This window comes from Streptomyces sp. NPDC046197 (assembly GCF_040646295.1).
Taxonomy (GTDB): domain Bacteria; phylum Actinomycetota; class Actinomycetes; order Streptomycetales; family Streptomycetaceae; genus Streptomyces.
Genome location: NZ_JBEYZY010000040.1, coordinates 1 through 57193 on the forward strand (window position 1 = coordinate 1; position 57193 = coordinate 57193).

The 57193-nt window shown below is 71.3% G+C and carries 50 protein-coding genes and 1 pseudogene (1 of these 51 cut by a window edge); 19 read left to right on the forward strand and 32 right to left on the reverse strand.

Annotated elements, in window-relative coordinates:
- Positions 1 to 81: 81 nt before the first annotated feature.
- Entirely contained in the window at positions 82 to 363 is a 282-nt protein-coding gene (locus AB0A61_RS34775; protein ID WP_361301527.1) for a cold shock domain-containing protein, read from the forward strand.
- Between the two features lie 177 nt (positions 364 to 540).
- On the opposite strand, the gene AB0A61_RS34780 is transcribed toward AB0A61_RS34775, so the two are convergent.
- A complete protein-coding gene (locus AB0A61_RS34780) occupies positions 541 to 1218 on the reverse strand; it encodes an HNH endonuclease family protein (RefSeq protein WP_361301530.1) in 678 nt (225 codons plus the stop codon).
- Positions 1219 to 1439: 221 nt separating this feature from the next.
- Positions 1440 to 2342 (reverse strand): adhesin, encoded by a 903-nt coding sequence (locus tag AB0A61_RS34785; RefSeq protein ID WP_361301533.1) that lies wholly within the window; start codon positions 2340 to 2342, stop codon positions 1440 to 1442.
- A 285-nt stretch (positions 2343 to 2627) separates the two neighbouring features.
- Between AB0A61_RS34785 and AB0A61_RS34790 the strand changes: the two genes are divergently transcribed.
- On the forward strand, positions 2628 to 2948 hold the full coding sequence (locus AB0A61_RS34790) for a GYD domain-containing protein (protein WP_361301536.1): 321 nt from the start codon (positions 2628 to 2630) through the stop codon (positions 2946 to 2948).
- 100 nt (positions 2949 to 3048) lie between these two features.
- Here the strand turns inward: AB0A61_RS34790 and AB0A61_RS34795 are convergent, their stop codons facing one another.
- Entirely contained in the window at positions 3049 to 4437 is a 1389-nt protein-coding gene (locus AB0A61_RS34795; protein ID WP_361301539.1) for a S53 family peptidase, read from the reverse strand.
- A 290-nt stretch (positions 4438 to 4727) separates the two neighbouring features.
- On the opposite strand from AB0A61_RS34795, the gene AB0A61_RS34800 reads away from it, so the two are divergent.
- Positions 4728 to 4928: an SCO3870 family protein gene (locus AB0A61_RS34800; protein ID WP_361301542.1), complete on the forward strand. Its 201-nt coding sequence runs from the start codon at positions 4728 to 4730 to the stop codon at positions 4926 to 4928.
- Positions 4929 to 5010: 82 nt separating this feature from the next.
- Here the strand turns inward: AB0A61_RS34800 and AB0A61_RS34805 are convergent, their stop codons facing one another.
- From AB0A61_RS34805 to AB0A61_RS34850, 10 genes are all read right to left on the reverse strand, one after another.
- Positions 5011 to 6207, reverse strand: coding sequence for an ABC transporter permease (locus AB0A61_RS34805; protein ID WP_361301545.1), 1197 nt, complete (start codon positions 6205 to 6207; stop codon positions 5011 to 5013).
- Complete coding sequence (locus AB0A61_RS34810; protein WP_361301548.1) at positions 6204 to 7148, reverse strand: ATP-binding cassette domain-containing protein; 945 nt, start codon at positions 7146 to 7148, stop codon at positions 6204 to 6206. Before AB0A61_RS34810 ends, AB0A61_RS34805 begins: the two co-directional genes overlap by 4 nt.
- Before the next feature lie 53 nt (positions 7149 to 7201).
- Complete coding sequence (locus AB0A61_RS34815; protein WP_361301551.1) at positions 7202 to 7381, reverse strand: hypothetical protein; 180 nt, start codon at positions 7379 to 7381, stop codon at positions 7202 to 7204.
- Between the two features lie 45 nt (positions 7382 to 7426).
- A complete protein-coding gene (locus tag AB0A61_RS34820) occupies positions 7427 to 8242 on the reverse strand; it encodes a hypothetical protein (RefSeq protein ID WP_361301554.1) in 816 nt (271 codons plus the stop codon).
- 183 nt (positions 8243 to 8425) lie between these two features.
- On the reverse strand, positions 8426 to 8620 hold the full coding sequence (locus tag AB0A61_RS34825; protein ID WP_361301557.1) for a linaridin family RiPP: 195 nt from the start codon (positions 8618 to 8620) through the stop codon (positions 8426 to 8428).
- A 130-nt stretch (positions 8621 to 8750) separates the two neighbouring features.
- Positions 8751 to 9338 (reverse strand): hypothetical protein, encoded by a 588-nt coding sequence (locus AB0A61_RS34830; RefSeq protein ID WP_361301560.1) that lies wholly within the window; start codon positions 9336 to 9338, stop codon positions 8751 to 8753.
- Positions 9335 to 10354: an alpha/beta hydrolase gene (locus AB0A61_RS34835; protein WP_361301563.1), complete on the reverse strand. Its 1020-nt coding sequence runs from the start codon at positions 10352 to 10354 to the stop codon at positions 9335 to 9337. The genes AB0A61_RS34830 and AB0A61_RS34835 overlap by 4 nt, the downstream gene beginning before the upstream one ends.
- Positions 10355 to 10426: 72 nt before the next feature.
- Positions 10427 to 10798 carry a helix-turn-helix domain-containing protein gene (locus AB0A61_RS34840; protein WP_361301565.1) on the reverse strand — a complete coding sequence of 124 codons (372 nt, stop codon included), beginning with the start codon at positions 10796 to 10798 and terminating at the stop codon, positions 10427 to 10429.
- A gap of 22 nt (positions 10799 to 10820) precedes the next feature.
- Positions 10821 to 11588 carry a class I SAM-dependent methyltransferase gene (locus tag AB0A61_RS34845; protein WP_361301568.1) on the reverse strand — a complete coding sequence of 256 codons (768 nt, stop codon included), beginning with the start codon at positions 11586 to 11588 and terminating at the stop codon, positions 10821 to 10823.
- Between the two features lie 320 nt (positions 11589 to 11908).
- Positions 11909 to 13393, reverse strand: a complete 1485-nt coding sequence (locus AB0A61_RS34850; RefSeq protein ID WP_361301571.1) for an NAD(P)/FAD-dependent oxidoreductase — start codon at positions 13391 to 13393, stop codon at positions 11909 to 11911.
- Between the two features lie 240 nt (positions 13394 to 13633).
- On the opposite strand from AB0A61_RS34850, the gene AB0A61_RS34855 reads away from it, so the two are divergent.
- Together AB0A61_RS34855 and AB0A61_RS34860 are read left to right on the forward strand one after the other, a co-directional pair.
- Positions 13634 to 14305: a nucleotidyl transferase AbiEii/AbiGii toxin family protein gene (locus AB0A61_RS34855; protein WP_361301683.1), complete on the forward strand. Its 672-nt coding sequence runs from the start codon at positions 13634 to 13636 to the stop codon at positions 14303 to 14305.
- Between the two features lie 206 nt (positions 14306 to 14511).
- Complete coding sequence (locus AB0A61_RS34860; RefSeq protein ID WP_361301573.1) at positions 14512 to 15498, forward strand: slipin family protein; 987 nt, start codon at positions 14512 to 14514, stop codon at positions 15496 to 15498.
- On the opposite strand, the gene AB0A61_RS34865 is transcribed toward AB0A61_RS34860, so the two are convergent.
- Entirely contained in the window at positions 15443 to 16639 is a 1197-nt protein-coding gene (locus AB0A61_RS34865; protein ID WP_361301576.1) for an MFS transporter, read from the reverse strand. The two genes, AB0A61_RS34860 and AB0A61_RS34865, sit on opposite strands and share 56 nt — an antisense overlap.
- A gap of 98 nt (positions 16640 to 16737) precedes the next feature.
- Here AB0A61_RS34865 and AB0A61_RS34870 point away from each other — a divergent pair, with 98 nt between their 5' ends.
- From AB0A61_RS34870 to AB0A61_RS34880, 3 genes are all read left to right on the forward strand, one after another.
- The gene (locus AB0A61_RS34870) at positions 16738 to 17757 is read left to right on the forward strand and encodes an ArsR family transcriptional regulator (protein WP_361301579.1); all 1020 of its coding nucleotides are present in this window, start codon (positions 16738 to 16740) and stop codon (positions 17755 to 17757) included.
- Positions 17754 to 18266: a glutathione peroxidase gene (locus AB0A61_RS34875; RefSeq protein ID WP_361301581.1), complete on the forward strand. Its 513-nt coding sequence runs from the start codon at positions 17754 to 17756 to the stop codon at positions 18264 to 18266. The genes AB0A61_RS34870 and AB0A61_RS34875 overlap by 4 nt, the downstream gene beginning before the upstream one ends.
- Positions 18267 to 18424: 158 nt before the next feature.
- The gene (locus AB0A61_RS34880; protein ID WP_361301584.1) at positions 18425 to 19273 is read left to right on the forward strand and encodes a MerR family transcriptional regulator; all 849 of its coding nucleotides are present in this window, start codon (positions 18425 to 18427) and stop codon (positions 19271 to 19273) included.
- A 75-nt stretch (positions 19274 to 19348) separates the two neighbouring features.
- Here the strand turns inward: AB0A61_RS34880 and AB0A61_RS34885 are convergent, their stop codons facing one another.
- Both AB0A61_RS34885 and AB0A61_RS34890 read right to left on the reverse strand, forming a co-directional pair.
- Complete coding sequence (locus AB0A61_RS34885; protein WP_361301587.1) at positions 19349 to 21316, reverse strand: MFS transporter; 1968 nt, start codon at positions 21314 to 21316, stop codon at positions 19349 to 19351.
- Positions 21317 to 21520: 204 nt separating this feature from the next.
- A complete protein-coding gene (locus AB0A61_RS34890; RefSeq protein ID WP_361301590.1) occupies positions 21521 to 24232 on the reverse strand; it encodes a D-alanyl-D-alanine carboxypeptidase in 2712 nt (903 codons plus the stop codon).
- A 250-nt stretch (positions 24233 to 24482) separates the two neighbouring features.
- On the opposite strand from AB0A61_RS34890, the gene AB0A61_RS34895 reads away from it, so the two are divergent.
- From AB0A61_RS34895 to AB0A61_RS34905, 3 genes are all read left to right on the forward strand, one after another.
- A complete protein-coding gene (locus tag AB0A61_RS34895) occupies positions 24483 to 25238 on the forward strand; it encodes a GPP34 family phosphoprotein (protein ID WP_361301593.1) in 756 nt (251 codons plus the stop codon).
- Between the two features lie 413 nt (positions 25239 to 25651).
- On the forward strand, positions 25652 to 26509 hold the full coding sequence (locus tag AB0A61_RS34900; protein WP_361301596.1) for a helix-turn-helix transcriptional regulator: 858 nt from the start codon (positions 25652 to 25654) through the stop codon (positions 26507 to 26509).
- A 219-nt stretch (positions 26510 to 26728) separates the two neighbouring features.
- Positions 26729 to 26920 (forward strand): DUF397 domain-containing protein, encoded by a 192-nt coding sequence (locus tag AB0A61_RS34905; RefSeq protein ID WP_361301599.1) that lies wholly within the window; start codon positions 26729 to 26731, stop codon positions 26918 to 26920.
- A gap of 130 nt (positions 26921 to 27050) precedes the next feature.
- Here AB0A61_RS34905 and AB0A61_RS34910 read toward each other — a convergent pair whose 3' ends face one another.
- Entirely contained in the window at positions 27051 to 27890 is an 840-nt protein-coding gene (locus AB0A61_RS34910) for a hypothetical protein (protein ID WP_361301602.1), read from the reverse strand.
- An 89-nt stretch (positions 27891 to 27979) separates the two neighbouring features.
- Here AB0A61_RS34910 and AB0A61_RS34915 point away from each other — a divergent pair, with 89 nt between their 5' ends.
- Positions 27980 to 28765 carry an SDR family oxidoreductase gene (locus AB0A61_RS34915; RefSeq protein WP_361301605.1) on the forward strand — a complete coding sequence of 262 codons (786 nt, stop codon included), beginning with the start codon at positions 27980 to 27982 and terminating at the stop codon, positions 28763 to 28765.
- Positions 28766 to 28981: 216 nt separating this feature from the next.
- The gene (locus AB0A61_RS34920) at positions 28982 to 30565 is read left to right on the forward strand and encodes a sodium:solute symporter family protein (RefSeq protein WP_361301608.1); all 1584 of its coding nucleotides are present in this window, start codon (positions 28982 to 28984) and stop codon (positions 30563 to 30565) included.
- Between the two features lie 217 nt (positions 30566 to 30782).
- Here the strand turns inward: AB0A61_RS34920 and AB0A61_RS34925 are convergent, their stop codons facing one another.
- The 3 genes and pseudogenes from AB0A61_RS34925 to AB0A61_RS34935 all read right to left on the reverse strand — a co-directional run.
- Positions 30783 to 31901 (reverse strand): ADP-ribosylglycohydrolase family protein, encoded by a 1119-nt coding sequence (locus AB0A61_RS34925; protein ID WP_361301611.1) that lies wholly within the window; start codon positions 31899 to 31901, stop codon positions 30783 to 30785.
- Positions 31902 to 32005: 104 nt separating this feature from the next.
- On the reverse strand, positions 32006 to 32194 hold the full coding sequence (locus AB0A61_RS34930; protein ID WP_361301613.1) for a hypothetical protein: 189 nt from the start codon (positions 32192 to 32194) through the stop codon (positions 32006 to 32008).
- 620 nt (positions 32195 to 32814) lie between these two features.
- A pseudogene (locus AB0A61_RS34935) lies at positions 32815 to 33102 on the reverse strand (ATP-binding protein); the annotation flags it as partial.
- Here AB0A61_RS34935 and AB0A61_RS34940 point away from each other — a divergent pair.
- Entirely contained in the window at positions 33064 to 33183 is a 120-nt protein-coding gene (locus AB0A61_RS34940) for a DUF397 domain-containing protein (protein WP_361301616.1), read from the forward strand. The pseudogene AB0A61_RS34935 and the gene AB0A61_RS34940 overlap by 39 nt on opposite strands.
- On the opposite strand, the gene AB0A61_RS34945 is transcribed toward AB0A61_RS34940, so the two are convergent.
- Positions 33172 to 35787 carry a tetratricopeptide repeat protein gene (locus AB0A61_RS34945; protein ID WP_361301619.1) on the reverse strand — a complete coding sequence of 872 codons (2616 nt, stop codon included), beginning with the start codon at positions 35785 to 35787 and terminating at the stop codon, positions 33172 to 33174. The two genes, AB0A61_RS34940 and AB0A61_RS34945, sit on opposite strands and share 12 nt — an antisense overlap.
- A gap of 95 nt (positions 35788 to 35882) precedes the next feature.
- Here AB0A61_RS34945 and AB0A61_RS34950 point away from each other — a divergent pair, with 95 nt between their 5' ends.
- Both AB0A61_RS34950 and AB0A61_RS34955 read left to right on the forward strand, forming a co-directional pair.
- The gene (locus tag AB0A61_RS34950) at positions 35883 to 36428 is read left to right on the forward strand and encodes a DUF2165 domain-containing protein (protein WP_361301622.1); all 546 of its coding nucleotides are present in this window, start codon (positions 35883 to 35885) and stop codon (positions 36426 to 36428) included.
- A gap of 588 nt (positions 36429 to 37016) precedes the next feature.
- Entirely contained in the window at positions 37017 to 37898 is an 882-nt protein-coding gene (locus tag AB0A61_RS34955; protein WP_361301625.1) for a glycosyl hydrolase, read from the forward strand.
- Positions 37899 to 37979: 81 nt separating this feature from the next.
- Here the strand turns inward: AB0A61_RS34955 and AB0A61_RS34960 are convergent, their stop codons facing one another.
- From AB0A61_RS34960 to AB0A61_RS34970, 3 genes are all read right to left on the reverse strand, one after another.
- Positions 37980 to 38558 carry a hypothetical protein gene (locus AB0A61_RS34960; protein WP_361301627.1) on the reverse strand — a complete coding sequence of 193 codons (579 nt, stop codon included), beginning with the start codon at positions 38556 to 38558 and terminating at the stop codon, positions 37980 to 37982.
- Between the two features lie 83 nt (positions 38559 to 38641).
- Positions 38642 to 41227 carry a bifunctional FO biosynthesis protein CofGH gene (locus AB0A61_RS34965; protein WP_361301630.1) on the reverse strand — a complete coding sequence of 862 codons (2586 nt, stop codon included), beginning with the start codon at positions 41225 to 41227 and terminating at the stop codon, positions 38642 to 38644.
- A 24-nt stretch (positions 41228 to 41251) separates the two neighbouring features.
- Positions 41252 to 42124 (reverse strand): LLM class F420-dependent oxidoreductase, encoded by an 873-nt coding sequence (locus AB0A61_RS34970; protein ID WP_361301633.1) that lies wholly within the window; start codon positions 42122 to 42124, stop codon positions 41252 to 41254.
- A gap of 338 nt (positions 42125 to 42462) precedes the next feature.
- On the opposite strand from AB0A61_RS34970, the gene AB0A61_RS34975 reads away from it, so the two are divergent.
- Positions 42463 to 43998, forward strand: a complete 1536-nt coding sequence (locus AB0A61_RS34975; protein ID WP_361301636.1) for a CehA/McbA family metallohydrolase — start codon at positions 42463 to 42465, stop codon at positions 43996 to 43998.
- Positions 43999 to 44010: 12 nt separating this feature from the next.
- Here AB0A61_RS34975 and AB0A61_RS34980 read toward each other — a convergent pair whose 3' ends face one another.
- The 7 genes from AB0A61_RS34980 to AB0A61_RS35010 all read right to left on the reverse strand — a co-directional run bounded on the left by AB0A61_RS34980 (position 44011) and on the right by AB0A61_RS35010 (position 52322).
- Positions 44011 to 44787: an alpha/beta hydrolase gene (locus AB0A61_RS34980; RefSeq protein ID WP_361301639.1), complete on the reverse strand. Its 777-nt coding sequence runs from the start codon at positions 44785 to 44787 to the stop codon at positions 44011 to 44013.
- 48 nt (positions 44788 to 44835) lie between these two features.
- Positions 44836 to 46287, reverse strand: a complete 1452-nt coding sequence (locus AB0A61_RS34985; RefSeq protein ID WP_361301642.1) for an aldehyde dehydrogenase family protein — start codon at positions 46285 to 46287, stop codon at positions 44836 to 44838.
- The gene (locus tag AB0A61_RS34990) at positions 46284 to 48014 is read right to left on the reverse strand and encodes a D-aminoacylase (protein ID WP_361301645.1); all 1731 of its coding nucleotides are present in this window, start codon (positions 48012 to 48014) and stop codon (positions 46284 to 46286) included. Before AB0A61_RS34990 ends, AB0A61_RS34985 begins: the two co-directional genes overlap by 4 nt.
- A gap of 93 nt (positions 48015 to 48107) precedes the next feature.
- Positions 48108 to 49226, reverse strand: a complete 1119-nt coding sequence (locus AB0A61_RS34995) for an LLM class flavin-dependent oxidoreductase (protein ID WP_361301647.1) — start codon at positions 49224 to 49226, stop codon at positions 48108 to 48110.
- 149 nt (positions 49227 to 49375) lie between these two features.
- Positions 49376 to 50146, reverse strand: a complete 771-nt coding sequence (locus AB0A61_RS35000) for an SDR family NAD(P)-dependent oxidoreductase (protein WP_361301650.1) — start codon at positions 50144 to 50146, stop codon at positions 49376 to 49378.
- An 8-nt stretch (positions 50147 to 50154) separates the two neighbouring features.
- Positions 50155 to 51087 carry an LLM class F420-dependent oxidoreductase gene (locus AB0A61_RS35005; RefSeq protein WP_361301653.1) on the reverse strand — a complete coding sequence of 311 codons (933 nt, stop codon included), beginning with the start codon at positions 51085 to 51087 and terminating at the stop codon, positions 50155 to 50157.
- Positions 51084 to 52322, reverse strand: a complete 1239-nt coding sequence (locus AB0A61_RS35010; protein ID WP_361301656.1) for an amidohydrolase family protein — start codon at positions 52320 to 52322, stop codon at positions 51084 to 51086. Before AB0A61_RS35010 ends, AB0A61_RS35005 begins: the two co-directional genes overlap by 4 nt.
- A 208-nt stretch (positions 52323 to 52530) precedes the next feature.
- Between AB0A61_RS35010 and AB0A61_RS35015 the strand changes: the two genes are divergently transcribed.
- Together AB0A61_RS35015 and AB0A61_RS35020 are read left to right on the forward strand one after the other, a co-directional pair.
- Positions 52531 to 55506 carry a BTAD domain-containing putative transcriptional regulator gene (locus AB0A61_RS35015; RefSeq protein ID WP_361301659.1) on the forward strand — a complete coding sequence of 992 codons (2976 nt, stop codon included), beginning with the start codon at positions 52531 to 52533 and terminating at the stop codon, positions 55504 to 55506.
- Between the two features lie 204 nt (positions 55507 to 55710).
- Complete coding sequence (locus tag AB0A61_RS35020) at positions 55711 to 55884, forward strand: hypothetical protein (RefSeq protein WP_361301662.1); 174 nt, start codon at positions 55711 to 55713, stop codon at positions 55882 to 55884.
- Positions 55885 to 56002: 118 nt separating this feature from the next.
- Here AB0A61_RS35020 and AB0A61_RS35025 read toward each other — a convergent pair whose 3' ends face one another.
- Positions 56003 to 57193 carry the 3' portion of a fatty acid--CoA ligase family protein gene (locus tag AB0A61_RS35025; RefSeq protein ID WP_361301665.1) on the reverse strand. It continues 495 nt past the right edge of the window, so only the last 1191 of its 1686 coding nucleotides appear in the window; the start codon falls outside the window, past its right edge; the stop codon is at positions 56003 to 56005.

The window sequence follows — 57193 nt, forward strand, 5'->3', positions numbered from 1 at the left end:
AGCTGGCACCTCACCCCGGCCACCGCATAAGCAAGAAGGGCCGCCCGGCCCACGGCCGGGCAACCCTTCACCAAGATCTTCATGAGTCTTCTAGGTCTCCGGATCCGTCGCCACGAAGGCGTAGGCGTCGACCGCCCTTGCGGACCGCAGCGCGCCGACTGGTCCGAGCGCGCAGAAGGGTGGGGCGTCCTCGACTCCCCCGAGACTCCGGGCGGATGCTGGGGCCACTTCTCCCACATCCAGACGGAAGGATTCCGGGCGCTGTCGCCGGGACAGCAGGTGGACCTCCAGTGGGAAGCCCCGGGCTTCAAGCAGGACGGGTACGACTACCGAGCCGTGAACATCGTGCCTCGGCCGGCCTGATTGAGCCGGTCACAGCGAATTCACGGTCTGTGTCCCGTGCGGGCGGCTGACCGGCCCGGTCGGCGCCCCAACTGGCCCTGGAATGCCAGAGGTTTCCGAGCTGGGGCGCCTGCGGCCGGCGTTCCTCACGTGCGCCTCGGCTTCGGCGTCGGTGAGGCCGGCCGGCCCGGTTGTGGCCTACGGGGCTGGTTCGTAGGTCACGTTGGTGTCGGGGCAGGCGTCCGCGAGTTGGGTGAGTGATTCCAGTTCGACGGCGTCGACGGTGAGCCCCCAGCGGAGCTTGGTCGCGGTCCACTCGGAGACGTAGCGGCACGTGACGTCGACGGCCGGCGGCAGCCACTCGGCCGGGTCCTGGTCGGCCTTGCTGCGGTTGGAGGCGGCCGAGACCGCGACGAGGGAGGATGCGGCGTCGAGGTCGTTGGCGTAGGCCTCGCGCCGAGCCGCGGTCCACTGCGACGCCCCGGAGTCCCAGGCCTCGGCGAGCGGCACCATGTGGTCGACGTCCAGGGCGGAGGCCGAGGTTACCCACCTGGCGTCGTAGTACGACCACCAGAGCCCGCCGACCAGCTTGCAGCCCGGGAGGACCTCGGGCGGGACGACCGCCTCGGCCAGGAGCACCTCGGCTCGGGTGTTGCAGCCGTCGGTGGGGTTCTTGCCCGCGTTCCAGTGTTTGAAGCTCGTGCGCTGGTAGCCGTCCCGCTTCTCCGCGGCGAGCGGGAGGAGGTGGACCGCGTCCGCGATCGGGAGGGTGTGCGTCTCGGCGGAACGTTCATCCGCGTGGGCCGGGGTGGGTGCCGCGAAGGGCACGACGAGGAGTGCGGCCGCAATCGCGGCACGTCTGAGGTTCTTGATCACGTATCGCAGCGTTGAGCGCGCGTACTTCGTTCGAGGGGTCCAACTCGAATGAATGATCCAAATGGATCCCCGAGTTCACCGGACAGGTGTGCTATCGATCACCCGATAGAGGAGCCCCCGTACCGAATGAGCGGCTGTGGGCGCACCAGCGCACAAGGTCGACCGGCGTTGCCTCGCCGTACGGTGCATGGGCTGACGGCACGCGGGATGGGAGCGGTGAGTCAGGAGGCCCCGGCCCCGCAGGTGATTCTCATCTGGGCTGCCGCGTGGTGGGTGTACGTCGGGCCGTTGTCGTTCCAGTCCTGGCCGCGGTCGAGCAGCCGTACCGCGATGCGGCCGTCCTGGACACGGTAGGTGCCCGCGTCCACGAGCCGGCCGCGGTTCGCCCGCTGGTCGATCTGGAAGGTGGCGTAGGCGCTGCTCTCGTCCTGGGGGTCGGAGAGCACGCGGTACGTCGTCGGGTCACCGCCGACGTCCGTGCTGTCGCCGCTGGGCACGAACACCCCTATCGCGCAGGTGTCGTAGGCACGGCCCACCGACCACCACCACAGGGCCCCGTTGTCGTGGTCCTGCGTCCGGCTGCCCGACATGGGGACGGCTGCGAAGGAGCCGTCGCACGAACCGCCGTCGTAGCCGCCCTGATCGACCGTGTACCAGCCCTCCATGCCGTCGGAGTAGCGGCCGTACTCGGCGTAGCCGCCGTACGTTCCGGAGGGGCAGCCGTGTCCGACCCAGGCGGAGTAGTCGGCGGGTGCCGGCCCGCGGGCCGGGCCGGAGACCATGGCGCCGCCCGGCCGGGCGGTGGAGGTGGGGGACGCCGAGGAACCGGGGTCCTCGGTTGCGCCGGGGTGGCCGGAAGGGGTGGGGGACGCCGAGGAGGCGGAGGCGGTCGGTTCCGGCAGGGCCGGGGCGTCCGTGGGCAGGATCAGGCTCGGTTGCGGCGCGTCCTGGACCCCCGCTCCGGCCCCCCTGCTCCGCGTCGTCCCCGCATCGGAGGAGAGGGACGACGACACGAGGGAGGTGCCGGCGCCGACCAGCCCGGACAGCAGGAGCAGCGCCCCGAGCACGACACCCGACTTCTGCGGACGCGACAGCGTCGTCCAGCGACCGTTCAGCGTTGCCATCGAAGGTCCCTCTGGTCCGTACCCACCCGGCGATCAAGGTTTTCGAGGGGGACCACTATGCACGAGGTACCCACGCAGAGGTAGGGGTGCGACGGCACAAAGAAGACGGCACAAAGAAGTTGAGGGTGGAGCAGCAGACGGTGGGCGCGGGTGCGAGGCGCTGCGGCGGGCGTGGTGCAGCCGGTGGATGCCAACGGGTGAATCCGGCCGGTCGGTGAGGGGCGGCCCATGTGGCAGCGGGAAGGGCTTGTGCATACGGACAAGCGATGGGCAGGGAGCGTCCCGATGCCGAAGTTCCTCATCCAGGCCACCTACACGCCCGAGGGCACCAAGGGTCTCCTCAAGGAAGGCGCCAGTGGCCGCCGCGCCGCGGTCGACCAGGTCGTCGCCGGTCTCGGCGGCACGGTCGAGGCCATGTACTACGCCTTCGGCGAGGACGACCTGATCATCATCCTCGACTTCCCCGACCCCATCTCCATGGCCGCCGTCAGCCTCACCGTCAAGGCGAGCGGCGCCCTCCGCACCCGGGCCACCCCCCTTCTCACCCTGGAGGACATCGACGAGGCAGCACGTCGGCAGGTCTCCTTCCGCGCGCCTGGGGCCTAGGGGGACGGACGACGCCGAGCCGACCACCTGACGATGTGCCGACGGCCCGGGTGCAGGACCCGGGCCGTCTCAGGGCAATGCGCTGGGCGAATCGTCCGCGTCAGCGGCGGTGGCTCGCCCGGGCGAGGGCCGGGACGAAGCGGAGGGCGTCCAGGGTGCCCACGCCGGTGGCCATGTCGTAGCCGTTCACGGCCTTGTAGCCGGTGACGCCCTGGTAGCTGTTGTCGGTGCCGTCGTTGACGTCGACGATGCCGGTGCTCTTGTCGTGGTGGGCGGCACGCGCGTAGAGGCTGTACAGCGCCTCGTGGATGCTGCCCACCCGGTGGCCGGCCGCCTGGTCGGCGAGGGCGACGATGCCCGAGAAGAGCGGGGCGGCCTCACTGGTGCCGCCGGAGACCTCCCAGCCGGTGGCGGTCGGGTCGAAGCTGGAGTAGATCCAGGCACCGCCGTTGACCGCGGCGGCCATCGAGATGTCCGGGGTGCCGCGGCGGGCGCCGACGACGTTCTTCACGCCGTTCTGGAAGGCGGGCCGGGGGAAGACGTGGGACTGGCCGCCGCCGCCCGCGCCGTTGTCGTTGTAGACGCTGTCCGGCTTGACCCGCTCGCCCTTGTCGTCGAGGTGCAGCTGGGTGCCGCCGATGGAGGTGACCAGCGGGTCCGAGGAGGGCCAGGAGTTGACGCGCTTCTTGTAGTAGCCCTTGCCGTCCGCGGTGTTGTCGGTGGCGCCGCCGTCGCCGGAGGAGGCGAGGACGGTCACATGCTTGCGGTTGGCGTCCTCGAAGGCGTAGCGCAGCTTCTTGATGCTGGAGAAGTCGCCCTTGTCGAAGCCGGGGAAGGTGTTCTCGGTGGCGCCGAAGCTCTGGCTGATGACGTCGCCGACCCCGTGGTCGATCAGGTACTTCTCGGCGTCCATCATCTCCGGCAGACCGGTGGTGCCCTCGGTCTCGGCGACCGCCGTCTCGACCAGGACGATCTTGGCGTCGGGCGCCACGGCGTGGGCCATCTCGACGTCCAGCGTGGTCTCGCCGGCCCAGCCGGTCATGTCGGCGTTCTTGGGGTCGAAGACGGGGACCTTGCCCCACTTGACCACGTTGACCTTGGTGCTGGGCAGGCCGAACTGCTTGCTGTAGACGTCGAGGTCGTGCTGGACGGTCGGGGAGCCGAACGAGTCGACGATGACGATGGTGCGTCCCTTGCCCGTGATGCCCTTCCGGTACAGCGCGTTGAGGTTGTACGCGGTGCGGTACTGGAGCGGGTTGTAGCAGGCGATGTGCCACTTGGCCTGGCACTGCTCGATGGAGAGCGGGTCGGCGACGCCGTGGACCAGGTTGTGCCCGACGATGGCCGGAACCGCCTTGGTGTGCGGTACGGCGGCGGGCGCGGCGGTGGTGACGCCGGCCAGCGGAGCGGTCGCCAGCGCGGCGACGGCGAGGGCGGCGGTGGCGGCCGTGTGGGCCGCGAGCCCCCGCCCGGTACGGGCTATGTGCATGAAATCCCCCTGTGTGGATCGGAGTCGCACGATGTGGTCTTCGCGCATCCCATCGAGTAGGTCATGCACAGGACAAGACTATTGAACTTTCGATGTCGAATCCTTTACCCGCACATATCCGCACACCACGGTTCGGCCGGCGGATCGGTGCACGTCGGGCGGGTCCGGCTCACCGGCCGCGGTACGGATCGGAGCGTGAGCCGGTGTATTCGGGGCAGGAGAAAGGGAGTTGACGGTGCACACGTAGACTCGACGGTGACCAGTCGTCTTGCTGTTTGGAGGAAGTAATCATGACGAAGGCCCCGTTCGGCCCCCTGTCCGCCGCGCTCGCGGCGCTGGGGACCGCGCTCGCTTTCCTCACGTTCCAGCTCCGCGCAGACGGCTACGAACAGTATGTGGGCTCCGTGGCCAACGCCAGCGGCCTGATGTTCTTCACTTCGCTCATGGTCGTGGTGACGTGGTTCCGCGCCCGTCAGCCGCACTCGGACTGAGTTCCCGGCAAAGGCGGCGGACGCCCGGGCTGTCGCCCTGGCGACCGCCGCCTTTTGGGGTTTGCCGGCTCCGTGGGACGGGTCAGGAAGCGAGTGCCTGGCGCCAGCTCAGGGTGGCCCCGAGATGCAGCAGTGACCGCTGGTAGACACGCGCGGTCAGCCACGCCGCCGCACCCGTGGCAACCGTCATCAGCGCCGCCGCCGCGGCCTGTTCCGCAAGGCCCGCCTCGTGCACGGCGGCCAGCATGGGCATCAACAGGCAGGAGAACGGCGGGATGTAGCGCACCACGCCGACCCACGGCACGGACAGGTCCTGCGCGGCCACGAAGGCGACCCCGGCCGGCAGCATGGTGATGAGCATGACGGGCATCACCACGGACTGCAGTTCCTCCGGCCGGGACACGAGGGAGCCCGCGGCCGCGTAGAGGAAGGCGAAGAAGAAGAACCCGAAGAGGAACCAGACCACCGAGGAGACGACGGCGCCGATGCCGGGGAAGCCGACGCTGCTGGTGCCGGTCGCTTCCGCGGTGCCGACCGCCGCGGCCGCCAGCACCGCCATCTGCAGGAACGCGGTGATCCCGATCCCGACCACCTTGCCCACCATCAGCCGCAGTGGTGTCAGTACCGACAGCAGGACCTCGACCACACGGGTGGACTTCTCCTCGACGACGCCCTGGGACACCAGCATGCCGAAGCCGAGGATCTGGACGAACAGCAGCACCGACACCGTGAGGGCGGCACCGAGCGACTTGCTCGCCTTCTCGTCGCCGCTGACGGTGACCGTGTGCGGACCCGCGGCGGTGACCTCGGCGGCCAGTCTGCCCGGGTCCACGTGCTGGTCGCGCAGCGCACGGTTCGTGGCCCACTGACGGGCCATGGTGACGGCGGCGTCGCGGGCGGCGCCCGGAGTGTTGCCGCGTACGAGCACCTGTGCGCGTCCGTTCTCCAGGACGAGCGCCGCGGCGACCTTCTTGTCCCTGGTCTGCTCCCGTGCGGTGGCGGCATCGGGTACGTACCGCGCCTCGACGCCTTCCGGCGCCGGACCCACGGCCGACGCGGGAGCACCGGTCACCGCCAGTTCGTACGTGCTGCTGCCGCCGCCCCCGAAGGTGACCATCAGGGCGACGACGGCGAAGGCCGTGAAGAAGAGCCCCAGGAGGTAACTTCTCGTTGCTGCACGGGCCTTGACCTCCCGTGCGATGACCAGTCCGACCGCCCTGCGGAAGTCGGTCTGCGGCTCCTGACGGGTACCGGTGTCCGAGCTCGGCTGCGATGTCATCGTGCTCCCTCCGTCGCCGGCTTTCCGTCCGCGCTCGGTTCGCCGAGCAGGTCGAGGAAGAGATCGGTCAGGGACGGCTGCCGGCGCCGGAACTCGCTCACCCGGCCGAGCGACATCGCGCCGGTGAGGATCGCCTGGTCGTCCGTGTCCGGTTCCGGGCGTACGACACAGCCACGGCCGTCGGGCCACCAGTCGGCCACGCCGGAGAGCCGGTCGGGCCAGTCGGGGCCCGCTTCGGTCATCTCCAGGTAGATCGTGCGGGGGCCCGCCGCGCGCAGTTGCCTCACCGTGCCGCAGGCTGCCAGACGCCCCTCCCGTGCCACACCGACGCGGTGGCACAGCCGCTCGACCAGGTCGAGTTGGTGGCTGGAGAAGAGGATGGGCACGCCGTCCGCGGCCTTCTCCTTCAGTACGGAGCTCATGTCGGCCACGGCCAGCGGGTCGAGTCCCGAGAAGGGTTCGTCCAGGATGAGCAGGGCCGGGTCGTGCACCAGTGCCGCCGCCAGCTGGACGCGCTGCTGGTTGCCCAGGCTGAGGGCGTCGATGCTGCGGTCGCGGTGCTGACCGATGTTCAGGCGCTCGGTCCAGTGGCGCATGGCCTCGGCTGCCGACGCCGGTGTGTGTCCGTGCAGCCGGGCAAGGTAGACGAGGTGGTCCGCCACTGTCATCTTCGGGTACAGGCCGCGCTCCTCCGGCATGTACCCGAAGTCCGCGGCGGTGCCACGGGTGACGGGTCTGCCGCCCCAGCGGACCACTCCGGAGTCCGCGGCCAGCAGACCTATGGCGATGCGCATGGTGGTGGTCTTGCCCGCGCCGTTGCTGCCGACGAAGCCGAAGATCTCGCCGGGAGAGACGGTGAAGGACATGGCGTCCAGAGCGAGCCGGTCGCCGTACCGCTTGGATATGGAGTCGATGACAAGGGTGGACTGCGATGAAGGCATGGAGTGATGCGCCAGGTGGTGGGGGGACAGTGGGCGGGCGGCGGGCGGCGGCTCTATTGGCGGTCGTTCTCGCCCTTCTTCGCCACGATCAGGCCGACGACCACCGTGGCCGCCAGGACCCCGAACACCACCAGTCCCGGGTTGCCCGAGGAGAGCTTGGATGCGAAGAAGCTGAGGATCAGTCCGAGCGCTGCGATCCCGTAGACAAGGAACCGGCGCGTTTGCTGGGTCATCCGTCCTCCCGTACGAGGGTTGATGCGGAGTGCGGCACGATATCGCTAGGCGGGGGCGAGCGCGGGAGCCGCGGGTGTCTTTCCGGCCGACGCCGCACGCTCTTCGTTCCGGGTGAGCGTGTAGAGGATTGCCGGGTGGGTGGCGCCGAAGGCCAGCACGAAGCGGTTGAGACCCATGACCTGGCCGATGCCCAGGTGGAAGAGCGTCATCGAGCCGAGGTAGGCCTTGGCCGCGGGCTTCGGCAGCACGAAGACCAGCGGGAAGCCGATCTCGGCGGCGACCGTCCCCCAGGTCACCAGCTTTCCCAGCAGCGGGTACTTGTGCACCAGCTGGTAGACGTGCGGATCACCGTAGTTGTGCGTACGGACGACTCCGCTGAACGCCTCTCCACTGAGCCACACGGGGGATACGAGTTTGACCACTCCGGAGGCGACGTAGGAGATGGTCGTCTCCAGCGCCAGGGCACGCATGGCCACGTCGCGGGCCTTGTCGTCGTCCTGGAAGGTACCGGTCGCGGCCAGCACCACGTTGATCACCTGCTGGAGCTGGTCGGCGCCGTCCCCGCCGAAGGGGCTGTGCAGCCGTCCGGCCGCGCCCGTCACCGCCAGCACGGCGCTGCCCGCCGCGCGCACCCCGCGCTTGTGACCCCAGATCAGCGTGGCGGCGGAAGCGCCCGCCTGCACCCCGTACAGGGCCACTGCCGCTTTCTTGGAGTTGAGGGCGCGGGTCAGCCGGGGAAATCGCTTGGCGAATTTGGGGCGCGTGCTCTCCAGTTGGCCACTCAGCAGTTCGCCGTCCGTGAATTTACGGGTCTGGCTGAGCATTTCCAGTGCGGAGACCAGCGTACCCAGCGAAGCCACTCGTCGTGCGGTGGTCTCGGGTGGAGCGCTGAAGAACATGGATGGGTGCTCTCGGTGAGTTTGGTACGAGTACAGTGGGTATCACTGGACGGGGGCACGGTATGCGTATCGGGCGTACCGTGCCCCCGCCGTCTCTTGTCAGCCAGGGCTAACGATGCCGGGCATCGTCTGCCGTCGGCTGTCTCAGTGGTGGACGGCCTGGTTCAGGGTGGCCGCCGCCTGGGCCGTCGCCGCGGTCACCGCGATCCCGATCGGCACCGCCTCGGGGGTCGCGATGGTGGCCAGCGGGGTGATCATGGTCGGGGTCGCGTCGGCACCCACACGACCCGGCTTCACGTCGACCAACTCGGTGTTGGCGAAGTCTGCAACAACAGACATGACTGTCCTCTTCCTCTCGGTATTCTCACAGCGGGTTCTCCAGCCATTCGGCGGGAGGGCGCGAACTCACGCGGTTCGAGGGGCTGCCGAGTGAGCTCGCAGCTTCCGGCCGAGGGGGTTGATCGGCCCGCTATACGGCCGCGGGAAATGCGGCCGGGTTTGCGATGTCGCCGTCTTCCAGCGGGAATTCCACGGATACGAAGACGGGTTCGATGTGCCGGTCCCCGGGGGCGTTGAGGTACGACTGCATCAGCAGGAACTGGCTGTGCGAGGCGCCTTCGGCGTGCGGCAGATGGAGCTGGATGTAGCGGGAGAGCAGCCGGTACCCGGGCGCCCGCAGGACGGGGCGCACATCCGATCCGAAGGCGGCCGCGCGGACGGTGATGTCCTGGCTCGCGTCGAACAGGGCCTTCGGGGACCGGTTGCGCGCGTTCCATGCCAGCCCGTACCACGGCCTGTCGCGGGTGATCGGCACTTCCGTCCACTCGCCGGGCCTGCCGTCCACGAGGTCCCGGTAGAGAAGGTGGTTGTCCTTGACTCCGGGGTTCGGGCCGAAGAAGCGCCAGTTCGGGGTCGGAATCCGCCACCTCCCGCGACTCAGCAGCGTGTCGAAGCGCCGCTCGGGCAGTTGGGTCGCGGCGGTCGCGATCAGCCAGGTGGCGAGTGAGGCGGTGACAGCGGCTGTCTTCAGGCGTTCCGTGTTCACGCGGACGATCACGTCAGCTCCTCCTCGCGCTCCACGGCCCTCCCGGCAGCCGCGCGGTCCCTGGCGGACCGCCGCTGCTGGGGGGCGCTGCGCTCGCCCGGCGGCTCGCCGGCGATCACCTCCGCCACCTGTTCGGCGTGCGGCTGGACGGAGAGCAGGGACTCGTGATCGGAGCCGTCGACGAAGAGGTGCCGTGATCTCTTCGACAGGGTGGCCAGCCGGGCCTGGACGCCGTGGTGCGCGGCGTTGTCGCCGTGGTTGTTCTCCGCCGTGATCACGGTCAGCGGGGCGTCCAGGGCGGTGAGTTCCGGATAGGTCATGGCGTCCCGGTACTCCCGGTAGGACGTGGCCCAGGCGCGCGGGTGAGCCAGGAACGCCGTGAGGCTCCGGTTGATGTCCGGCCGGTACGTCTTGTTCACGTTCAGGGCGGGACGGAAGGCCGAAAGGCCCGCCAGTGCGTACACCTGCTCCATGACCATCGACTGCCGGGACCACCGGTCGACGTCGGTACGGCGCGAGGCGCGCAGCATGCGCACCTCCGTGGCGTCGACCATGACCACCGCGGACACCCCCTTCACCGCCCCGGGATGCAGCGACGCATACGCCGCGACGAGGTATCCGCCCAGGGAGTGACCCGCCAGCACCAGCGGCAGGCTGGGGACGTACGCCTCGCGCAGCTCCTGCAGCAGCGCGAAGTGCCGTTCCAGGCCGTACCGGGTGCTGAGGGTGCTGAGCCCGTAGCCGGGACGGTTGAACCGCACGTATCCCATGTCCGCGGGAAGCGCGCCGCACACCCAGTCCCAGTATTCGTGGGACATTCCCAGCCCGTTGTCGAGCAGCGCGACGCGCCGGGCGTCGTGCGGAATGTGGATGTCGACCTCTATGAGGCTGCCATCCGGTCTTTCATGTATCTGATAGCGGCGCGCGCGTTCGCGCCTGCTCGTGCATCGCATTACCGCGCCGGTCACAACGCTTGCGCCGGCCAGCCCGGCGATGCCCACGGTGAATTGGCGCTCCAAAGCCGCCACATTCCCTCCCCCGTGATTTCCAGTGACTGCCACCCCGAAAGCTAGCATGCAACTCCGGGGTCAAATAATGGGTTAGTTGACCCGTCGGACCGGGTGGGTATTTCCCCGGGGCATCGGGACCCGGCCGGGAGCGCCGCGGCCGTACTTCCGCAGCTCTATGTACAACTCCCCTATGGTGGCCTTGAGTGTGGCGTTCTCTTTGGTCAGCTCAGCTATCAGGGAAGCCTCTGCGGAGTCCCTGCCGCCCTCACCGGCCAGGCCATTACGGCCTCCCTCAATAAACTGCCGGCGCCAGTTCGACACGGACTGTTCGGAGACCCCGGCTTCTCGTGCGGCTTCCGCCGCAGTCAGTTCACCGCTCACCACTCTGAGTATCAGGGCGAGTTTCTTGTCTGTCGGCAATATCGGCGGACGTCCCACGCGTGACCCCGTTCTGTTGTTCATCTCTGCGTGCGTCGTACTGCCTTCAGGGTTTGACGTAGCTGCAGATGAACATGGGGGCACGTTCGCTGTAGGGCGTGCCGTCCCAACGCGCCATGTGGGCTTCGCGTTCGAGCCCGGCCGCGCGGGCATAGCCGTCGATGTCGTCGGGTGTGGTCAGCCGGGTGAGCTCGGAACCCACCCTGGTGGTGCCGTCGGCCCCGTACAGGATGTGCGAGCAGTGCCACAGGTCGCCGTCGAGCAGCGTCGAATGGGTCTGCACCCCCGTCCCCGGCTCGGGGTAGGGGATGAAGTAGGTGGTGCGCGTGCGGCCCTCGTGAAGGTCCAGGATCGGCGGCTTGTTGTGCGTCTCGATCACCAGCCGGCCGCCGGGGACGAGCAGGTCGGCCGCGCGCCGGACGGCCTGCCGCTGGTCCTCGGGCGTGGTCAGGACCGACAGGGTCGCGCATACGCAGTACACCAGCCCGTAGCGCGACTTCGAGGTGTAGGTGCGTATGTCCCCGTGTACGGCGGTGACGTCCGCGCCGTCCGCGCCGTTCTTCAGTTTGACGCGCAGCGCGTCCAGCATCTCCGGTGCGGAGTCCACGCCCGTCACGTGGCCGGTCCTCCGGGAGAGCGGGATGGCGATCCGTCCCGTGCCGACACCGAACTCGAGGGTCCCCGCCCCAGGGGCGGGATGGAGGGCCAGCAGGCCCTCCACTGCCTCATTGGTGAGCGCGTCGTCCGGTATCAGCCGGTCGTACCAGCCCGCGAACTGCCGCCCATAGCCGATGTCCTGAACCCCGTTATCCACCCGTATTCCTCTCGTCATCCCCACTGTCGATACCCATGGGGACGTCGTGAAGACGAGGAGCCGGAGCGAGGCAAGACATGAGAGGCCCGCAAAGGCGACCGAGGGATAGGACCCGGCCATCAGCATGGTTGGTCAGACCAGCAGTTCCGTCGACTCAGTGGTGACGCCTCAGTGAAGTATGCGTGGGGGGTAACTTCACCATGCACGCTATCAGCCCAACTGATGAGCTGCAATGGAGACTTGGTGAAAGTCGGCAGTGCCGCGGGAGACTGAAACTGGTTGACGCCAAAACAGACATCGGGCACGGACATGGGGCCGAATTAGCGGCGAGACCCGAATCCCCGTGGCACCGCCTTGGGCGAGAGCCCGGGTTCGTTGCGTATGGCGAAACGGTGCCGCAGCACGGAGAGCGCGGCCAAGTAGCCGGACATTCCGTGGACACCCGGTCCCGGCGGGGTGGCCGAGGAGCACAGGAAGACTCCGGGCAGCGGTGTGCGGTAGGGGTCGACCCGGGGGACGGGCCGGGCGAGGCTCTGGTAGAGCGTCATCGCGCCGGACCCTATGTCCCCGCCCACGTAGTTGGGGTTGTAGGTCTCGTACGCGGCGGCGGCGATGGAGCGGTGGGCGACGACGGTGTCGGTGAAACCCGGGGCGTATCGCTCGATGCGGGAACGCACCAGGTCGTAGGGGTCGGTGGGATCCCCGTTCGGCACATGCGCGTACGCCCACACCGGGCGCTTGCCGGGCAGCGCACGCCCTGGATCGGTCACGGCCGGATCCACGACGAGGACGAAGGGCTCCCCGGTCCGTACACCGCGGGCGTTGGCCGACTCCTGCCGGACCATCTCGGCATGCGTGCCGCCCAGGTGCACGGACCCGGCACGGCCCACCGCGGGGTCGGACCAGGGGATCGGCTCGGAGACCAGGAAGTCGACCTTGGCGGCGCCCGGACCGTAACGGAAGCGTTCCAGGGCGCGGGCGTAGGAGCGGGGCAGCCGGCCGGCCGCGAGGGCCAGGAATCCCTTGGGGCTGACGTCGAGCAACACCGCTCGCGCGCCCCGCAGTTCCGCCAGGTCCCGCACGGTGTGCCCGGTGTGGAAGACACCCCCGTGCGCCGTGATGTCCTCGGCCATCGCCGCCGCGATACGGCCGCTGCCGCCCCGTGGCAGCGGCCATCCCGTCCCGTGCGCCAGATGGCCGAGCAGCATGGCCACCGTGCCGCCCGCGACGCTCGGCAGCTTGCCCACCGCGTGCGCGGCGACGCCGGTGAGCAGGGCCGCCGCCTCCTCGCCGCAAAAGCGCGCCGCACCCCAGGCGCTGCCGTGGACCGCGGCCCGGCCGGCCAGCAGGAGGGCCGCCACGGGGTCTCGCGGAAGCCTGCGCTGTCCGGAGAGGACCAGGTCGACGACCCCTTCGCTGTGCTCCAGCAGCGGGCCCATCAGCTGCCGCCAGCGACGCCCGTCGGGGCCCAGGTGCGCGCAGGTCGCCGCCAGGGACCGGTACGCGAGGGCGGCGCGGCCCCCGTCGAGCGGGTGGGCGTAGCTGATGTCGGGATGCAGGAGTTCCACCCCGCGGGCCGCCAGGTCGAACTCCCGGAAGAAGGGGGAGGCGGCGGCCATGGGATGGACCGCGGAGCAGACGTCGTGCAGCACGCCGGAGTCGAAGAGGGGGGCGGTTCGCAGCCCGCCACCGAGGGTTTCGGCGCCCTCGTGCAGATCCACTCGCAGGCCGGCCCGGGCCAGGACCACGGCGGCCGCCAGCCCGTTGGGCCCGGTGCCCACGATGGCCACGTCGGTGCTGGTCACCAGTGCTCCTCACGCTCGACGGGCGCCGATTCCGCAACGGGTTCCGGAATGTAGCACGCCGTGCCGCACACAAATTACGAGTTAATTTATTCACCGTCACACGGCGCTCAAATACGCGGGGAAGGCACCCGGCACAATTTATTGTCCGGTCGTTTATTTGGCGGGTCCCACTGCCCGAACCCCGCCGTTGCGGGCGATAATCGGGGTATGGACTGTCCCGTACGGCGGCCGGGTGGCTGGGTGAGGGCCGGGGAAGTGCGCCGGCGGCTGCTGGCCGACATCCTCGCGGCGGGAGCGCCGTACGGACTGGCGCTGTCGGGTGGGCATGCGGTGCAGGCGCACGGACTGGTGGACCGCCCCAGCCGTGATGTGGACGTCGCCACCGAAAGTCCCGTCGGGACCGGGGAGATCGTCGACGCGGTGCGGGCCGGTCTGGAGGAACGCGGCTGGCAGGTGCGGACCACGGAGACGGAGCCGCTGGGCGCCCGGCTGGTGGTGACCGACGCGGCCACGGGTGAGGAGTGTGCGGTGCAGGTCGCGAAAGAGGTGCTGTGGCGGCCGCCGGTGCCCACCGAACTGGGGACCGCCCTGTCCGTCGAGGACCTCGTCGGGACCCGGGTCCGGGCGCTGGCCGACCACGGCCTCGCCCCCGACCTCGTCGACGTCCACGCCGCCGCGGACCGGTGGAGCCACCCCGAGCTCGAGGAACTCGGGCGCCGGCACGCCGGTGACGCCTTCGACCTGGCCGACCTCCGGGCCCGCCTGGACGGCGCCGAATGGATCGACGACGGCGAGTTCACCGCGTACGGGCTCGACGACCGGTGCGTCGCCGAACTCCGCCGGTGGGCCCAGGCGTGGGCCGACGACATCGGAGAACGGCTCGCGGAGTCCACGGCTCCCGAGGAGGAGTGACGCGAGCCGCGGCGCGGCGGCGCGAGCGGGTGTCGCCGCCACCCGGTGCAGCCGCCACCGCTCCGCCGCGGCCGCCAACCTCCGTTTCTTGACATACTCCTGACGCTTGGGCCCGCATCCATCCGGGCCGCCGCCGTGTCCTCATCCATGTCTCAATCGCATCGGTGTCCGACCGGGCGGTCGGCACCTGTGAGGAATGGAGTGCCATGGAAGGCACTGTCGTCGCCGTCGTGCTCGTCGCCGTACTGGTCCTGCTCGGGCTGCGCAGCGGTATGCGGGTGGTCAACCAGGTGGAGCGTGGGGTGGTGTTCCGCTGGGGCAAGGCGCTGCCGAGCCACCGGCAGCCCGGCATCACCTTCCTGATCCCGTTCGCCGACCGGATGCGCAAGGTGAACGTGCAGGTGATCACCATGCCGGTACCCACCCAGGAGGGCATCACCAAGGACAACGTGTCGGTCAAGGTCGACGCGGTCGTGTACTTCCGGGTCACCGACCCGGTACGGGCCGCCATCGAGGTGCAGGACTACGTCTTCGCGGTGGGGCAGGTCGCCCAGTCCTCGCTGCGGTCCATCATCGGCAAGAGCGACCTGGACGACCTGCTGTCCGACCGGGAGCGGCTGCACGAAGGGCTCGCGCTGATGATCGACAGCCCGGCCGCCGGGTGGGGCATCCACATCGACCGTGTGGAGATCAAGGACGTACAGCTGCCGGAGTCCCTGAAGCGGTCGATGTCCCGGCAGGCCGAGGCCGAGCGTGAGCGGCGGGCGCGGGTCATCACCGCGGACGGCGAGTTCCAGGCCGCGCAGCAACTCGCCAATGCCTCCCGCATCATGGCGGACACGCCGGAGGCCATGCAGCTGCGGCTGCTGCAGACCGTCGTGGAAGTGGCCGCCGAGAAGAACTCGACGCTGGTGATGCCCTTCCCGGTCGAACTGCTGCGGTACTTCGACCGGGCCGCCCAGCACATCGGCGGACAGGCACCGGTCCCCGCGGCGCAGGCCGAGGCTCCGGCCCCGGCCACCCCGGCGCAGGCCGAGGCTCCGGCCCCGGCCACCCCGGCACAGGCCGAGGCGCCGGTTCCTCCCGCCCCGGCGGCGGCCGAGACTCCGATCCCCGCGCCGGCCGACGCGTCCGTCCCTACGGTGCCGGAGCCGGCCGAGGCGCCGGAGCGTGGGCGCGGCGGGCAGCCGTAGCGAGCGTCAGCGTCACTCCGGTCGACGCCACCGCCATCACCGTCATCGCCACGGCGGGCGAGGTGACCTGCGCCACCGAGCCCGCCAGCGATGCGCCCACGCCCTGCGCCGTGAGCATCCCCGCCGAGTGCAACCCCAGCGCGTGGCCGCCGAGTTCGTCCGGGGTCAGGGCCATCAGCCGCTCCTGCTGAACGAGGCTCGCGCCGAAGCCGACCGAGGCGCACGCCACCAGGCAGGCGGCCAGGGGCACCGGCGGGCGCAGGGCGAAGACCAGGTACGGCATGGCCAGCAGCAACAGCAGCGGCGTGGCCAGGTGCCGGCGCAGGGCCACCGGAAGCAGGCGGCCCACCGTCATGTCCCCCACCAGCATGCCCAGGGCGGCGCAGGCGAAGAGCGTGCCCGCGGCGCCGGGGGCATAGGAGACGTAGAGCGACTCGCAGCCGACCACCAGGCCGTTGGGCAGCCACAGGCCCAGATAGGTCAGACGGCGCGAACGGTCGCCCCACAGCAGGGCGTTGGTCCGCCAGGTCACCGCGACCGACGGACGGCCGGCGGAGCGTGGCGGCCGGTGCCGCAGGCCGGTGCGGAACCCGGCGGCGGCGACGGCGTGCAGCACGGCCGACAGGAGCAGCGAGACGCGGGGTGAGAGGGCGGCGACCAGCACCCCGCCCGTCGCGTACCCGGTGATCTGCATGAGCCCGCTCATCATGTTGAAGACCGAACGCCCCAGCAGATAGCCGTCCTTGGTGAGGACCTCGTTGAGCAGGCCCCAGCGGACTCCGCCGCCCAGCGACGCGATCAGACCCTGCACGAGGAGGACCGCGAAGACGGCCCACACCGGCAGTCCGGGCGTTGCCAGCAGCGCGGTGCCCGCTGCGAAGGCCGCCGAGATGCCCGCCAGGGCCCTTCGCGGCGGCAGGCGGTCCGCGCCCGAGAGGAAGAGGGTCGCGCCGAGAACCTGGGCGAGGGACGGGCCGAACATGCTCACCGCGGACAGCAGCGGCGAGTCGGTCGCCCGGTACACCAGCGTGCCGAGCGCCAGTCCGCCCACCGTCTGGGCCACGGTCTGCGCGGAGCAGAAGAGGAAGAGAGGGGTGAACTCCGGGGTGCGGAACAGGGTTTGGTAGGTGTGGGTGCGCATGCGCGGAGTCTGCGGCGGGCGCGCTACCGGTCGTTATTGTTTCGCGTGGGTGCGAAAGGCCGAAGGGTGAAGGTCGGAGGTCGAAGGGCGGAGCGCTGGTGGGCTGGTGGCAGGTGAACGCCGACACGCTGGCCGGGAGCCGGTTCGTGCTCTCCCCGCTGGCCGAGACCTTCGCGAGTCTGAAGCTGCTGCACGCGGGCGTGGGCCGGCACCCGGGCGAGCAGGCCTGGCTGCGCGCGCATCTGCCCGGGTACCGCGCGCGGCTGGCGGACGACCCCGTCACCGCGCTCCTGGTGCGCGCCGGGCTCGGCCGGGACTGGATCGCCGACTTCCTCACGCCCACGCCCGGGGATGCCGAGACCTTCGAGGAGGGGGTCGCGCGGGTACGCGCCGCCGACCCGGCGCGGGCCCGCGCCGACCTGCGCCTCTCGCTCGCCGGGCCGCTGCCGGGGCGGCTGGAGCGGGACGACCTGGCCGAGCGCGCGGCCCGGATCCTGGAGTACGTCTGGACCGATGCCGTACGCCCGTACTGGCCCCGGCGGCGGCGCGTCCTGGAGGCCGACGTCGTCGCGCGGACCGCGCAGGTGAGCCGGGGCGGTTGGGCGGCCGTGCTGGACGCGTTGCGGCCGGGGACCCGCTGGCTGGGCGAGAACCGGCTCCAGGTGAACCTGCACGAGTACCCGCCGCGCGAGATCTCCGGCGCCCAGCTCGTCTTCGTGCCGGTCACCCCGCAGACCGGCTGGGTCTCGTGGGAGGGGCGGCACCGGTACGCGGTCGTCTACCCCTGCACCGGCGTCCTCGCCGGCTCCGACGGATGCCGGGCCCCGGTGCCCACGAGCCTCGGCGCGCTGCTGGGCCATACCCGGGCCCAGGTGCTGGTGCTGCTCGACTCACCGCTGAGCACCACCCAGCTGACCGCGGTGACCGGGCAGGGCCTCGGCTCGGTCGGCCGCCATCTGAAGGTGCTGCTGGACGCCGGGCTGGTGGAGCGGCGGCGGGCGGGGCGGTCGGTGCTGTACTCCCGGACCGGGGCGGGCCAGGTGCTCGTCGAGGCGGCGGGGCCGGGGACGGGCCCCGGAACGGGACCGACACCCGACGGAGCTAGCATCCGGTCATGACCACAGCAGACAGCAACGGCGCCTCCCCCCTCGACGTGGAGATCGGCGCCCTCCAGGGCGGCCCCGCGGACCTCAAGCAGTACGCGGGCCAGGCCGTACTCATCGTGAACGTGGCCTCCAAGTGCGGGCTGACCCCGCAGTACTCGGGCCTCGAACGGCTGCACGCACGGTATGCCGACCAGGGCTTCACCGTGCTCGGTGTGCCGTGCAACCAGTTCCTCGGGCAGGAGCCGGGCAGCGCCGAGGAGATCGCCGAGTTCTGCTCGGCGACCTACGGCGTCACCTTCCCGATGACCGAGAAGGTCGAGGTCAACGGCGAGGGGCGGCACGCGCTGTACGACCGCCTGGCCGGCCACGCCGACGCCGAGGGGCACGGCGGGGACATCCGCTGGAACTTCGAGAAGTTCCTCGTCGGGCGGGACGGCCGGGTCGTGGCCCGCTTCTCCCCGCAGACCGAGCCGGAGGCGGCCGAGGTCGTCACGGCCGTCGAGGCCCAGCTCGCCGGCTGACCGGATCGACCGTCCGGATCGGTCGACCGGCCGGATCGGTCGACCGATCCGGCTGATCGGCCGGCCGACGGACCGGCAGCCGGTTGACCTTGCCCCTGGGGCAGGGACGAACGTCCTTCTCACCGGGCCGAGGGCGCCCGGTGACGGAGGATGGGGCGGTGGACGAAGAGCTGCTCACCATCGGCGCGTTCGCCGCGCGGGCCCGCCTGTCGGCCAAGGCACTGCGGCTGTACGACCGTCTCGGTCTGCTGGTCCCCGCGCACGTCGACGAGGCCAGCGGCTACCGCTACTACCGCGCGTCCCAGACCGGGCGGGCCCGGCTCGTGGCCCTGCTGCGCCAGCTCGACATGCCGCTGGCCCGGGTCGCCGAGGTGGTCGAGGCGGACGGGGCCGAGGCGGCCGAACGGCTGGCCGCGTACTGGGCGGACGTCGAGTCGCGGGTGGCCGGGCAGCGGACACTCGCCGAGTACCTCCGTGCACGACTGTCGGGGAGGAGCTCCGAGATGTACGACAGGTTCACGGTCGAGACGGTTGACGTGCCCGAGCAGGTGGTGATCACCGAGACGCGGCACACACTGGCGAACGAGCTGCCCGCGTGGATCGGCGCGTCGCTGACCCGGTTGGAGGCGGCGGCGCGGGCGTGCGGTGGTGTCGCCGGGTCGCCGTTCGTCGTCTACCACGCCGAGGTGTCGCTGGAGAGCGACGGGCCGGCCGAGTCCTGTGTGCCCGTCGCGGACGAGGCGGCGGCCCGGGCCTGGGCCGAGGGGCGGGGGCGGACCTGGGAGACGCGGGTCCGGGTGGACCCGGCGCAGCGGCTGGCGTACACGCGGATCACCAAGGCGCAGGTGGCCCATCCGCAGATCCTGGCCGCCTTCGAGGCGGTGGAGCAGTGGATCGCCGAGCAGGGGCTCGAAAAGGCCGGGCCGTGCCGTGAGGTGTACTTCGCGGACTGGGAGGCGGCGGGGCCGCAGGACGCGGTGTGCGACGTGGCGTTTCCGGTGAGGTGAGCAGCCCGGCCGGCGTTCGGGCCGAAGCGGCGGCCCGGGGGCGGCAGCCCCCGGGGCGCCCACCTCGGCGAGGGGTCACTTCAGCTCGTCGGGACACGGAGTGCCCCGCGGCAGCTGGTACGGCGCCGCCAGCCGGTACGTGCCGGCCCGCGGAGCGAGCAGCATCGTCCACTTGTCGCCCTTGGCGTCCTGTTCGGTCTGCATCAGGCAGCCGTTGACGTTGTCGTACGTCTTCGGCGTGCCCTCGGTCCGGTGCTTGGAGGCGTAGGTCTCCTGGGGCGCCTTGAGGCTCTTGCCGTGGGCGTCGACGAGGCTGAGCCAGGGCGAGTACGGGATGCGGATGAGGATGCGGCCCGCCTTGCGCACCTCCAGGGTCAGCTCGCCCTGCTCGGCGCGGTCGACGACCGCGTCGGGCTCGGCGAGCGGCGCCGGGTCGGTCACCCGGAACAGCTGCCAGTTGGCGTCGCCCCAGATCTGCCTGAGGTAGGGCATGCCCCGCTGGACCAGTGCGCGTTCGCGTTCGCCGCCGTCGCCGTCCGGGTCGCCCTTGGGCAGCACCACGTAGTGGACCGCCCAGCGCTGGAGCCACTCGTGGTAGTTCGCCGAGTTGAGCGTGTCGTCGTAGAAGAGCGGGTTGCGCTCCATGTCGGCCTGGCGGTTCCAGCCGCGGGCCAGGTTGACGTAGGGCGCCAGCGCGGAGGCCTCGCGGTGCGAGCGGGCCGGGACCACCTCGACCCGGCCCTTCTCCGCACCGACCTGCTGCAGCTGGTTGACCAGGGGGGCCAGCTCGCGCGCCCAGGAGGCGGCGGGAGTGGTGTGGACGATGTCGTCGACCGTCTTGAAACCGAGCCAGCCGACGAAGGTGAGCAGGGCCAGCACGATCGTGTACCACCTGCGCGAGCGCGGGACGGCGAAGGGCAGCGCCGCCACCATGACCACTCCCGTGAACAGCATCGCCAGCCGGGTGATGTTCGAGCCGATCTGGGAGCTGATCAGCCAGACGAGGAGGACGGAGAGGCCGTAGACCCCGGCGGTCAGCCGGACGGTCTTCCATTCGCGGGGGACCAGGACGACGGCGAGGACCGCAAACAGCAGCGGCAGGAGCACCGAGGCGAACGTCATGGGCTGGGTGCCCGAGAAGGGGAACAGCAAGGCCGAGACCGCCACCACGGCGGCCGGGGCCAGACCCAGCGCCCAGGCACCCGGGCGGCGCTTCTGCAGGAACAGCGCGACCGCGACGAAGCCCACGAACAGGCCCGCGACGGGCGAGGCCATGGTGGCGAGCGCCGCCAGCGGGGCCGCGACCAGCGCCTTCGCCCAGCGTTTGTGGCGCCAGCGGTAGGGCCAGCAGTGGACGGCCGCGACCGCCCCCAGCGCGAACATCGTGCCGAGCCCGAACGTCACCCGGCCCGACACCGCGTTGCACAGCAGGCCGAAGACGCCGGCGAGCGCGGCCCACAGCGGGTTCCTCACCGAGCGGCTGCGGATCAGGACGAGTGTCAGCAGTCCCGCGGACGCCGTGCCCGCGATCATCATCGTCGTACGGACGCCGAGAACGGACATCAGATACGGCGACACCACGCTGTACGAGACCGGGTGCATGCCGCCGTACCAGGCGAGGTTGTACGCCGAGTCGGGGTGCCGGCCGACGAACTCCGCCCACGCGTCCTGGGCCGCGAGGTCGCCGCCGCTGTTGGCGAACGTGAAGAACCACACGATGTGCAGGACGCCGGCCAGGGCGGTGACGGAGAGCGCCGGGTGCCGCAGCATCCGCTCCCGCAGGGCCATGACGGCGGCCGTGGTGCGGGGCCACCTGTCCGAAGGGGTGCGGGCATGGTCCCCGTCAGCGGTACTGATGCCGGCGCGGGAGTCCGTGGCGCCGGGCACGGCCTTGGGCACGCCGGATCCGCCGTCGTCCGTACCGGCGCCCGGGTGACCGTCGCCGCGGTCACCGTCCGTGTCGGTTGCGGACAGGCGTATTCGCGGGCCGGCTCCCGGGCCCGGATCGGCGTCGTCGGCGCGTGTCGGCTCCGCAGTGGCCACCTGAAGGCACTCCCCGTGTCCCGTCTTCTGTTCTCGGCCGGGTCCCGTCGGGTTCCCGGCCTCGTTGCGTCCTGTTCGCGGCCGCGTCCCACGACCGGCAACGTGCCCCGATTCGTGACGCTAGCACGCACCCCGTCGGGGGGCTCCCGGACGGGGCTCCCGACGGGGTGCGCGGGGCTCGCGGCGTGCCGCGGGACCGGCGGGTCAGCCGACGCGGGTCAGCTTGTCCGCGAAGCCCGGCTCGGCGAGGTCCTTCTGCAGGGCGACCGGGACCTCCACCGCCCCGCCGGAGCCGTCACCGACGGTGAGCGTGCCCACCCGGGTGCCGGCCTTCGCGGAGTGCGGTACGGCGCCGGAGGTGAAGGACAGCCCCACCTTCATGCCGCCCCAGCCGATCGCGGAGACGTCCTGGGTGACGACCACCGGCGTCCGACCGCCGAGTTGGTCGTCCACGTACCCGACGACATCACCCTTCTTCAGGATCTTCGCCGAGGTCAGCGCGTCCTGGGCGGCCAGCATCGCGGTCTTGCTGACCGCGTTGACCGTGTCGATGATCGGCGCCCTGTGCTGGCCGAGAACCGCGCCGACGACGGTGACCGTCTGGTCGCCGACCTTCTTGCGGGCGGCGAAGAGCAGGTTGCCGCCGGCCGCGGTGGTGGTGCCGGTCTTGATGCCGATGGCGCCGTTGTACGGGACGAGCGAGTTGTAGTTGCGCCACTTGCGGCCGGACGGGTCGGTCCAGTTGGGGAGCACGGTGATGGCCATCAGGGCCGGCATCCGCACGACCTGGTTGCCGAGCTTCACCTGGTCCTGGGCCGTGGAGACGGTGCTCTCCATCAGACCGGACGGGTCCGTGTACGTCGTGCCGGTCATTCCGAGCTTCTTGGCGGTGTCGTTCATCTTCTTGACGAACGCCGCCTCCGAGCCCGCGTCCCAACGGGCCAGCAACCGCGCGATGTTGTTGGCGGACGGGACCATGATGGCGGACAGGGCCTGCTTCTCGCTGAGTTCGTCGCCCGCCTTGACGGTGTTGAGCGTGGACTCGCCGTCCTTGTCGTAACCGCCCTCCGTCTCGGCCTTGGCGTCGATCTTGATCTTCGGGCCCTCCTCACCCGGCTTCAGCGGGTGGTCGCGGAGGATGAGGTACGCGGTCATGGTCTTGGCGACCGAGCCGATGGCGACCGGCGTCTGCTTGCCGAAGTTCCCCATCGTGCCGATGCCGTTGACGTCCATCCAGCCCTGGCCCTCGCTCGGCCAGGGCAGGGTCACTCCGGCGCCGTCGAAGGTGTAGCTGCCCTTCGCGGTGAGCGCGAGGGCGGCCGCGGGCAGCGGGCGTACGGCCTGCACGATCGCAAAGACGATCGCCAGCAGTACGACCAGCGGGGTCCAGATCTTGACGCGGCGCGCCAGGGTACGCAGGGGGGTCGGCGGGGGCGGCGGGGTGTTCGTCAGCTCCGCCAGCAGGTCCAGCGGCGGCTTCGGCGGGAGCGGTTGCTGGGTGGTGCGCTCGGGGCCGACCTGGGGGACGGCGGCGGTGGCGTCCGCCGGGGCGGGCCTCTTGGTCTCGGGGGCGGTGGCGTCCGCCGGGGCGGGCTTCCTGGCCTCCGGGGCGTCGAGCGGCTTCAGCGCGACGAACCTGCTGGTGCGTTCGGCGTCGGACTCGGGGGACTTGGGCTTGGCGGTGCCGCCGAGCTTCAGCATGGTGGTGGGCTGGTCGACCGGGGGCTTGGGCTTGGTGGTGCCGCCCAGCTTGAGCATGGTGGTCGGCTGGTCGACCGGGGGCTTGGGCTTGGGCTCGGCCTGCTCCTCGGCCTTGCCGTCGGCCGCCTCGGCTTCACCTTCGGCCTTGCCGGTCTCGGCCTTGCCGGTCTCGGCCTTGCCGGTCTCGGCCTTGCCGGTCTCGTCCTTGCCGGTCTCGGCCTTGCCGGTCTCGTCCTTGCCGGTCTCGGCCTTGCCGGTCTCGGCCTTGCCGGTCTCGGCCTTGCCGGTCTCGTCCTTGCCGGTCTCGGCCTTGCCGCTGGCGCCCGCATCGCGCGTACGGGTCTCGTCGTCGGGTGCGGGGGTCCCCTGTGGGGCGTCCTCGCCGTCGGCGGCCTCCGGGTCGGTGCCGGTGCCCGCGTCCGCGGAGCCCACCCATGCGGCCACGGCCGCGCGCAGGCGCGCGTCACCCTTCGCGTCGAACTCGCCGCCGTCACCGGACGTGGCGGCGGTCACCGCATCGGCCTTGCCCTCCCCGCCGTCGCCGGACTTGGCGTCCCCCTCCGCCGCGTCTGCCGAGTCCGCCGAGTCCGCCGCGTCTGCCGTGTCTGCCGTGTCCGCCGCGTCGGATCCGTCACCCCGTGCGTCGTCCCCGGCCCGGGCCGACTTACCGGCCTGCTCGCCCACTCGGGCCTTCGCGTCCTTCGCGTCCTTCGCGTCCTTCGCGTCCTTCGCGTCCTTCGCGTCCTTCGCGTCCTTCGCGTCCTTCGCGTCCGCAGGCTTCCCGACCTGCCCGTCCTCGGCACCCCCGGCGTCCCCGGCGCCCCCGGCCTCAGCGGACTTCGCGGCCCGCGGTGCCTCCGCGTCCTTCGCGTCCTCCGCGCCCGCGGCGTCCTGAGCGTCCGCAGGCTTCGCCGCCCCCGCGGACTGCTCAGCCTTCTCGGACTGCTCAGCCTTCTCGGACTGCTCCGGCTCCTCGGGCTGCTCCGGCTCCTCGGTCTTGGCCGTGTCCGTCGGCAAGTCCCGTACCGAGAGGAACGTCGTCGCCGTGTCGACGCCGCGTGGCGCAGGGACGCCGGACTCGCCCTGCAGGGCGAGCCGAGGGTCGCGGACTTCGCGCGCCTCGCCCCTGGCCCCGGGAACCGGACCCGCGCTCCCCGACGTCCGTTCTGCCGACGACTCGCGCTGCTTCGACCTGTCGGGGGACTCGCCCGCCACCGATGCCTCCTCCATGAGCCGCACGCCCCGCGTGCGGCTACCCAACCGTGAACCGCCGCCCGGACGAAGCAGCCGCGCCACCCGGCCGTACCGCTGTCCGAACCATGTACCAGTGTCCTGTGTGTGGGCTAAACCCAAGCGATAGACGAGAACGACATACCTACCGGTTCCCTCACGAAGCGGTCACGCGCCCTCGACAGACCAATGTGAGAGGGGTCACCCTGTCATTCATCCACGCGGGGAGGCATGGATGGGCAGGAGCCGCAGAACACTTCCGGAGGAGCTTCTGCTGCTGGCATTGGACCCGGCCACGGGTACCACTGCGCAGCCGCAGTCGCTCGACCTCGGTCTGGCCGGAGCACAGCTAGTGGAGCTGGCGCTGGCCGGACGGATAGCCCCAGACGGGGATCGTATCGCCGTGGTGGTACCACGGCCGACAGGAGATCCGACTCTGGACAGCGCGTTGGAGTTGCTGCGCAGGCGCGGCGCTCCGGTACGGGCCGTCCACTGGATCGGCGGGCCGCGTCTCGGGCTGCGCCAGACCTACCTCTCGCATCTGGAGCGGTGCGGCATGGTGGCCGCCGTGGCGGGTCAGATGTGCGGGGTGCTGCCGACGACTCGTTACCAGGCGACGGACACCGCCATCAGCCGGGAGATCAGGTCCCGGCTGGATTGCGCGATCCGCACCGGCGTGCCGCCGGACCCGCGGACCGCGGCGCTCGCCGCACTGGCGCACGCGGTCGGCCTCGGCAAGCACCTGTACCCGGGCAATGAGGGACGCTCGTCCCGTTCCCGGCTGCGGGATCTGATCCGGCACGACCCGATGGGCGGCCTCGTGGCGCACGCCGTGATGGACGTCCAGAACGGCGTGGCGGCCCAGCCGCGCCGCAGCCCGGCCTCGGTCGGCCGCCAGGCGGGCCCCGGAGCCAGGGCCGCAACGGAACCCGCTCGGGGGGTTCCGATGCAACCGCACCGCGGATCCATGGCACGCGCCGTGGCCCACTGAGCCGCAGCCCCACGGCACGCATCGCAGCCCCACGGCATGCACCGCATCAGTGCGCACGCACCACCGCACGCACCGCACCACCGCACGCACCACCGGCACAACAGCATCATCACGGAGCACGGAGCACGGAGCACGGAGCGCCGGGCACCCACGCACACCACTCAGCGCCGCGCCGCAAGTCCCCACAGACCCGGTACGGGAGCCACCGGCTCGAGCGGGGTGGCGGGATCGTATGGTCCCGCCACCCCGCTCGGCCGCGTGTACGGACGCCCCGCGCATACGCCACCAGGGGGCCGAACTGGCGTGTACCCGCCGCATATCCGGCGTTTCCCAGCGGTAGGAAGCACCTTGGTGGCAATCTGCTCAGCAGCAGATACGCAAAGTAGAGGCACGTAGCCGGAGGTGCACGTCCCGTGGCGTCCAATGTCAACCCCACCGTCAGACGACGCCGGCTGGGCCAGGAGCTGCGCAGGCTCCGCGAGCTCAAGGGCATGACGGCCGAGGAGGTGGCGGAGCGACTGCTGGTGTCGCAGTCGAAGATCAGTCGCCTGGAGAACGGCCGGCGCAGCATCAGCCAGCGCGATGTCCGGGACCTGTGCGGGGTTTACGAGGTGGAGGACCACCGGATCGTCGACTCGCTGATGCAGATGGCCAAGGACTCGCGCCAGCAGGGCTGGTGGCACTCCTTCGGCGACATCCCCTACAGCGTCTACATCGGCCTGGAGACGGACGCCGCGAGCCTGAGGGTCTACGACCCGCAGGTAGTCCCCGGCCTGCTGCAGACCCGTCAGTACGCGGAGGCGCTGATCGCCGGGGCCCTGCCGGAGACGGCGCCCGCGGACATCGAGAAGCGCGTCCAGGTCCGCATGCGACGGCAGGAACGAATCTCCGCCGCCGAGACCCCGCTGCGTCTGTGGACGGTCCTGGACGAGGCCGCCCTGCGCCGGGTGGTGGGCAACCGCTCCCTGATGCGGGACCAGTTGGAGCACCTCGTCGAACAGTCCCAGCTGCCGCACGTGACGGTCCAGGTCATCCCCTTCCACATGGGCGCGCATCCGGGCCTCAACGGCCAGTACGCGATCCTGGAGTTCCCGGACGCGGCCGATTCCAGCGTGGTCTACATCGAGGGTGTCACCAGCGACCTGTACCTGGAGAAGGCGAACGACGTCCAGAAGTACAGCGTGATGTACGAGCACCTGCGGGCGCAGGCGCTGAACGTGGAGCAGTCGCGCCAGTTCATCGCCGACATCGCCAAGGACTACGCCCGCTGAGCGCGAGAGGGTGCCGCACCCTACATCTCCGCCGGGCCGGGCGGAAGACCCGATCAAATATGCCATCCGGTCGAGTGAATAGTCGCTTCGGAAGCCGAGGGTGGCGAGTAGCGTCGATCACGCCATCACGCAACAACGTTGGCGCAAACCGCACTGTGGGTTCTCGCCGAACACGTCGTGCGGTGACAGCAACTCAACAACCGGCAATTCGGAGTAGAAATGGCAATTCGTCAGGGCGCCACGGGCTCGTGGACCAAGTCCTCGTACTCCACGGGCAACGGCGCATGCGTCGAGGTCAAGTCACCGGTGGTCGCCGCCATGGCGGTCCGGGACTCCAAGGTCCCCGAGGGTCCGGTGCTGGACTTCCCCGCCGACGCGTGGAACGCCTTCGTGGCATCGGTCAAGGCGTAGACGGGAGGGTCTTCCTGATCCTCCACGGATACCCGGCCAGGCCACGGCACCATCGACAACTGCACAAGCACCACTGCAAGAGCCCTCTCGACCAGCCCGCCGTCCTTGCCGAGGGGGCTCGGCTTGTGCCCTACCGCAGCCGGTCGACATACGTGTCCGTGCCCGGCACCGTCGGAACGAACGGCGCCAGCAGCTCCACCCTCCCCAGCCCCGCCTCCGCCACCTGATCGCCGAGCCCCGTGAAGTGCCGCTCCCAGCAGTCGAGCGGGTCCGCCTCCAGGAACCACAGCAGCGTCAGCCGCGTGTCGACGCCCTCCACCTGCCGGACGTAGGTCATCCGGTCGCCGGGCAGCGGGGTGGGCCGGAAGACGGTCACCATGGCCGTGGGCGAGCCCGCCAGCCGCTTCGGCAGGTGACGCGCGCGCAGCCACTCCAGGAGCTCCGCCCGCTGCTCGGGCGAGTCCGCGTCGACGACCTCGAGCACCAGCCCCGCGTACGGGTGGTCCAGGGCGTGGAAGTCCCGGGGACCCGCCGCCCCGTCCCGGTAGACCGTCGCCTCGTGGTCCTGGAACGCGGTGAAGACGTGGGTGCGGTCGTGGTAGACGCGGGCGTCGCGGTTGAGGCGCCTGTTGATGGCGACCGTCCACTTCATGTGGTCGTCGTAGCGGCCCTCGGTGATCCAGTACGCCGAGAGGTAGCAGCCGGCGGTGACCGGCTGGGCTATCGCCGACTTCTCCGGACTGCGCAGCAGTTGGAGTTCCCTGGTAGCCACCCAGCGGCGGCCCGCGTACATCCAGGGCATGGCCATCGCGCCGGCGTAGTAGTGGTCGTCCTCGTACCAGCGGTTGTAGGCGTACTCGTGGCCCGGGTGCGGCTCGACCATGGTGATCAGGGCGTGGCCGGGGCGGACCCCGTACGGACCGACGGCGGCCAGTTCGGCGTACTGCTCGCTGCGGGTCTCCTCGCTCATGCCGGTCCCCTTCCGTCCTGCTGCGGTCGCCCATACTCTGACGGTCCGTCAGACGATGCGCCAGAGTCACGGCACCAGGGAGGTCCGGGATGTCACTGCCCGGAGGCAAGACCGTCGTGGTCTCGGGAGTCGGAGCCGGGCTCGGCCACCAGGTCGCGGCGGCCGTCGTACGGGACGGGGGGAACGCCGTCCTGGGCGCCCGCACCGAGGCGAACCTGGCCAAGAGCGCGGCCGAGGCCGACCCGGGCGGGGCGCACACCGCGTACCGGGCGACCGACATCACCGACGAGCGCCAGTGCGAGGCGCTCGCGGCGCTGGCCCGGGAGCGCTTCGGGCGGATCGACGCCGTGGTCCATGTGGCGGCCTGGGACTCCCACTTCGGCGGCCTGGAGGACGCCGACTTCACGACCTGGCAGTCGGTGATCGACGTGAACCTGCTGGGAACGCTGCGGATGACCCGGGCGTGCCTGCCCGCGCTCAAGGAGCGCGGCGGCTCGGTGGTGTTCGTCGGAACCCAGTCGGCGGTGGCCGCACCCTCGCAGGTGAGACAGGCGGCGTACGCGGCCTCCAAGGGGGCGCTGACCAGCGCGATGTACTCACTGGCACGGGAGCTGGGGCCGTACCGGATCCGGGTCAACACCGTGCTGCCGGGCTGGATGTGGGGGCCGCCGGTGCAGGCGTACGTGCGGTTCACCGCACAGACGGAGGGGGTGCCGGAGGCCGAGGTGCTCAAGCGGCTCACCGACCGGATGGCGCTGCCGGACCTGGCGACGGACGGGGACGTGGCGGACGCCGCGGTGTTCCTGGCGTCGGACCGGGCGCGGGCCGTCACGGGGCAGTCCCTGCTGGTCAACGCGGGGGAGCTGATGCGCTGACCACGTTTGCGAAGCCCCCCTTCTGTTCATGTTCATGAACTCAGGTCATCACGCAGAACATCTTTGCCTGCTCTTGACCTCTCGCTTGCTTGTCGTGCCCGCGTAACCGCAACAACGATGAGCGGGCACTTCGCGGCCTTCCTCGCCCCTACCCCGCTCAGGCGAAGTGCCAACCAGCTGAGCGGAGTTCACAAGGCGGACCCTGGAAGGGGGCACATGAACAGTCTCGACTGGGCCGTGCTCATCGGCTATTTCGGCGTGATGGTCGCGATCGGCATCTGGTCCCACAAGAGGGTGGACGACGTCAGCGACTTCTTCACCGCGGGCGGAAAGATGCCGTGGTGGCTCTCCGGCATCTCGCACCACATGTCGGGCTACAGCGCGGTGCTGTTCACCGGGTACGCGGGCATCGCCTACACCTACGGCGTCACGTCCTTCGTCACCTGGTCCTTCCCCATCGCGCTGGGCATCGCCGTCGGGTCGGGGCTGTTCGCGCCGCGGATCAACCGGATGCGCTCCCGGCTGAACATGGCCTCCCCGCTGGAGTACCTGAAGAACCGTTACAACCTCTCCACCCAGCAGGCGCTCGCCTGGTCCGGCATGCTGCTGAAGATCGTGGACGTCGGCGCCAAGTGGGCCGCGATCGCGACGCTGCTGTCGGTCTTCACCGGGGTCTCGCTCAACCAGGGCATCCTCATCACCGGCGCGATCACGGCGGTCTACTGCACGATCGGCGGCCTGTGGGCGGACGCGCTGACCGAACTCGGCCAGTTCCTGATCCAGTTGCTGGCCGGGGTGTCGATGTTCGTGGCGGTCGTGCTGAAGCTGAACGACCAGAACATCGGCTTCTTAGGGGCCTGGGACGAGCCGGCCCTGCAGGGCCACGGCAGGCCCCTGGTCGGCCCGTACGGGACCGTCTTCCTCCTCGCCTTCCTCTTCATCAAGCTCTTCGAGTACAACGGCGGCATGCTGAACCAGGCCCAGCGCTACATGGCGACGGGCAGCGCGCGGGAGGCGACCCGGTCGGCGCGGCTGTCCGCGGTGCTGTGGCTGGTGTGGCCGGTGGTTCTCTTCTACCCGATGTGGATGTCGCCGCTGCTGGTGCACGCGGCGCAGCCGGACGGCTCCGACTCCTACGGCCTGATGACCGAACAGCTGCTGCCGCACGGCCTGCTGGGCCTGGTCGTCGTCGGCTTCTTCTCCCACACCATGGCCATGTGCTCCTCCGACGCCAACGCGATCGCGGCGGTGTTCACCCGGGACGTGGCGCCGGTGCTGTCGGAGCGGGCCCGTTCGTGGGGCGAGCGTTCGGGCCTGGTCGCGGCCCGGGTGACGACGGTGGTCTTCCTCGGCCTGTCGATGGCGGTGGCGACGCAGGTCAACTCGCCCACGTTCAAGGACATCATCACCGTGGTCATCAAGTGGGTCGCCGGTCTGATGGGCCCGATCGCCATCCCGATGATGCTCGGCCTGCTGCGCCCGTTCCGCCGCTCCGGCCCGACGGCCGCGCTCGGCAGCTGGGCGACGGGGCTGCTGGCCTTCTGGCTGGTGAACTACCCGGTCGACTGGAACGTCGACGGCGGCGTGCCGCTCCAGTACCAGGTGTCGGTGCCGCTGGCCCTCTCGCTGGTGCTGTACATCGTGATCGGTTACGTCAGACCGGAGGACACCCCGGAGCGGCTCGCGATCATCGAGCGGGTGAACACGGACGGGGACGGGGACGGGGACTCCGCGGCGGCGGTGGCGGTCCCGGCTCCGGCGGGCGCGGGCGACGACGTACTGGGTACGCAGCCGTCGTGACCCGGCCCCGAACTGGGCCGGGACGAACCGAGACGGACGGACCCAGGTGGGCCGGACCGGGACGGGCCGGACCGGGACGGGCCGGACCGGACCGGGCCGGGCCGGACCGGACCGGGCCGGGCCGGACCGGACCGGGCCGGGCCGGGCCGGGCCAGAACGAGACGAGCCAGAACGAGACGAGCCAGAACGAGACGAGCCAGACCGAGACGGGACGGGGCTAGGCCCCGCGCGGATAGCGCGTCAGCCAGCCCGGAGAGGACCCGGCGGGCCCGTGCAGTGCGGGTCCCTGGGTCATCTCCATCGCGAAGTCGTCCGCGAGGACCAGCAGCGTCGGACGGCCCTCCAGTTCGGCCAGCCAGGCCGGCGGGAGGGCCGTTTCGCCGTGCAGGGCGCCCAGCAGCCCGCCGGTGAGGGCACCGGCCGCAGCGGACGGCCCGCTCTGGTTCACCGCCAGGCACAGCCCGTGCCGGACGTCCTCGCTGACCAGGGCGCAGTACACGGAGGCCGCCAGCAGCCCCTCCGCAGTCCCCTCCCCCGCCAGCTCCTCGACCCGGGCCGGGGTCGGCATCCCCTGCCGTACCGCGCCCAGCGCATGCTGGAGGGCGTCCGAGACCGGCTGGTGGCCGGGGCGTACGGCAAGCAGTGCCAGCGCCTTCTGCACGGCGCCGTCGAGGCTGTCACCGCGGGCCAAAGCGTGCACGATCACGGCGTACGCGCCCGCCGACAGGTAGGCGGCGGGGTGTCCGTGGGTCTGCGTGGCGCACTCCACGGCGAGCTGCACGACCAGCTGCGGCTCCCAGCCGACGAGCAGCCCGAAGGGCGCGGACCGGCCCGCGGCCTCGGGTCCGGCTTCGCCCGGGTTCTTGGGCACCTCCAGGGTGCCCATGGTGTCGTCACCCAGGCCCAGCAGCAGGGCCCGGGCCGGGTCCCGGCGGGCGTACAGCCACTCCTCGCGGGCCAGCCAGCCGTCGTCCTTGCGGCGCTCGTCGGGTCCCCAGTCGTGCTGGGTGGCGGCCCAGCGCAGATACGCCCGGTGCAGATCGGTGGGTGGGTGCCAGGCGCCGGTGTCCCGCCGTACCTGGGCGCGGATGAGCCCGTCGACGGAGAAGAGGGTGAGCTGAGTGAAGTGGGTGACGGCACCGCGCCTGCCGTACGCCGGGGTGAGATCGGCGATCCCCTCGGCCCCGTACGCTTCCCGGATCCCCGCGAGGTCCAGCGAGTCCACCGGCGCCCCCAGGGCATCGCCCACGGCCACCCCGAGCAGGGTGCCCCGCACCCTGCCCCGAAAGTCCTGCTGTTCGGTACGCCCCCAGACAGCACCGGACGTCGTACCCACCAAGACCTCCCTCACGGCACCGTCCGTACGTACGACGCTCAGCACTGTAATCGAACGGGAACGACACGTTCAGGGGGCGGTCGGGAGCGAACCCGGGTCGGACCTCAGTCGATCACTTGAGGGTCACGGAAGTAGTGGACGACCGTCACCCCCATGCCCGGCGTGTGGGTGTACACGACCGTGATCGCCTCTGCCGAGTCGGGCGCCAGGGGTGTCGTGTAGGTGTAGTCCGCTGACGGAGGCCGCCAGCCGGGAATCTCGCGGCCCACCGACGGGTCACGGCCGATGGCCACAAGCGCCTCCCGGACGACGCTGACCTCCCGTGTCCACGATCCGTTCCAGCTCCCGCAACCGGGCGGCACGCCCTGGATGCCGTTCGATCGCCACGACCGCGGCCCAGGAGTGCACGAAAACCCATAACGGCGCAAGGCTCTGTGTCTGCTGGGCGTTCGTCGTGGCTTCGAACAGGTGCTGTGCGAGGGCCGGGATCCGGCTCGGGGCGATACGCGCGACCGCAGCCCGCAGCCCGTCCGGGGTCAGTTCGGGCACCCTGTTCCCGGGTTTCCTACGCCGCCGCGCCGGATGAAGTTGTCGTGGTGCGGTTCGTTGACGTGGATGACACCGGAGTGGGAATGGTCGGCATTGGCGGACCTCGCGCGCTTGGGCGCGTTACGCTGCTTGTCAGTCATCGGGAAGTCGCGTTTCCTCGGTGATCAGGCCCTCGCACTGGGATGGCAGTCCCGGCGAGGGCCGATGCATGTCTGGGCTTGTCACGGATGACGCTGCACCACAACTGCCTCGCCACGCCAGCCGAGTTGGGCATATTCACTCCGGCGGGTGATCGACGGGGGCGGTGGGGGCTGGTTCGGTTCTTTCCCCGGTTCTTTGGTCCTTGGCGTCGGGAACCGCCGGGTCACGCCTCGCCGCGACCCGGTACGAGTTCGGCCCACACCGTCTTGCCGTGCGCGGGTGTCCGGTCCACGCCCCAACGGTCCGCGTACACCGCCACGATCCGTAACCCCCTGCCGGATTCCGCGTCCCCCGCCGCCGGATCCTGGATTCGCGGGCTCCGGTCACCCCGGGCATCGGTCACCTCGATCCGCAAGGTGCCGTCCGCGTACAGCCCGAGCGCGAGCCGGAAGTCCCGCCCGGGTACGCGCCCGTGGAGAACCGCGTTGACGCCACCGTCCACGTCCGCGACTCCAAGAACAAAGACGGCGCCCGGCTGGCGTTCACCGATGAATCGTGGGCGGAGTTCGTCGCGTTCGCGTCAGTCCTGTGACGGGGGCCGGGCGGTCCCGCGTGATGAGGTGAGCTCGGCGACGATCGGGGCGAGGTCGGACTGGTCGGGGTCGGGCAGGCCAAGGAGTACTTCAAGCAGCCAGTCCCTGCTTTCGATCGGCAGCACGGCGCTCAGCAGGCCGTCCGCCGGCGTGATGCCGGGATTCAGGTCGAGCACCCGTCGGAGGTCGGACAAGGCCGCCTCCCCGTGGCCGAGCCTGAGCCGCACCGTCGCTCGATGAAGCAGTGCCCACGTGTACTCGGGCCTCAGAGACACAGCCCGGTCCAGGTCGGCGAGCGCCTCCTCATGGCGGCCGAGCCGGGCCAGTGACGCCCCGCGGCTCGCGTGGGCCGACGCGTATCCGGGGTCGAGGGCGAGCGCGCGGCCGTAGTCGGCCACCGCTTCCTCGTCCCGCCCCGCAGCGCGGCGCACGTCGCCCTGTTGGCAGTGGATCCATGCCCAGTCGGGTTGCAGGGCGGCGGCCCGGTCCAGGTCCGCCATCTGCCGGTCGGGGTCGCCGAGGGCGCGCCGCACCTGGGACCGGCGCACCAGCGCCCACGCATAGTCCGGTTTGAGTTCCAGTGCGCGATCGAGGTCGGTGAGCGCCTGCTGGTGCTCGCCGCGGGCGAGGCGGACGGCGCCCCGTGAGGCCCACGCGAAGTCGTCCGAGGGGTCCCAGCGGATGGCCTCGTCCAGGTCCGCGAGCGCCTCGTCGTAGCGCTGCTGGATGCGGTGGTACTCGCCTCGTACGGCCCAGGCCCGTGGGTCGTCCGGAGTGAGCGCGAGGGCCCGGTCCAAGTCGCCGATCGCCGCGTCGTAGTCGCCGAGCCCGGCGCGGGCGACGGCCCGGCTGCGGTAGACGCGGGCGAGTCCGGGGTCGAGCGCGAGGGCACGGTCGTACTCCGCCAGTGCCTCCTCGTACGCGCCGTCGTCCCGGAGTGCGCTGCCCCGCGCGGCGTGTGCGAGCGCCAGGGTCGGCTCGTCGAATGCCGCCCGGCCCAGCAGCAGCGCCAGTGCGGCAGCGGTCCCGCCGCCGGCGAGCGCCTCCGTCAGCCCGCTTCCCCACCGGGCCAGGTCCCTGGCCTCGGCGTCCCGCCCCGCGTCCACCAGGGCCAGCGCCCAGCGCGTGGCAGCGGCGTCGCCCCCGTGGCCGGCCGCGTCGACGAAGCCCCGCAACGCCGCGGGCAGTGCCTGCCGTTCCCCGGCGCACAGCAGGTGGTACGTCTCCGCCAGCCGCAGCTCCCGCCACCCGTCGTCCGACCACAACTCCTCGCCGTGCAGCCCGGCTTCGGTCTCCTCCCGGCGACGTCCGAAGTACTCCGCCAGCCGTCGCTGGCGCTCCGCCCACCCCCGAGGGGACCTTCGTCGCTGCAGGCGCAGCATCGGCGCTCGTACGACATCGTGGTACCGGAGCCGGTCCGCGCGCTCGCCGATGAACGGCATGCCCGTCAACCACTCGTACAGCACGTCGAGTTCGTCGTCGGGGCAGTCCGTCACCGCCCGGAACACGTCCGCGTCCAGCCACCTGGGCAGTGCGCCGGCCAGGGCGACGGCCCGCCGCCGCGGATCCCGCTCCCACTTCAGAAACCGTTCCACGGCCGTCGCGCTCGGATCGCCCACGTCGTCCGGGTCTGCGGGGCGGGTTTCGGCGAGGGTCGACACCAGGACCGGTAGACCGCCGCTGAGCCGCAGCACCTCCTCCACGACCGGCTCGGCCAGCACGCCCTTGTCCGCGAGCAGCCCCCGCGCCTCCGTCTCCGTGAACGGGCCGAGGGGCACGTCGGTCATGAAGTCGGCGAACCCGCCCCAGCGGGCGGTGTCGAAGCGGCGCTGCCCGGCGGTGACCACGACGACGGTCGGGGTCAGGGCGCCGTACCGGTCCGTCGTCATGACCTCGTGCAGCCAGCCGTCGAGAAACGGCCCGGTCCGCTCGTACGCGTCGAAGAGCAGGACGAGCCACGGCACGGCGGTCGCCGCGTCCGAGAGCTCCCTCAGCAGGACCGGCGTGAGTACCCGTTCCGGGGAGAGCACCAGCTGAACGTCGTCCTGGCTGCGGAAGCGGGCGCTGAGTCCGGCCCGTAACCGGTCGGCTCCCTGCGCCAGTTGAGCGGGATCGACGGCTCCGACGAAGGGTCCGGCACCAGGAATCAGGCCCAGGCCCGCCAGGCCGAGCCGCAGTGCCGTGGTGCTCACCACGGACGGATCCCCGGGCTGCGGAGGATCGAGCGCGGCCACCGCCGCCTCGGCCTCGTGCCGCCGCTCGCGGTGCGCGGTGAGCAACCGGTCGAGTTCCTTCAAGCGCCTGCCCTGCGAGTCCAGTTGGCGGCTGATCGTCGCCATCGCCTCCGGCACGCTTCCGGCGCTCTCGTCGACGTACGCCGTCAGCGCCCCGCGCTCCCGCGCGATCTGCTCCAGCTCCCGGATCAGGAAGGTCTTTCCGACTCCCGCGTTGCCGTGCACATGGAAGAGGAAGCGGTGCCGTTCATCCTCGGGCGGGAAGTCGAAGTTCCTCCGGAAGGCCGCTCGTTCCTCGCCCCGCCCCACGAACCCGGCACGCCGACGCTGCCGGATCAGCTCCTGCATCGACGGCCGTACCTGCGCCACCCGTAGGTCCCCTCCTCCAACAGCCGCAATCCGCAACGCCATTGTGGCTCAATACGCACGGGAGGCGACGGGTCGCGGTGGGAAAGAATCACGCCATGACCACCACCCCCACCTCGGGCACCATCGCCACCACCGGCACCCGTGACGGCTCACGCACGCCCGTCCTCGCCGCCACCCTCCTCACGGCGACCGTCGCCCTCTACATCACCCTCGTCGCCTTCGGGAACATCACGGACTTCGGCACCAACCAGCAGTTCGTGCGGCATGTCCTGGCCATGGACACAACCTTCAAGGACGGCGACCTGATGTGGCGGGCGATCACGGACAAGGGGCTCCAGGACGCGGCCTACGTCGCCGTCATCGCGTGGGAGAGCGTCGCCGCGCTGGTGCTCGTCGCCGGTACGTGGTCCTGGATACGGCGGGACGAGGCGCGGGCCCGGCGGCTCTCGACCTATGGCCTGCTGATGCTGATGCTGCTGTTCGGCGCCGGGTTCATCGCGATCGGCGGGGAGTGGTTCGCGATGTGGCAGTCGAAGAACTGGAACGGGCTGGATGCGGCGACACGGGTGTTCCTGCTCAGCGGGGTCGTCCTGGTCGTCGTCCAGCTGCCGTTCGGGCAGTCCGCGGGCGGCGACCGCTAGGGGGTGTCGTTGGGATCACCGCGGATCAGGCCGCGGCGCATGGTGCGGTGCATCGCAAGGCGGAGCATGACCCGCGTACTGGACGTACTCGGGTCATGCGACAACGCGGCGAGGTGCCGTGCCAGGCGTCGCGAACCCGCGGTGATCCGAACGACACCCCCTAGTGCGGGAAGCGCTCCGGCGCAGCGTCAGGTTCCCGTGTCCCGGAAAGAACTTGATGCGATATCAGGCCAACCGGTGAGAGCCTGCAAGCGGTTCACTTGGCAACAGTCCGAGTGGCGGAAAATATGCGATCTTCGTCACGCAATAAGTGGCAGGTACACGTGATACGGTCCAGGGCGACTCGCGGAATTCTTACTGGATCTTCACAGTCCTGCTGCCAGGGGGGTGGCCTCGCGGGTCGTGGCAGGTCTGCCTCGGTCCTCTGATCAGACCGCCGGCTGCCCCGCGGTTACGCCGGACACAGTCGAGGAACGCGTGAGACGAAGAAAGGCCATAATCGGTGCCATACTCGGTGCATCGATAGCGGCCGGCATTGCGCTGGCACCGGGGGCCGAAGCCGCCCCCGCACCGGTAACCAACCCCGTCATGTGGGGCATTGAGGCGGGGTCGGTCGCCCAGGACACCGCCAGCGGTCAGTACGCCGGACTCGCACCCTCCATAGATTCCTGGTTCCTGTCGCAGTCCGCCTCCACCGCTTCGGTGTCCAAGATGACCGCGGCACGCGAGGCCGGTGCCGTGCCGATGGTCGCGTGGTCTCCCGAGGGGAACCTCACGGAGATAAAGAACGGGCAGAAGGACGCCCAGATCATCTCGATGGCGAAGTCCCTCGCCGCCTACGGCCACCCCTTCTACTTCCGGCCGTTCGCGGAGTTCAACACCAACTGGGAGACCTACAGCCTGGGCCGCAGCGGGAACACCCCGCAGGCGCTGTACGGCGCGTGGCGCAGGGTCTTCCGCATCTTCCGCCAGTACACCGGCAGCAAGTCGCTCTTCGTGTGGACCGTGGGCTACTCCGGTTCCATCTCACCGCTGAAGACGGCGTGGCCGGGCAGCGACTACGTCAACTACGTGGGCATCGACGCCTACGACTGGTGCACCTCGTCCTCGTGGTGTCCGGGCGACCAGTACCGGTACAAGACGATGCTCGGCGCCCTGCGCCAGTTCGACGGCGGCCGCCCGGCCATCCTCGCGGAAACGGCAACGGGTCTGCAGACCGCCGACAAGGGCAAGTGGCTCGGTGCGGCGCTCAGGACCGCGCAGGCCGACGGTATCAGGGCTCTGGTGTGGTTCGACGAGATCGTCCCCAACTCCAACCAGCCCGACTGGCGTCTCGCCTCCCCGTCCTCCGCACAGGCCAGTATCCAGGCCGCTCTCAAGCAGCCCAACGTGGCTTCGCCGAAGTACCGCGACATCACGACGCTGGAGAGCTACGCGGTGTCCGCCAGCTGGGCCAAGGCCATCCGCTAGTTGCACTGCCTGCCGGGGCCCTGGCTCCTGTCAGGCGGTCTGCCGCACCACCGCCTGCCGGCGACGCGTCCCCGGCTCGGGTCACTGGTGGACGACCGTCACCTTGGTCGGCGTCGACGTGAACGCCCACAGCGCCGTCCCGTCCGCCTTGCCCATGCGGATGCCGCCCGTCTTCGTGTCCGGGGCGGGCGGGGGCGAGGAGCCGTCCACGGCGTTGGAGAAGGCGATGGAATGACCGGATTTGGCGGCGAAGTAGACGATGTGCTCGATCTGCACGCCGTCGGATCCGGTCGTCGAGGCCCGGCGCAGTGACACCGTGTAGGTGCCGGGGTCCGGGCTCACCGTCCCCGGCCAGACCGGGAACGTGCGGCCGGGCTTGTCGCTCGCGTCGATCAGCCACACCCGGTGCTGTTCCGGCGAGTACACGATGCGGCGTCCGGCGCCGGAGCCGGACGGCACCGGCACCGGCACCGGCGCCGGGGTGGACTTCTTCGGGGAGGCGGAGGGGTGCGCGCCCGCCGGCGCCGAGGCGCCCGGCCGGGCGGCCGTGGCCACGGGGTGCGGGCCATGGTCCGCGCGCACGGCCAGCACGGTGACCGCGGCGACCGCTCCCACGGTCATCCCGCTGACCCAGGCCCACGAAGGTATTCGGCCCGCCATGGGCACGCATCTCCTCAGCTACTCAACCCCTCCATCGGGGGTCGGATCATCGTACTGTGAGCCGCTTGAACCCCGGGGGCCCGTCAGTCCAGCACCGGCAGCAGCTCCGGCAGGTGGCCGTCCGAGGCCGCCGCGGCGCGCCGGCGTTCCTCCGGGACCTCCCCGTACACCGTGGTCCGCGGCTTCGCCGGCCGCCCGGCCGCCTCGGCCACCGCGATCAGCTCCTTGACCGACTTGTACGAGCCGTAGGAGGAGCCCGCCATGCGGGAGATGGTCTCCTCCATGAGCGTGCCGCCCAGGTCGTTCGCGCCCGAGCGGAGCATTTCGGCGGCGCCTTCCGTGCCCAGCTTCACCCAGCTGGTCTGGATGTTGGGGATGTGCGGGTGCAGGAGGAGCCGCGCCATCGCCGTCACCGCCCGGTTGTCCCGTGTCGTCGGGCCCGGGCGCGCGATGCCCGCGAGGTAGACGGGCGCGTTGGTGTGGATGAAGGGGAGGGTGACGAACTCCGTGAAGCCGCCGGTCCGCTGCTGGATCCGGGACAGGGTCCTCAGGTGGCCGAGCCAGTGGCGGGGCTGGTCGACATGGCCGTACATCATCGTCGAGCTCGACCGGATGCCCAGCTCGTGCGCCGTCGTCACGACCTCGATCCAGGTGGCCGTCGGCAGCTTGCCCTTGGTCAGGACCCAGCGGACCTCGTCGTCGAGGATCTCGGCCGCCGTGCCCGGGATGGTGTCCAGGCCCGCCTCCTTGGCGGCCGTCAGCCACTCGCGGACGGACATCCCGGTACGGGTCGCCCCGTTGACGACCTCCATGGGCGAGAAGGCGTGCACGTGCATCCCCGGCACCCGCTCCTTCACCGCCCTGGCGATGTCGAAGTACGCCGTGCCGGGCAGGTCCGGGTGGATGCCGCCCTGCATGCAGACCTCGACCGCGCCCACGTCCCAGGCCTGCTGCGCCCGGTCCGCGACCTGCTCCAGGGACAGGGTGTAGGCGTCCGCGTCCGTGCGGCGCTGGGCGAAGGCGCAGAAACGGCAGCCGGTGTAGCAGACGTTGGTGAAGTTGATGTTCCGCGTGACGATGTACGTGACGTCGTCGCCGACCGCCGAGCGGCGCACGTCGTCCGCGATCCGGCACAGCGCGTCCAGCGCCGGGCCGTCCGCGTGGAGCAGCGCCAGCGCCTCCTCGTCCGTCAGCCTCGTGGGATCGTCGGCGGCCGTGCGCAGGGCCACCCGTACGTCCCCTTCGATGCGCTCCGGGGCCATCCCGGGCGCCGCCGCCTCGCGCAGGGCGCCCCAGTCGCCGTACACCTCGTCGAAGTCTTCGCGCCGGTCGGACGTACGGCCGTCGCTGTCGATGGTGCGGTGCAGGTCGGTGCGGCCGGAGGCGGTGAACACCTCCTCGGGCTCCTGCCACGGGTGCCCCTCGACGACGGCGTCCGCGCGCGCCAGCCCCGTCTCGGGGTCCGCCAGCGCGCGCACGTGCGGCAGCAGCCGCGGGTCGAGCCAGGGCTCGCCGCGGGTGACGAACTCGGGGTAGACGCACAGCCGTTCACGCAGTTCGAAGCCCGCGGCGGCGGACCTCTCGGCGAGCTGCTCGATCTGCGGCCAGGGGCGCTCGGGGTTGACGTGGTCGATGGTGAGCGGGGAGACCCCGCCCCAGTCGTCGATGCCCGCGCCGATGAGCCGTTCGTACTCGGCGTCCACCAGGTTGGGCGGGGCCTGAAGGCAGGCGGACGGGCCCATGATGTGCCGGGCGACGGCGACCGTGGCGACGAGGTCGTCCAGTTCGGCGTCCGGCATGCCGCGCATGGCCGTGTCCGGCTTGGCGCGGAAGTTCTGGATGATCAGTTCCTGGATGCCGTGGTGGGCACGGGAGATCTTCCGCAGCGCGAACAGGGACTCCGCCCGCTCCTCGTACGTCTCTCCGATGCCGATCAGGATGCCGGAGGTGAAGGGGACCGAGGAGCGGCCGGCGTCCTCCAGGACGCGCAGGCGTACGGCGGGTTCCTTGTCCGGGGAGCCGTGGTGCGGGCCGCCCGGCTCGGACCACAGGCGGGTCGCGGTGGTCTCCAGCATCATGCCCATGGACGGGGCGACCGGCTTCAGTCGCTGGAAGTCCGTCCAGGACATGACGCCCGGGTTGAGGTGGGGCAGCAGCCCGGTCTCCTCCAGGATGCGGACGGAGACGGCCCGGACATAGGCGATGGTGTCGTCGTAGCCGTGCGCGTCGAGCCACTCGCGCGCCTCGGGCCAGCGGTCCTCGGGCTTGTCGCCGAGGGTGATCAGGGCTTCCTTGCAGCCGAGTTCGGCGCCGCGGCGGGCGATGTCGAGGACCTCGTCCGGCGACATGAACATCCCGTGCCCGGCGCGGCGCAGCTTGCCGGGCACGGTGACGAAGGTGCAGTAGTGGCACTTGTCCCGGCACAGCCGGGTCAGCGGGATGAAGACGCTCTTGGAGTAGGTGATGACGCCGGGGCGGCCGGCGGCCCGAAGGCCCGCGTCCCGGACCCGGGCGGCGGAGGCGGCGAGGTCCTGGAGGTGCTCGCCGCGGGCCTGGAGCAGCACCGCAGCCTCGCCGGCGTCGAGGGCGACGCCGTCCCGGGCGCGTTTGAGGGCGCGACGCATGGAGTTCTCGGTGGGGCCGGTTCCGGAGGTCGCGGAAGTCGTCATCCTTCGAGCATACGATTGCCGAGATCAGGGTCGTCGGGCCTGGCGTGCCTGCCCCGCGAACGGACCGAGTTCGTCGAGCACCCGCAGCACCTCGCTCTCCCCCTGCGACGGCAGCTGCACGACGACCTCCTCGATGCCGAGGTCCGCGTAGTGCGCGAGCTTTCCGGGGGTGGGCAGGACGGCGTAGGGGACGACCTGGAGGGCGGCCGGGTCGCGTCCGGCGTCGGCCCAGGCGGCGCGCAGCACCGGTACGGATTCGGACAGACCGCGCCCGCCGATCGGCAGCCACCCGTCGGCGTACTCGCTGATGTGCGCGAACAGCTTCGGCCCGGCCGCTCCACCGACCAGTGTGCGCGGCCCGGTGACCGGCCCGCGCGGCTTCTGCACCGGCTTGGGGAACGCCAGGCTCGCCCGCACGCCGCCGAAGCTCCCCTCGTACGCCTCCGGCTGCTCGGCCCACAGCGCGCGCATCAGGGCCATCCGGTCCCGGACGAGTTCGCGCCGGGTGCGCCAGTCGACGCCGTGGTCGGCGGCCTCCTCCACGTTCCAGCCGAATCCGAGGCCGAGGGTGAACCGGCCGCCGGACAGGTGGTCCAGGGTCGCGATCTGCTTGGCGAGGTCGATCGGATCGTGCTGGGCCACGAGGGTGATGCCGGTGCCCAGGCCCAGCCGCTCGGTCACCGCGGCGGCCTGGCCGAGGGCGACGAAGGGGTCGAGGGTTCGGCCGTACTCGCGCGGCAGGTCACCGCCGGCGGGGTAGGGGGTGGTCCGTTCGACCGGGATGTGGGTGTGTTCCGGCAGGTAGAGCCCGGCGAAGCCGCGTTGCTCCAGCTCACGGGCGAGCCTGGTCGGCGTGATGGTCTCGTCGGTGAGGAAGATCGTGACGGCGATGCGCATGGGGGTGGCCTCTCGGTGCACGACTGATGCCCCCTCTTGTACCGGGAGAATCCACCGGAGTCCATACCGACCGGTCGGACTTCCCTCGCTCTTCCGTGGGCGGGCCGCTCCCCTTCCCGCGTGCGGGCCGCTCCCCTTCCCGTGGGCGGGCCGCTCCCCTTCCCGTGGGCGGGCCGCTCCCCTTCCCGCGTGCGGGGCCGCTCCCGGCTGGCCGGAAAACGTCCCCCGCCCGCCGATTCCCCTTCCACGAAAGGCGCCGATTCCCTTCCCTTGCACGACAGTTCACACCCGGACAGGAACGTTGCAGGCACCACCCACGACACCCTGGGAGGGGCAGCATGTGCGAGGACGACCACAGCCGCGGGCATGACCACGGGCCCGCAAGACGCGCTCTGTTGGTGACGGGGGCGGCCGCGGCGCTTACGTTGGGAAGCGTGACCTTCGCGAGCGGCGCCGCGGCCGCGGACGGCGACCAGGAGACCCGGAGGATCAGCGGCACCCTGCCCACCGGCTCACCGGACTTCGTGTACGTCCCCGTCGAGGTCCCGGCCGGGGTACGCGAGATCAAGGTCGCGTACACCTACGACAAACCCTCCGTCCCGGCCGGCACCCAGGGCAACGCACTCGACATCGGCATCTTCGACGAGCGCGGCACGGACCTCGGCGGCCACGGCTTCCGCGGCTGGTCGGGCGGCGCACGCTCGGAGTTCTTCGTCCGCGCGGACGACGCGACGCCGGGCTACATCCCCGGCCCGGTGCGCGAGGGGACCTGGCACATCGCGCTGGGCCCCTACACGGTGGCTCCGCAGGGCCTGTCGTACGAGCTCACCATCACGCTGACCTACGGCAGTCCGGGCACGCCGGTGCCGGCCACGTACCCGCCGCCGCGGGCGAAGGGCCGGGGCCGGGACTGGTACCGGGGCGACTGCCACCTGCACTCGTGGTACTCCGACGGACGCCGCACGCCCGCGGAGATCGCGGCGCTGGCCCGGTCCGCGGGACTGGACTTCATCAACACCTCGGAGCACAACACGCACTCCTCGCACGCCCACTGGGCGGACCAGGCCGGCGACGACCTGCTGATCATGCTGGGCGAGGAGGTGACGACACGGAACGGCCACGTCCTGGCCCTGGGCACGGACCCGGGCACCTTCGTCGACTGGCGCTACCGGGCGAGGGACAACCGCTGGGCCCGCATCGCCCGGGACATCCGCCGGGCGGGCGGACTGGTCGTACCGGCCCATCCGCACGCCACCTGCGTCGGCTGCGGCTGGAAGTTCGGCTTCGCCGAGGCGGACGCGGTCGAGGTGTGGAACGGCCCCTTCACACCGGACGACGAGGTGACGCTGGCCGAGTGGGACAACACGCTGGTGGCATCGGTGCGGGAGGGGCACGGCAGGTGGCTCCCGGCGATGGGCAACAGCGACGCGCACCGCGACCCCGACGCGGTGGGCAGCCCGCAGACGGTGGTCCTCGCCGACGACCTGACCCGGGAGGCCGTCCAGGAGGGCATCCGGGCGGGCCGCTCGTACGTCGCCGAGTCGAAGAACGTCGCACTGACCTTCACCGTCTCCGGCCCCCGGGGCGAGCACGCGGGCATCGGCGAGCGGTTGCGGGTGGACCGCGACTCACCGGTGACGGTACGCCTTCAGGCGCAGGGGGCGCCCCGCTGCACGATCCGCTTCGTGACCGACCAGGGCGTGCTGTTCACGAGCGATCCGCTGCCGGTGTCCGGCGCGGGCACGGCCGAGTGGCGCACCACCCCGTCCTACGCCGCCTACGTCCGTGCGGAACTGCGCCACGAGACGGCCGCGGGACCACTGCCCGGGGTGATGGCGGCGTTCACCAATCCCGTCTTCCTGGGCCGCCAGTGACGGTCCGGCCTGTCACACCACCTCCGCGGCGAGTTCCTCCACCAGCCCCACCACCGCCTCCGGCGCCCGCAGGGTCGGGAAGTGGTCGCAGTCGGGGTGGCGCAGGAGGCGGCAGCCGGGGATGCGGGCGGCCATCGCCTCGTTGCAGCGGACGACCTCGGGCTGGTCCCGCTCGCCGAGGAGCAGGGTGCAGGGGACGTCCAGCTCACCGAGGCGGTCGTAGGGCGCGGCGCCCCTGACCTCGTGGCCGTGGGTGGTGAACCAGGCCGGGACGGCGGCCCGCAGCGTCCGCTCGGCCTCGGTGTCGGGGGGCGTGCCCGCCGCGCCCCAGACGCGCAGGGCGAGGGCGACCAGGCCGTCCATGTCCCCCGCCCGGGCCAGCACGCCGATCTCCTCGGTCACCTCCGGCGCCTCCAGACCGGGGTAGCCGTCGACGCCCGGCACCAGCAGGGCCAGGGCCGCCACCCGGCCGGGGTCGTCCAGGGCGAGGGCGATGGCGGTCTCGCCGCCCATGCTGCTGCCGACCAGGACCGCCCGGTTCACCCGGAAGTGGTCCAGGACCGCCCTGAGGTCCGCGAGTTGGGTGTACGGCACGGTGGGCGCGGCCGACCTGCCGAAGCCCCGGGCGTCGTAGCGGATCAGCCGGTGCGCCCGCGTCAGCGCGGGCAGCAGCGGGTCGAAGAGCCGGGAGTCCCCCACACCCGGGTGCAGGAGCACCAGCGGCAGGCCGTCTCCCCCCGTGTCCTGCGCCCAGACCTCGCCGTTCCCGACCTTCACCCTGGTCTCCACGGGCCCCACCCTGTCCGGTTCACCCCCTTCGCGCCAGACGCCCGCCGGTCAACCCGGCCACACGACGGCCTGTACCTCGCTGTAGGCGTGCAGGGCGTACACGCCGACGTCCCGGCCGACCCCGCTCTTCTTGAAGCCGCCGAAGGGGGCCTCCATGTTGCGGCCCACCGTGTTGATGCCGACTCCGCCGGCCCGCAGCCGCCTCGCCACGCGGAACGCCCTGGCCACGTCGCCCGTCCAGACGTAGTCGATCAGGCCGTAGTCGCTGTCGTTCGCCAGCGCCACTCCCTCCTCCTCGTCGTCGAAGGGGATGACGCAGACCACCGGGCCGAAGATCTCCTCGCGGGCGACCCGCATGGCGTTGGTGCAGTCGGCGAGGAGGGCGGGGGCGACGTAGAAGCCCCGGTCGAGGGGCGGCCGTTCGCCCCCGGCGACCACCACCGCCCCCTCCTTCCGCCCGAGTTCGACGTACGCCTCCACCCGGTCCCGGTGCTCCGCCGAGATCACCGGCCCGACCACCGTGTCCACCTCGCTCGGGTGCCCCACCTTCAACCGGGCCGCGTACCCGGCCAGTTGCTCCACCAGGCGGTCGTACACCCCGCGCTGCGCCAGCACCCGGGTCGGTGCCGTGCAGATCTGGCCGCTGTAGAAGGAGAACGTGGTGCCGATGCCCGCCACCGCCGAGACGACGTCCGCGTCGTCGAAGACGAGCGCGGCACCCTTTCCGCCCAGCTCCATCAACTGGCGTTTCATGTCCCGCCCGCACACCTCGGCGATGCGCCGGCCGACCGCCGTGGAGCCGGTGAAGCTCACCATGTCCACGTCCGGGGAGCCCACCACCGCCTCACCGGCCGACACCGACCTTCCCGACACGACGTTCACCACGCCGGGCGGCGCCCCCGCCTCCTGGAGCGCCTCGGCCATCCGGTAGACGGACAACGGGTCCTGCGGGGCGGGTTTCACCACCACCGTGTTGCCCATCGCCAGGGCCGGGGCGATCTTGCCCGCCGGGTTGGCCCAGGGGTTGTTGAACGAGGTGACGCAGGCGACGACGCCCACCGGCTGGCGCACCGCCAGCGCGCCCATCACGGCCGCCCTGCCCAGCGGGCCCGCCTCGTTGACCTGGGGCGCGATCGCCCACTCCGCCGGCTCCACGCGGGCGTACCGGGTGAAGCGGGCCGCGGCCACCCCGACCTGCAGTGCGCGCGCCGTGCCCGTCGTCGCACCGGTCTCCGCCCGGGCCAGCTCCGCGTACGGCACCAGGCGGGCGCGGATCAGCTCGGCCGCCCGCCCGAGAACGGCCGCCCGCTCCTGCGGTGCCGTGCGCGACCACGGCACGAAGGCCTCGCGGGCCGCGGCACAGGCCGCGTGCACCTGGTCCCGCGATGCCTCGGGGGCCGGGGCGACGGTCTCCTCGGTCGCCGGGTCGACCACCTCGTAGTGGCCCTCGTCCGGCTCGACCCACGTGCCGCCCACGAACAGCCGCTGCGCGCGCGTCACCTGGTGCTCACCGTCCTGGTGTCCCGGCCGGAGCGGAGCACCTTCCCCGGCACGGCGCCCGTCACCACGTCGTCCCGGATCGCCTCCACCCCGTTGACCCAGACCGCGCGCACCCCGATCGCCCTGGAGTCCAGCCGCGGACTGTCGCCCGGCAGGTCGTGCACCAGTGTGGCCGGGCCGGCGTCGATCCGTTCCGGGTCGAAGAGGACCAGGTCCGCATGGAAGCCCTCCCGCACCCGGCCCCGGTCCCGCAGGCCGAACAGCAGTGCCGGGTCGCCGGTCAGCATCTTCACCGCCCGCTCCAGGCCCACCAGTCCCCGGCCGCGCAGACAGTCCCCGAGGAAACGGGTGGTGTACGGCGCCCCGCACATGCGGTCCAGGTGCGCCCCCGCGTCCGAGCCGCCGAGCAGGACGTCCTCGTGCTGCCAGGTCTGCTCGCGCAGCGACCAGGACGCCGGGTCGTTGTCCGTGGGCATCGGCCACAGGACCGTACGCAGGTCGTCGGCCGCGCAGATCTCCACCAGGCAGGTGAAGGGGTCAAGGCCCCTCTCCTTCGCGATGTCACCGACCACCCGGCCCGTCAGCCCGGCGTTCGCCTCGCTGTAGGTGTCGCCGATGACGTACCGGCCGAAGTTCGCCAGCCGCCGGAAGACGCCCGCCTCCTTCGACCCGGCACGGCGGAGCATCTCGGCCCGGACCTCCGGCTCGCGCAGCTTTGCCATGCGCTCGGGCACGGGCAGGCCGAGGACCGGACCCCAGCCGGGAATGAGGTTCAGGGCGCAGAAGGTGCCCAGGGACATGTTCATCGGCGTGAGGATCGGCATGGTCAGCGCCACCACCCGGCCGCCGGCCTTCCGGGCCCGTTCGCTCGCCGACAGCTGCCTCGGTACGCGGTCGGGTACGGCCGCGTCGACGGTCAGGACGTTCCAGTTCAGGGGGCGTCCGGCGGCGGCGCTCAGCTCGACGAGCAGATCGATCTCGGCGTCGCTGAACCGGTCCAGGCAGCCCGCGACGATCGCCTCGATCTGGGTGCCCTCGTGCTCACCGACGGCGCGGGACAGGGCCAGCAGTTCCTCCGGCCCGGCGTGCCGGGACGCCACCGGCTGCCCGTCGCCGTCGGAGTGGGTGGAGGACTGGGTGGTGGACAGGCCCCACGCGCCCGCGTCCATCGCCTCGTGGAAGAGCCGCAGCATCGCGGCGAGCTGCTCCTGCGTCGGCTGTCCGCCCACCGCCTCCGGCCCCATGACGTACCGCCGCAGCGCGCAGTGCCCGACCATGAAGCCCGCGTTGACGGCGATCCGGCCCTCCAGCGCGTCCAGGTACTCCCCGAACGTGTGCCAGTTCCAGGGCGCCCCCTCCTCCAGGGCGACCAGGGACATGCCCTCCACCTTGGACATCATGCGGCGCGTGTAGTCGGCGTCCTCGGGCCGGGCCGGGTTCAGGGGGGCGAGGGTGAAGCCGCAGTTCCCGGCCGCGACCGTCGTGACCCCGTGGTTCAGCGACGGAGTCGCGTACGGGTCCCAGAAGAGCTGCGCGTCGTAGTGCGTGTGCGGGTCGACGAACCCGGGGGCGAGAACGAGCCCGGTGGCGTCCTCGCTGGTCCGGGACTCCTCGCCGACCGCCCCGACGACGGCGATCCGGCCGTCCCGAATGCCTACGTCGGCGACGAATGCGGCCGCGCCGGTCCCATCGACGACGGTCGCGCCTTTGATGAGGTGATCGAGCATGGGTGCCTCCTCAACGCGGATGCGGCGGCCGACTCGGAGGGGTGCGGGGAACTGCGCGACCGGCCACAACGAACCCGCACCCGCCGACGACGCTCACGCACCCGCCCGGAACCGCGAAGTCCGGTGAACGGGATCCGTGTCGATCTTCGGAATCACGTGCTCCCCGATCAGGCGAATGGTCTGAAGGGTCTCCTCCTTCGGCACCCCCACCGGCAGCCCGAAACTCAACTGATCGGCCCCCGCCTGCTCCCACCGCTTGCACTGCCGGAGCACCTCGTCCGGGTCGCCGCAGATCAGCAGCTCCTCCTCGACGAGCAGCTCGACGAACTCCGCGGTGTACTCGGGGAGCGTCTCCGGCCAGACCGGGAAGCCGTCGGGGCGCGGGAAGGTGTCGTGGTAGCGGAAGACGAGGGAGGGGAGGTAGTGCAGGCCGCCGTTGACCGCGATCCGGATCGCCTCGTCGTGCGTCGGCGCGCAGATCGCCGTCGTCGTCACCATCACGTTGTCGTTGACGAAGTCCCCGACCGGCTCGGCGTTCACGATCGCCGTCTTGTACTGCTCCAGGACCCACTCCATGTCGGAGACCTTCTGAATGCTGAAGCCGAGCACGCCGAGGCCCTTCTTCGCGGCCATGGCGTACGAGGGCGGCGACCCGGCGGCGTACCACATCGCCGGGTGCGACTTCCCGTACGGCTTGGGGAGCACCTTCCGCGGCGGGAACTGCCAGTGCTTGCCCTGGAAGCCGGGGTACTCGTCCTGCAGCCACATCCTGGGGAACTCCGCGATGGTCTCCTCCCAGATCTCCTTGGTGTGGTTCATGTCGGTGATGCCGGGGAGGAAGCCGAGGATCTCGTGGGAGCCGGCGCCGCGTCCGCTGCCGAACTCGAAACGGTTCTGCGTGAGGTGGTCGAGCATGGCGACCTTCTCCGCGACCTTCACCGGGTGGTTGACCTGGGCCAGCGGGTTGAAGATCCCGGAGCCGAGGTGGATCCGCCCGGTGGCGTGGGCGAGGTAGCCGAGGAAGACGTCGTTGGCGGAGAGGTGCGAGTACTCCTCCAGGAAGTGGTGCTCGGACGCCCAGGCGTACTTGAAGCCGGACCGGTCCGCCTCGATGACGTACTCGGTCTCCTCCATCAGCGCCTTGTGTTCGGCGAGCGGATCGGTCTCGGCACGCTTGCCCACGTATCCCTGTACAAAGAGCCCGAATTCCAAGGAGGTTCACCGTCCCCAGTCCGTCTTCCGCGTTCCCGCGTGTCCGCGCTTCCGTGTTTCTGCGTCTCTGCGTTTCTGACGTACCGTCAGCTCTGCCTGCTGGCCGACTGTGGCACCGGGCTCCCGGACCGTCAATAGCTGACGGACCGTCAGAGTACGGAGACGCCGGCGAGCCAGCCGCCGTCGATCACGAAGGGCTGGCCGGTGATGTAGGAGGAGTCGGCACAGGTGAGGAAGAGGGCGAGCCGGGCCACCTCCTCCGGCCTCCCGATCCGCCCCAGCGGCACGAGCCTGCGGTACAGCTCGTCGAGCGCACGGGAGGTCTCCTCGGCGTCCGCCTCCGGGTCCAGCTGGGCCGGGTTGGACATCGCGGTGTCGATGGCGCCCGGGCAGATGGCGTTCACCCGGATCCCGCGGTGCGCCAGTTCCAGGGCGGCGACCCGGGTGAGCCCGAGAATCGCGTGCTTGGTCGCCGCGTACGCGCCCACCCCGGCCATCCCGGTCACCGCGGTGTACGAGGCCGTGTTGACGATCGTGCCCCCCTCGTCCATCTCCGGGGCCACACTCTTGATCCCCAGGAAGCAGCCGACCTGGTTCACCTGCACCACTCGCAGGAACTCGTCGAGGGGCGTGTCCACCAGGGAGTTGAAGCGCAGGATGCCGGCGTTGTTGACCAGGCCGTCGATGCGTCCGTACGCCTTCTTCGTCGCCCTCGTCGCCGACCGCCAGTCCTCCTCCTCGCCCACGTCGAGGTGGACGTACAGCGCGCCGATGTCCTTGGCGAGGGCCTCGCCCCGGTCGTCCAGCACATCGGCCACGACGACCCGTGCCCCCTCCCCGGCGAACAGCCGCGCCTCCTGCTCCCCCTGCCCGCGTGCCGCGCCGGTGACGATCACGACGCGGCCGTCCAGCTTGCCCATGGCCCTCCTCAGTCCAGGCGGGGCGCGACCTCGGCCCCGAACGCGGCTATCTGGTCGACGAGTTCGCCGCGGCTCCGGCTGCGGAACCGCACCTGGATCTGGTGCACGCCCATCGCGCGGTAGGCCCGCAGGGACTCGGCGACCGCCTCCGGCGCTCCGCTGATCGTGCGCCGCCCGACGTCCCAGGCGGGCGGCCCGACGTACAGGGGTTCGGTGATGGCTCCGACGACGAAGGGGCCGTCGAGCCCCGCCTGCTCACGGAGCTGCCGGATCCGGCCGATCTGCGCCGGCATCCGGTCCCGTGGGTCGCCCTGCGGCAGCCAGCCGTCACCCTTGAGCGCGGCCCGGCGCACGGCGGCGGGCGAGGAGCCGCCGACCCAGAGGGGGACGGCGGGCTGCGCCGGCCGGGGCCGCTGGCCGAGGTCCTCGAAGTCGTAGGCCTTGCCGTGGTGGGCGGGGAACTCCTCCGGCCCGAGGGCGGCCCGCAGGGCGTCGACGCACTCGTCCAGCAGGGGCCCCCGCCGCGCGAAGTCCACGCCCAGCGTCTCGAACTCCTCCGGTACGTGCCCGGCGCCGACGCCGAGGACCAGTCGGCCGCCGCAGAGGTGGTCGAGGGTGGCGTACTGCTTGGCGGTGACCAGCGGGTGGCGCAGCGCCACCACCGCCACATGGCTGAGCAGCCCGACGCGTTCGGTCACGCCCGCCAGGAACGAGAGGGTGGCGACGGGGTCGTACCAGACCGTGCTCATCGCGGGAGCCAGGCGGCGCGGGACGGCGACGTGGTCGCAGCAGGCGAGGTAGGCGAACCCGGCCCGGTCGGCGGCGCGGGCGATCTCCACGAGGTCGCCGGGGCCCGCGCCGGCCTCCCAGGACTCGGCGTAGATCGTGCTCTGGGACTGGACGGGAAGCTGGATGCCGTAGCGCAGGGAACCGGCGGTCACCGGACACCACCGGGCCACAGGCCGTCCTCCGTCAGGCCCAGCAGGTCGATGGCGTTGCGCCGTACGATCCGCTCGACGACGTCCGCGTCCAGGTGCCCCATCTGGGCCTCGCCGATCTCCCGGGACTTGGGCCAGGTGGAGTCGGAGTGGGGGTAGTCGGTCTCGTACAGGACGTTGCGCACGCCGATGGCGTCGAGGTTCCTCAGCCCGAAGGCGTCGTCGAAGAAGCAGCCGTAGACATGGTCGGCGAACAGCTCGGACGGCGGCCGGTGGACCTTGTCGGCGACACCGCCCCAGCCGCGGTTCTCCTCCCACACCACGTCGGCGCGCTCCAGGATGTACGGAATCCAGCCGATCTGCCCCTCGGCGTACATGATCCTGAGGTTCGGGAAGCGCTCCAGCTTGCCGCTCATCAGCCAGTCGACCATCGAGAAGCAGCAGTTGGCGAAGGTGATGGTGGAACCGACGGCGGGCGGGGCGTCGGCGGAGGTGGAGGGCATCCTGCTGGAGGAGCCGATGTGCATGGCGACGACGGTGCCGGTCTCGTCGCACGCGGCGAGGAACGGGTCCCAGTCGTCGGTGTGGATCGAGGGCAGGCCCAGGTGCGGGGGTATCTCGGAGAAGGCGACGGCACGGACGCCGCGCTCGGCGTTCCGCCGGACCTCGCGGGCCGCGAGCTCGGCGTCCCACAGCGGGATGAGGATGAGCGGTACGAGGCGTCCGTGCGCCTCGGGGCCGCACCACTCCTCGACCATCCAGTCGTTGTAGGCGCGGACGCAGAGGTGGGCGAGCTCGCGGTCCCGGGCCTCGGTGAAGGTCTGGCCGCAGAAGCGGGGGAAGGTGGGGAAGCAGAGCGCGGACTGGACGTGGTTGACGTCCATGTCGGCCAGGCGCCGGCCCACGTCGTACGACCCCGCCCGCATCTGCTCGTAGGTGATGACCTCCAGCCTGATCTCGTCCCGGGTGCAGCCGACGGCGGTGTCGAGACGGGTCAGGGGCCGGTGCAGGTCCTCGTAGACCCACCAGTCGCCGAGCGGGCCCTCGTCCCCCGGGGCACCCATGACGGGCTTGAACCGTCCACCGAGAAAGGTCATGTCCTTCAGGGGTGCGCGGACGATGCGGGGCCCGGTGTCCCGGTACCTGCCCGGGAGGCGGTCCCGCCAGACGTGCGGGGGCTCCACGGTGTGGTCGTCGACCGAGATGATCAGCGGGAACGCGCTGTCGTGGGTGTCCATGCGGCTCACCGTAGCGCCGATCTGACGGTCCGTCAGCTGTCGTGCCCGGGCCCGGTACCGGTGAGCTCTGTGCGGACCTGCGCGGAAGGCATGTGAGGGCCTTGTGAACTCCCGTGTGCCCCGCTGTGATCGGCGTCTCGCGCGGCTGACGCAACCGGCACGCACAGGGCAAACTGACGTGGTTGGTCAGGATGTCTAGGGAGACGGCATGAACGGTGTACCGCGGGACCTGGAGGGTGTGCCGCGCGTACCGGAGCAGCGTCGGCGCCCCGGCTCGACGGCGGGGCCGGACCGGCTGCGCTTCAGCGTGCTCGGCCCGGTGCGCGCGTGGCGCGGTGACGCACCGCTCAGCACCGGCTCCCCCCAGCAGCGGGCCCTGCTGGCCGCGCTGCTCCTGCGGGAGGGCCGCACCGCAACCGCGGGTGAGCTGATCGACGCGCTGTGGGGCGAGGAGCCGCCGTCACAGGCGCTGGCGGCGGTACGGACGTACGCCTCCCGGCTGCGCAAGGTGCTGGACCCCGGGGTCCTGGCGAGCGAGTCGGGCGGGTACGCCGTGCGCGGTCTGAGCGGGGGCGCCCTGGACCTGGCGGTCGCGCAGGAACTGGCGGCGTTGGCGGACAAGGCGCGCTCGGCCGGGGACCTGTGCCAGGCGCGCGAGGCCCTCGGGCGCGCGCTCGCCCTGTGGGACGGGGAGCCACTGGCCGGGGTGCCCGGCCCGTACGCGGAGACCCAGCGGGTCAGGCTCGCCGAGTGGCGGCTGCAACTGCTCGAATCCCGCCTGGACATGGACCTCGAACAGGGCTGCCACGCGGAGGCGGTCTCGGAGCTCACGGCGCTGACGGCGGCGCACCCGCTGCGGGAACGCCTGCGCGAGCTGCTGATGCTGGCCCTGTACCGCAGCGGCCGGCAGGCGGAGGCCCTGGCGGTGTACGCGGACACGCGCCGGCTGCTGGCGGAGGAGCTGGGGGTGGACCCGCGGCCGGGGCTGCGCGAACTGCAGCAGCGGATCCTCCAGGCCGACCCGGCCCTCGCCGAGCCCTCCTCCCCCGTGGCCGAGCCGCCGGTCGCCGCGGTCCGCCCCGCTCAACTTCCGGCCACCGTACCGGACTTCACCGGCCGGGCCGCCTTCGTCGCCGAGCTGAGCGAGGTGCTGGCCTCGGCGGACGGCCGGGTGATGGCCGTATCGGCGCTGGCCGGGATCGGCGGCGTCGGCAAGACCACGCTGGCGGTGCACGTCGCCCACCGGGCGCGGGCGGCCTTCCCGGACGGGCAGTTGTACGTCGATCTGCAGGGCGCCGGACCGCGGGCGGCGGAGCCGGAGACCGTGCTGGGCTCCTTCCTGCGCGCCCTGGGCACACAGGACTCGGCCATCCCGGACTCGCTGGAGGAGCGGGCGGCGCTGTACCGCTCGGTCCTGGACGGCCGGCGGGTCCTGGTACTGCTCGACAATGCCCGTGACGCGGCCCAGGTCAGACCGCTGCTCCCGGGCACGGAGGGGTGTGCGGCGCTGGTGACGTCGAGGGTGCGGATGGTGGACCTGGCCGGGGCCCACCTGGTGGACCTGGACGTGATGTCCCCCGACGAGGCGCTGTCGCTCTTCACCAAGATCGTGGGCGAGGAGCGGGTGGCGAGCGAGCGCGAGGCCGCCCTCGACGTGGTGGCGGCCTGCGGCTTCCTGCCCCTGGCGATCCGTATCGCGGCCTCCCGCCTCGCGGCCCGCCGCACCTGGACGGTGTCGGTCCTGGCGGCGAAGCTGGCGGACGAGCGCCGGCGACTGGACGAGCTCCAGGCGGGCGACCTGGCGGTCAAGGCCACCTTCGAACTGGGCTACGGCCAACTGGAGCCGCCCCAGGCCCGCGCCTTCCGCCTGCTGGGCCTGGCCGACGGCCCGGACCTGTCCCTGCCGGCCTCCGCCGCGGTGCTGGACCTGCCGCCGGAGGAGACCGAGGACCTCCTGGAATCCCTGGTGGACACCTCGCTGCTGGAGTCGGCGGCTCCCGGGCGCTACCGCTTCCACGACCTGGTCCGGCTCTACGCGCGTGCGTGCGCGGAGCGCGACGAACACCCGCCCAGCGAGCGGGACGCGGCCCTGTCGCGCCTCCTGGACTTCTACCTGGCGACCGCGGCGGGGGTGTACGCGATCGAACGGCCGGGGGACCGGCTGGTGGACCACCTGGCGGCCACGGAGTACCCGGGGCTCACCTTCCGGGACCGGGGAGCGGCCCGGGACTGGCTGTACACCGAGGCGATGCCCCTGCTGGCGTGCGTACGGCAGTCGACGGCGCCCGATCTGCTGAGGCGCGCCGTCGATCTGCTGTGGTCGGCCATCGATCTGACGGAGTCGGGGCTCAACTCCCGCGAGTACGAGGCCACCGGCGCGGCCCTTCGGGAGGCGGCGCGCAGCGCGACGGACCGGCGTGCTCAAGCCCGTGCCCTCGTCACGCTCGCCAACGGCCGCCACCTGTCCGGCCGTTTCGAGCTCGCGAACGAGGACGCCACCGAGGCCATCCGGCTCGCGGACCAGGCCGGGGACCACCTTCCCGGCTGCTGGGCGTCCAACATGCTCGGCATCATCGCGCTCTACCAGAGCCGGTTCGAAGACGGGGAGAGGCATCTCACCCGAGCCATCGACAGCTTCCGCTCGTGCGGGGACCGCCCCGGCGAGGCCAGCGCGCTGTGCAACCTCTCGCGCATCCACCTGGCCACGGGCCGCACCGCGAGCGCCGTGTCCCTGGCTCAGCAGGGCACCGACATGTACGACGGCATGCGGCACGCCCTGAAGGGTGCCAACGGCCGCTACGCGCTGGGGCTCGCGCTCACCCGGTGCGGCCAGTACGACCAGGCCGCCGAGCGCCTGACGGAAGCGCTCGCGGTCTTCCGGGACAGCCGCCAGCGCCTGTGGGAGGGCATGTCCCTGTTCCGTCTCGCCGAACTCGACCTGGCGGCCGGGCGCCCTGCCGAGGCGGCGAGGCGAGCCGAGTCGGCACTCACGGTCCTGCGCGGCATCGGCGGCGAATGGCGGTGGGCGAACGTACTCCTGGCCCTCGGCTGTGCGCTGAACGACATCGGGCAGTCCGGCCGCGCCCAGGTCTGCTGGCAGGAAGCTCTCGCGATCTTCGACGGGCTCGGGGCGGCCGAGGCGGAGGAGGTACGGGCCCTGCTCGCCTCCCGGGCCGTCGCCTGAGGACGCGTCCGGACGCGTTCATCGTTCGTTTATCGCCTCACGGCACTCTCTTCGTATCGAACCGTCGTGTCGGGGGGCAGGCGGATCGACCGGGGGCCGCGCCTTAGGGTGTAGCGGCCGAAGGGGTCGCGCCCGGTGAGGCTCGGGGGAGCTGCCGGGTGCGGCCTTCATTCACCGCGTCAAAAACGTTCAGGGGAAGCAGCCATGAGCAACGACAAGAAGACCACCGAGGCCGAGACGGCGAACGCCGAGGCCACCGAGATCACCACGCTCAACAGCCACGCCACCAGCGAGCCGCTCAGGCCCGTCGCCCTCTCGGAGAGCGAGGGTGGCATCGCCAAGCCGGACAACTCGCACGCCACCGACGAGAAGGCCTGACGGGTCTTCCGCACCGGGGGGAGAGATCAGCCGCGGCGGCGCGGAGGGGGAGCCGCCGCGGCTGGGGTGTGCCCGTTGAGGGCGTCCCCCACGGGGGTCGGGGCGGTGGGCGTGGGGGCTACCCCGTCCGCCGCCGCAGCTCCGTCTTCAGCACCTTGCCGCTCGCGTTCCGGGGCAGTCGTGGCACGAACTCGACCGATCGCGGGACCTTGTAGTTCGCCATCTCGCGTCGGGCCCAGGCAATCAGGTCGTACGCCGTCAGCACCGAGGCCTCCCGGCGCACGACGTACGCCTTGCCGACCTCCCCCAGCCGGGCGTCGGGGACACCGATCACCGCCACGTCCGCCACATCGGGGTGCAGTCCCAGCCGCTGCTCTATCTCGGCGGGGTAGGCGTTGAAGCCGCCGACGACGAACATGTCCTTGAGGCGGTCCGTGATGCGCAGGTTGCCCGCCTCGTCCAGGACGCCCACGTCCCCCGTGCGCAGCCAGCCGTCCGGCGTGAGGACCTCCGCCGTGGCCGGCTCGTCCTCGTAGTAGCCCCGCATCACGTTGAAACCGCGGACCAGGATCTCCCCCGGCATACCCGGGGCGGCCTCCTCGTCCCCGGGCCCCACCACCACCTTCACCTGCGTGCCCGGTATCGCGCGCCCGGACGTCGAGGTGATCACCGACGGTTCGTCGCCGCGCCGACACATCGTGACGATGCCACTCGCCTCGGAGAGCCCGTAGGCCGTCAGGACCGTGCCGACGCCCAGTTCGCCCCGCAGGCGTTCGACCAGGCGCAGCGGCACCACCGCCGCTCCGGTCACCACCAGCCGCAGCGCGGACAGATCGTGGGCGTCCCGGGCGGGGTGGTCCAGCAGCGACTGGTGCAGGGTCGGCGGGCCCGGCAGGACCGACACTCGCTCCGCCGCTATGTTCGCCAGGGCCGTGTCCACGTTGAACACCGGCTGCGGGATCATCGTGGCGCCCCGCATCAGACAGGCAATCACCCCGGCCTTGTAACCGAAGGTGTGGAAGAAGGGGTTGACGATCAGGTAGCGGTCGTCCTGCCGCAGTCCCGCCAGGTCGCTCCACACCTCGTAGGCCCGCAGGGTCTGCGCGTGCGTGATCACCGCGCCCTTCGGGCGGCCGGTCGTGCCCGAGGTGAAGACGATGTCCGAGGGCAGTGTCCCGGTCACCTCGGCCGCCCGTGCGGCCACCTCGGCGTCCGGCACGCCGTCCCCGTCCGCCAGGAAGTCCTTCCAGGTGCGGAAGTCCGCAGGAGCGTCGTCCGACAGCACCACCACCTGCTCCAGGCAGGGCAG

Bases quoted from the DNA above. Each gene is read 5' to 3' on its own strand.
- AB0A61_RS34970 (WP_361301633.1), bottom strand. From the start codon at position 42,124: ATGCGCATCGCCGTCACGATCTTCCTCACCGACGAGACCATCACGCCG.
- AB0A61_RS34895 (WP_361301593.1), top strand. From the start codon at position 24,483: ATGGGCAGGAGCCGCAGAACACTTCCGGAGGAGCTTCTGCTGCTGGCA.
- AB0A61_RS35015 (WP_361301659.1), top strand. From the start codon at position 52,531: ATGAACGGTGTACCGCGGGACCTGGAGGGTGTGCCGCGCGTACCGGAG.
- AB0A61_RS34815 (WP_361301551.1), bottom strand. From the start codon at position 7,381: ATGACCCAGCAAACGCGCCGGTTCCTTGTCTACGGGATCGCAGCGCTC.
- AB0A61_RS34950 (WP_361301622.1), top strand. From the start codon at position 35,883: ATGACCACCACCCCCACCTCGGGCACCATCGCCACCACCGGCACCCGT.
- AB0A61_RS34915 (WP_361301605.1), top strand. From the start codon at position 27,980: ATGTCACTGCCCGGAGGCAAGACCGTCGTGGTCTCGGGAGTCGGAGCC.
- AB0A61_RS35020 (WP_361301662.1), top strand. From the start codon at position 55,711: ATGAGCAACGACAAGAAGACCACCGAGGCCGAGACGGCGAACGCCGAG.
- AB0A61_RS35010 (WP_361301656.1), bottom strand. From the start codon at position 52,322: ATGGACACCCACGACAGCGCGTTCCCGCTGATCATCTCGGTCGACGAC.
- AB0A61_RS34905 (WP_361301599.1), top strand. From the start codon at position 26,729: ATGGCAATTCGTCAGGGCGCCACGGGCTCGTGGACCAAGTCCTCGTAC.
- AB0A61_RS34990 (WP_361301645.1), bottom strand. From the start codon at position 48,014: ATGCTCGATCACCTCATCAAAGGCGCGACCGTCGTCGATGGGACCGGC.
- AB0A61_RS34810 (WP_361301548.1), bottom strand. From the start codon at position 7,148: ATGCCTTCATCGCAGTCCACCCTTGTCATCGACTCCATATCCAAGCGG.
- AB0A61_RS34955 (WP_361301625.1), top strand. From the start codon at position 37,017: ATGTGGGGCATTGAGGCGGGGTCGGTCGCCCAGGACACCGCCAGCGGT.
- AB0A61_RS34840 (WP_361301565.1), bottom strand. From the start codon at position 10,798: ATGAACAACAGAACGGGGTCACGCGTGGGACGTCCGCCGATATTGCCG.
- AB0A61_RS34865 (WP_361301576.1), bottom strand. From the start codon at position 16,639: ATGCGCACCCACACCTACCAAACCCTGTTCCGCACCCCGGAGTTCACC.
- AB0A61_RS34795 (WP_361301539.1), bottom strand. From the start codon at position 4,437: ATGCACATAGCCCGTACCGGGCGGGGGCTCGCGGCCCACACGGCCGCC.
- AB0A61_RS34960 (WP_361301627.1), bottom strand. From the start codon at position 38,558: ATGGCGGGCCGAATACCTTCGTGGGCCTGGGTCAGCGGGATGACCGTG.
- AB0A61_RS34825 (WP_361301557.1), bottom strand. From the start codon at position 8,620: ATGTCTGTTGTTGCAGACTTCGCCAACACCGAGTTGGTCGACGTGAAG.
- AB0A61_RS34790 (WP_361301536.1), top strand. From the start codon at position 2,628: ATGCCGAAGTTCCTCATCCAGGCCACCTACACGCCCGAGGGCACCAAG.
- AB0A61_RS34785 (WP_361301533.1), bottom strand. From the start codon at position 2,342: ATGGCAACGCTGAACGGTCGCTGGACGACGCTGTCGCGTCCGCAGAAG.
- AB0A61_RS34860 (WP_361301573.1), top strand. From the start codon at position 14,512: ATGGAAGGCACTGTCGTCGCCGTCGTGCTCGTCGCCGTACTGGTCCTG.
- AB0A61_RS34800 (WP_361301542.1), top strand. From the start codon at position 4,728: ATGACGAAGGCCCCGTTCGGCCCCCTGTCCGCCGCGCTCGCGGCGCTG.
- AB0A61_RS34875 (WP_361301581.1), top strand. From the start codon at position 17,754: ATGACCACAGCAGACAGCAACGGCGCCTCCCCCCTCGACGTGGAGATC.
- AB0A61_RS34965 (WP_361301630.1), bottom strand. From the start codon at position 41,227: ATGACGACTTCCGCGACCTCCGGAACCGGCCCCACCGAGAACTCCATG.
- AB0A61_RS35000 (WP_361301650.1), bottom strand. From the start codon at position 50,146: ATGGGCAAGCTGGACGGCCGCGTCGTGATCGTCACCGGCGCGGCACGC.
- AB0A61_RS34975 (WP_361301636.1), top strand. From the start codon at position 42,463: ATGTGCGAGGACGACCACAGCCGCGGGCATGACCACGGGCCCGCAAGA.
- AB0A61_RS34775 (WP_361301527.1), top strand. From the start codon at position 82: ATGAGTCTTCTAGGTCTCCGGATCCGTCGCCACGAAGGCGTAGGCGTC.
- AB0A61_RS34805 (WP_361301545.1), bottom strand. From the start codon at position 6,207: ATGACATCGCAGCCGAGCTCGGACACCGGTACCCGTCAGGAGCCGCAG.
- AB0A61_RS34910 (WP_361301602.1), bottom strand. From the start codon at position 27,890: ATGAGCGAGGAGACCCGCAGCGAGCAGTACGCCGAACTGGCCGCCGTC.
- AB0A61_RS34920 (WP_361301608.1), top strand. From the start codon at position 28,982: ATGAACAGTCTCGACTGGGCCGTGCTCATCGGCTATTTCGGCGTGATG.